52 protein-coding genes (2 of these 52 running past the window's edge) are annotated in these 56878 nt (G+C 73.9%); 42 read left to right on the top strand and 10 right to left on the bottom strand.

Translation table 11 applies throughout. The features are described from left to right. The 9 genes from nusA to SOY78_RS09065 form a co-directional block, all read left to right on the top strand. Positions 1-892 carry the 3' portion of a transcription termination factor NusA gene (nusA, locus tag SOY78_RS09105; protein WP_180537166.1) on the top strand. Its footprint begins 95 nt before the window's first position, so only the last 892 of its 987 coding nucleotides appear in the window; its start codon lies off the left edge, out of view; it ends in the stop codon at positions 890-892. 42 nt (positions 893-934) lie between these two features. Beyond that, positions 935-1276, top strand: coding sequence for a YlxR family protein (locus SOY78_RS09100; RefSeq protein WP_180537167.1), 342 nt, complete (start codon positions 935-937; stop codon positions 1274-1276). 191 nt (positions 1277-1467) lie between these two features. Beyond that, positions 1468-4314 carry a translation initiation factor IF-2 gene (gene infB, locus SOY78_RS09095; RefSeq protein WP_324701451.1) on the top strand — a complete coding sequence of 949 codons (2847 nt, stop codon included), beginning with the start codon at positions 1468-1470 and terminating at the stop codon, positions 4312-4314. A gap of 80 nt (positions 4315-4394) precedes the next feature. Continuing rightward, on the top strand, positions 4395-4847 hold the full coding sequence (rbfA, locus tag SOY78_RS09090; protein ID WP_036336697.1) for a 30S ribosome-binding factor RbfA: 453 nt from the start codon (positions 4395-4397) through the stop codon (positions 4845-4847). A gap of 82 nt (positions 4848-4929) precedes the next feature. Then, positions 4930-5826, top strand: a complete 897-nt coding sequence (truB, locus tag SOY78_RS09085) for a tRNA pseudouridine(55) synthase TruB (RefSeq protein ID WP_036314979.1) — start codon at positions 4930-4932, stop codon at positions 5824-5826. After that, positions 5823-6191: a hypothetical protein gene (locus tag SOY78_RS09080; protein WP_002855305.1), complete on the top strand. Its 369-nt coding sequence runs from the start codon at positions 5823-5825 to the stop codon at positions 6189-6191. Before truB ends, SOY78_RS09080 begins: the two co-directional genes overlap by 4 nt. A gap of 11 nt (positions 6192-6202) precedes the next feature. Beyond that, positions 6203-6634: a hypothetical protein gene (locus tag SOY78_RS09075; RefSeq protein WP_036314984.1), complete on the top strand. Its 432-nt coding sequence runs from the start codon at positions 6203-6205 to the stop codon at positions 6632-6634. After that, complete coding sequence (locus SOY78_RS09070; RefSeq protein WP_041104239.1) at positions 6634-7611, top strand: bifunctional riboflavin kinase/FAD synthetase; 978 nt, start codon at positions 6634-6636, stop codon at positions 7609-7611. The genes SOY78_RS09075 and SOY78_RS09070 overlap by 1 nt, the downstream gene beginning before the upstream one ends. Beyond that, positions 7608-8450 carry a class I SAM-dependent methyltransferase gene (locus SOY78_RS09065; protein ID WP_115165215.1) on the top strand — a complete coding sequence of 281 codons (843 nt, stop codon included), beginning with the start codon at positions 7608-7610 and terminating at the stop codon, positions 8448-8450. Before SOY78_RS09070 ends, SOY78_RS09065 begins: the two co-directional genes overlap by 4 nt. Here SOY78_RS09065 and SOY78_RS09060 read toward each other — a convergent pair. After that, positions 8428-9432: a type II CAAX prenyl endopeptidase Rce1 family protein gene (locus SOY78_RS09060; protein WP_041104243.1), complete on the bottom strand. Its 1005-nt coding sequence runs from the start codon at positions 9430-9432 to the stop codon at positions 8428-8430. The genes SOY78_RS09065 and SOY78_RS09060 overlap by 23 nt on opposite strands. A gap of 131 nt (positions 9433-9563) precedes the next feature. Between SOY78_RS09060 and rpsO the strand changes: the two genes are divergently transcribed. The 5 genes from rpsO (at position 9564) to SOY78_RS09035 (ending at position 15149) form a co-directional block, all read left to right on the top strand. After that, on the top strand, positions 9564-9833 hold the full coding sequence (rpsO, locus tag SOY78_RS09055) for a 30S ribosomal protein S15 (protein WP_017488396.1): 270 nt from the start codon (positions 9564-9566) through the stop codon (positions 9831-9833). Between the two features lie 296 nt (positions 9834-10129). Further along, positions 10130-12391: a polyribonucleotide nucleotidyltransferase gene (locus SOY78_RS09050; RefSeq protein ID WP_324701450.1), complete on the top strand. Its 2262-nt coding sequence runs from the start codon at positions 10130-10132 to the stop codon at positions 12389-12391. Between the two features lie 83 nt (positions 12392-12474). Continuing rightward, a complete protein-coding gene (locus tag SOY78_RS09045) occupies positions 12475-13803 on the top strand; it encodes a M16 family metallopeptidase (RefSeq protein WP_416338155.1) in 1329 nt (442 codons plus the stop codon). 43 nt (positions 13804-13846) lie between these two features. Continuing rightward, positions 13847-14638 (top strand): 4-hydroxy-tetrahydrodipicolinate reductase, encoded by a 792-nt coding sequence (gene dapB / locus SOY78_RS09040; protein ID WP_002855289.1) that lies wholly within the window; start codon positions 13847-13849, stop codon positions 14636-14638. After that, a complete protein-coding gene (locus tag SOY78_RS09035) occupies positions 14631-15149 on the top strand; it encodes a hypothetical protein (RefSeq protein WP_036384926.1) in 519 nt (172 codons plus the stop codon). The genes dapB and SOY78_RS09035 overlap by 8 nt, the downstream gene beginning before the upstream one ends. Positions 15150-15166: 17 nt before the next feature. On the opposite strand, the gene SOY78_RS09030 is transcribed toward SOY78_RS09035, so the two are convergent. After that, positions 15167-16438 carry a heparan-alpha-glucosaminide N-acetyltransferase domain-containing protein gene (locus SOY78_RS09030; protein WP_270617868.1) on the bottom strand — a complete coding sequence of 424 codons (1272 nt, stop codon included), beginning with the start codon at positions 16436-16438 and terminating at the stop codon, positions 15167-15169. A gap of 41 nt (positions 16439-16479) precedes the next feature. Here SOY78_RS09030 and dapA point away from each other — a divergent pair, with 41 nt between their 5' ends. The 13 genes from dapA (at position 16480) to dapF (ending at position 31405) form a co-directional block, all read left to right on the top strand. Beyond that, positions 16480-17397, top strand: a complete 918-nt coding sequence (gene dapA / locus SOY78_RS09025; protein ID WP_036384223.1) for a 4-hydroxy-tetrahydrodipicolinate synthase — start codon at positions 16480-16482, stop codon at positions 17395-17397. A 14-nt stretch (positions 17398-17411) separates the two neighbouring features. Then, a complete protein-coding gene (locus SOY78_RS09020) occupies positions 17412-19097 on the top strand; it encodes a ribonuclease J (RefSeq protein WP_078026116.1) in 1686 nt (561 codons plus the stop codon). A gap of 54 nt (positions 19098-19151) precedes the next feature. Then, positions 19152-22304, top strand: a complete 3153-nt coding sequence (locus SOY78_RS09015) for an FtsK/SpoIIIE family DNA translocase (protein WP_324701448.1) — start codon at positions 19152-19154, stop codon at positions 22302-22304. Beyond that, positions 22301-22915 carry a CDP-alcohol phosphatidyltransferase family protein gene (locus tag SOY78_RS09010; RefSeq protein WP_036384229.1) on the top strand — a complete coding sequence of 205 codons (615 nt, stop codon included), beginning with the start codon at positions 22301-22303 and terminating at the stop codon, positions 22913-22915. Before SOY78_RS09015 ends, SOY78_RS09010 begins: the two co-directional genes overlap by 4 nt. 4 nt (positions 22916-22919) lie before the next feature. Further along, positions 22920-23447, top strand: coding sequence for a CinA family protein (locus SOY78_RS09005; protein ID WP_036384231.1), 528 nt, complete (start codon positions 22920-22922; stop codon positions 23445-23447). Between the two features lie 80 nt (positions 23448-23527). Next, positions 23528-24811 carry a hypothetical protein gene (locus SOY78_RS09000; protein WP_135039869.1) on the top strand — a complete coding sequence of 428 codons (1284 nt, stop codon included), beginning with the start codon at positions 23528-23530 and terminating at the stop codon, positions 24809-24811. A gap of 107 nt (positions 24812-24918) precedes the next feature. Continuing rightward, the gene (locus SOY78_RS08995; RefSeq protein ID WP_036315027.1) at positions 24919-25320 is read left to right on the top strand and encodes a helix-turn-helix domain-containing protein; all 402 of its coding nucleotides are present in this window, start codon (positions 24919-24921) and stop codon (positions 25318-25320) included. A 98-nt stretch (positions 25321-25418) separates the two neighbouring features. Continuing rightward, a complete protein-coding gene (locus SOY78_RS08990; protein ID WP_002856506.1) occupies positions 25419-25637 on the top strand; it encodes a DUF3046 domain-containing protein in 219 nt (72 codons plus the stop codon). 211 nt (positions 25638-25848) lie between these two features. After that, entirely contained in the window at positions 25849-26913 is a 1065-nt protein-coding gene (recA, locus tag SOY78_RS08985) for a recombinase RecA (RefSeq protein WP_036384235.1), read from the top strand. Next, positions 26910-27917, top strand: a complete 1008-nt coding sequence (locus tag SOY78_RS08980; RefSeq protein ID WP_036384237.1) for a regulatory protein RecX — start codon at positions 26910-26912, stop codon at positions 27915-27917. Before recA ends, SOY78_RS08980 begins: the two co-directional genes overlap by 4 nt. A gap of 39 nt (positions 27918-27956) precedes the next feature. Then, positions 27957-29504 (top strand): tRNA (N6-isopentenyl adenosine(37)-C2)-methylthiotransferase MiaB, encoded by a 1548-nt coding sequence (gene miaB, locus SOY78_RS08975; protein WP_020628159.1) that lies wholly within the window; start codon positions 27957-27959, stop codon positions 29502-29504. Further along, positions 29504-30442, top strand: coding sequence for a tRNA (adenosine(37)-N6)-dimethylallyltransferase MiaA (miaA, locus tag SOY78_RS08970; RefSeq protein ID WP_036336805.1), 939 nt, complete (start codon positions 29504-29506; stop codon positions 30440-30442). The genes miaB and miaA overlap by 1 nt, the downstream gene beginning before the upstream one ends. A 9-nt stretch (positions 30443-30451) precedes the next feature. Beyond that, entirely contained in the window at positions 30452-31405 is a 954-nt protein-coding gene (gene dapF, locus SOY78_RS08965; protein WP_036336799.1) for a diaminopimelate epimerase, read from the top strand. 57 nt (positions 31406-31462) lie between these two features. Here dapF and SOY78_RS08960 read toward each other — a convergent pair whose 3' ends face one another. Together SOY78_RS08960 and SOY78_RS08955 are read right to left on the bottom strand one after the other, a co-directional pair. Continuing rightward, a complete protein-coding gene (locus SOY78_RS08960; RefSeq protein WP_036384239.1) occupies positions 31463-32098 on the bottom strand; it encodes a class I SAM-dependent methyltransferase in 636 nt (211 codons plus the stop codon). A gap of 25 nt (positions 32099-32123) precedes the next feature. Beyond that, positions 32124-33287, bottom strand: a complete 1164-nt coding sequence (locus SOY78_RS08955) for an NAD(P)-binding domain-containing protein (RefSeq protein WP_135039696.1) — start codon at positions 33285-33287, stop codon at positions 32124-32126. Positions 33288-33731: 444 nt separating this feature from the next. Here SOY78_RS08955 and hflX point away from each other — a divergent pair, with 444 nt between their 5' ends. Next, on the top strand, positions 33732-35369 hold the full coding sequence (gene hflX / locus SOY78_RS08950; protein WP_324701447.1) for a GTPase HflX: 1638 nt from the start codon (positions 33732-33734) through the stop codon (positions 35367-35369). Then, positions 35366-37465 carry an ATP-dependent DNA helicase gene (locus SOY78_RS08945; RefSeq protein WP_036383346.1) on the top strand — a complete coding sequence of 700 codons (2100 nt, stop codon included), beginning with the start codon at positions 35366-35368 and terminating at the stop codon, positions 37463-37465. The genes hflX and SOY78_RS08945 overlap by 4 nt, the downstream gene beginning before the upstream one ends. 43 nt (positions 37466-37508) lie before the next feature. Here SOY78_RS08945 and lexA read toward each other — a convergent pair whose 3' ends face one another. Then, positions 37509-38225, bottom strand: coding sequence for a transcriptional repressor LexA (gene lexA / locus SOY78_RS08940; protein WP_020628152.1), 717 nt, complete (start codon positions 38223-38225; stop codon positions 37509-37511). 291 nt (positions 38226-38516) lie between these two features. Here lexA and SOY78_RS08935 point away from each other — a divergent pair, with 291 nt between their 5' ends. The 8 genes from SOY78_RS08935 to SOY78_RS08900 all read left to right on the top strand — a co-directional run bounded on the left by SOY78_RS08935 (position 38517) and on the right by SOY78_RS08900 (position 44819). Then, complete coding sequence (locus tag SOY78_RS08935) at positions 38517-38891, top strand: LysM peptidoglycan-binding domain-containing protein (RefSeq protein WP_004167706.1); 375 nt, start codon at positions 38517-38519, stop codon at positions 38889-38891. A 43-nt stretch (positions 38892-38934) separates the two neighbouring features. Then, entirely contained in the window at positions 38935-40056 is a 1122-nt protein-coding gene (locus SOY78_RS08930; RefSeq protein ID WP_036383342.1) for a histidinol-phosphate transaminase, read from the top strand. A gap of 181 nt (positions 40057-40237) precedes the next feature. Continuing rightward, positions 40238-40819, top strand: a complete 582-nt coding sequence (gene hisB / locus SOY78_RS08925) for an imidazoleglycerol-phosphate dehydratase HisB (protein ID WP_152743305.1) — start codon at positions 40238-40240, stop codon at positions 40817-40819. Further along, positions 40819-41478 carry an imidazole glycerol phosphate synthase subunit HisH gene (hisH, locus tag SOY78_RS08920; protein ID WP_036383340.1) on the top strand — a complete coding sequence of 220 codons (660 nt, stop codon included), beginning with the start codon at positions 40819-40821 and terminating at the stop codon, positions 41476-41478. The genes hisB and hisH overlap by 1 nt, the downstream gene beginning before the upstream one ends. After that, a complete protein-coding gene (locus SOY78_RS08915) occupies positions 41478-41636 on the top strand; it encodes a hypothetical protein (RefSeq protein ID WP_004167696.1) in 159 nt (52 codons plus the stop codon). The genes hisH and SOY78_RS08915 overlap by 1 nt, the downstream gene beginning before the upstream one ends. A 32-nt stretch (positions 41637-41668) precedes the next feature. Then, the gene (priA, locus tag SOY78_RS08910) at positions 41669-42454 is read left to right on the top strand and encodes a bifunctional 1-(5-phosphoribosyl)-5-((5-phosphoribosylamino)methylideneamino)imidazole-4-carboxamide isomerase/phosphoribosylanthranilate isomerase PriA (RefSeq protein WP_020628149.1); all 786 of its coding nucleotides are present in this window, start codon (positions 41669-41671) and stop codon (positions 42452-42454) included. Then, positions 42451-43452 carry an SseB family protein gene (locus SOY78_RS08905; RefSeq protein WP_036383338.1) on the top strand — a complete coding sequence of 334 codons (1002 nt, stop codon included), beginning with the start codon at positions 42451-42453 and terminating at the stop codon, positions 43450-43452. Before priA ends, SOY78_RS08905 begins: the two co-directional genes overlap by 4 nt. A 122-nt stretch (positions 43453-43574) precedes the next feature. After that, positions 43575-44819, top strand: a complete 1245-nt coding sequence (locus SOY78_RS08900; protein ID WP_324701446.1) for a trypsin-like serine protease — start codon at positions 43575-43577, stop codon at positions 44817-44819. 99 nt (positions 44820-44918) lie between these two features. Here the strand turns inward: SOY78_RS08900 and SOY78_RS08895 are convergent, their stop codons facing one another. The 3 genes from SOY78_RS08895 to SOY78_RS08885 are packed head-to-tail and all read right to left on the bottom strand — an operon-like array spanning position 44919 to position 47312. After that, positions 44919-45464 (bottom strand): MarR family winged helix-turn-helix transcriptional regulator, encoded by a 546-nt coding sequence (locus SOY78_RS08895; protein ID WP_227717910.1) that lies wholly within the window; start codon positions 45462-45464, stop codon positions 44919-44921. Continuing rightward, positions 45436-46125, bottom strand: a complete 690-nt coding sequence (locus SOY78_RS08890) for an FMN reductase (RefSeq protein ID WP_061867916.1) — start codon at positions 46123-46125, stop codon at positions 45436-45438. Before SOY78_RS08890 ends, SOY78_RS08895 begins: the two co-directional genes overlap by 29 nt. After that, the gene (locus tag SOY78_RS08885; protein ID WP_036313995.1) at positions 46122-47312 is read right to left on the bottom strand and encodes an LLM class flavin-dependent oxidoreductase; all 1191 of its coding nucleotides are present in this window, start codon (positions 47310-47312) and stop codon (positions 46122-46124) included. Before SOY78_RS08885 ends, SOY78_RS08890 begins: the two co-directional genes overlap by 4 nt. 141 nt (positions 47313-47453) lie before the next feature. Between SOY78_RS08885 and SOY78_RS08880 the strand changes: the two genes are divergently transcribed. After that, positions 47454-48035 (top strand): LURP-one-related/scramblase family protein, encoded by a 582-nt coding sequence (locus SOY78_RS08880; RefSeq protein ID WP_036313994.1) that lies wholly within the window; start codon positions 47454-47456, stop codon positions 48033-48035. Positions 48036-48106: 71 nt separating this feature from the next. After that, a complete protein-coding gene (locus SOY78_RS08875) occupies positions 48107-49510 on the top strand; it encodes an MFS transporter (RefSeq protein WP_135039693.1) in 1404 nt (467 codons plus the stop codon). Positions 49511-49529: 19 nt separating this feature from the next. On the opposite strand, the gene SOY78_RS08870 is transcribed toward SOY78_RS08875, so the two are convergent. Together SOY78_RS08870 and SOY78_RS08865 are read right to left on the bottom strand one after the other, a co-directional pair. After that, positions 49530-50108 (bottom strand): dienelactone hydrolase family protein, encoded by a 579-nt coding sequence (locus SOY78_RS08870; protein WP_135039692.1) that lies wholly within the window; start codon positions 50106-50108, stop codon positions 49530-49532. Between the two features lie 531 nt (positions 50109-50639). Further along, a complete protein-coding gene (locus SOY78_RS08865) occupies positions 50640-53588 on the bottom strand; it encodes an FtsK/SpoIIIE domain-containing protein (protein ID WP_324701445.1) in 2949 nt (982 codons plus the stop codon). A gap of 288 nt (positions 53589-53876) precedes the next feature. Here SOY78_RS08865 and SOY78_RS08860 point away from each other — a divergent pair, with 288 nt between their 5' ends. The 3 genes in view from SOY78_RS08860 to SOY78_RS08850 are tightly spaced (each overlapping or abutting the next) and all read left to right on the top strand, a layout consistent with a single transcriptional unit that may run on beyond the window. After that, on the top strand, positions 53877-55103 hold the full coding sequence (locus tag SOY78_RS08860) for a CpaF family protein (protein WP_010079081.1): 1227 nt from the start codon (positions 53877-53879) through the stop codon (positions 55101-55103). Then, positions 55103-55960: a type II secretion system F family protein gene (locus SOY78_RS08855; protein WP_010079080.1), complete on the top strand. Its 858-nt coding sequence runs from the start codon at positions 55103-55105 to the stop codon at positions 55958-55960. The genes SOY78_RS08860 and SOY78_RS08855 overlap by 1 nt, the downstream gene beginning before the upstream one ends. Then, positions 55957-56878: the 5' portion of a type II secretion system F family protein gene (locus tag SOY78_RS08850; protein WP_041104286.1), read on the top strand. 20 nt of this gene lie beyond the right edge of the window; only the first 922 of its 942 coding nucleotides appear in the window; its start codon is at positions 55957-55959; its stop codon lies off the right edge, out of view. Before SOY78_RS08855 ends, SOY78_RS08850 begins: the two co-directional genes overlap by 4 nt.

Below are 56878 nucleotides of genomic sequence, written 5' to 3'. Positions count from 1 at the left end.
GGCGTACCACCGCACCCCGGGGGCCCTGAAGCGCGCCCGCGTGGAGATCGACCGCGCGACCGGCCACGTCACCGTGTGGGCCACGGAGCTGGACGAGGACGACACGCCCATCGGCGAGTTCGACGACACCCCGAACGGCTTCGGCCGGGTGGCCGCCTCCACGGCGCGCCAGGTGATGATCCAGCGCATGCGCGAGGAGGACGACGACAAGGTCCTCGGCGAGTTCAAGGACAAGGAGGGCGAGCTCGTCTCCGGCGTCATCCAGCAGGGCCTGAACCGCCAGATGGTCCAGGTGAACCTCGGCACCCTCGAGGCCGTCCTCCCGCCGCCCGAGCAGGTGCCCGGCGAGGACTACGCGCACGGCCGCCGGATCCGCGCCTACGTGGTCTCCGCGACGCGCGGCGCCAAGGGCCCGTCCGTCACGGTGTCCCGCTCGCACCCCGGCCTCGTGCGCAAGCTCTTCGAGCTCGAGGTCCCGGAGATCGCGGACGGCTCGGTCGAGATCACGGCGCTGGCCCGCGAGGCCGGCCACCGCACCAAGATGGCCGTGCGCGCCACCCGCCCCGGGGTGAACGCCAAGGGCGCCTCCATCGGCGAGATGGGCAGCCGCGTGCGCGCCGTCATGACGGAGCTCAACGACGAGAAGATCGACATCGTCGACCACGTGGACGACCCCGCCGCGATGATCGCCAACGCCCTCTCGCCCGCCACGACCGTCTCGGTGGAGATCCTCGACGCGGACCAGCACTCGGCCCGCGCCGTGGTGCCGCAGTACCAGCTGTCCCTGGCCATCGGCAAGGAGGGCCAGAACGCCCGCCTCGCGGCCAAGCTCACGGGCTGGCGGATCGACATCGTCGGCGACGGGGTCACCACCTCCGCCCCGGGACGCTGACCGTCCCCGGGAACAGATCCGGGCCCGGACGCGCTAGGATGGATGAGGTCCTTTCTCGATCCGACGCCCGTGAGGGGTGAACGCATGACGTCTCGGACGGTCGTGCGCACCTGCATCGGATGCCGATCGAGGGCGGACCAGCAAGAGCTGGTGCGCGTCGCCCTGGACTCCTCGACGGAACCCCCATCCGTCGTCTGGGACCCGGGACGACGCCGTCCCGGCCGGGGTGCCTGGCTGCACCCCGGCGAGGACTGCCTCCACCTCGCCCTGCGCCGCCGCGCGTTCGGGCGGGCCTTCCGGTCCGCCGTCGACGCCGACGCGCTGGTCCGCACCGCGGAGGCACCGGCTGACAGACCGACAGATGAAGGCGGGTCAGAGATCTGATGCGTACCCGATGAGCACTGAAGCATGAGTGCCCAGCGATGAACTTCACCCCCTGCTATCAGGCAGGCCGTGGTGCGCGTGCCCTGGTGGCGCGCGCGACGGCCTGGAGCAACGTCAACGGTCCCAGGACGCGCTGAGACGGACAGCCCGAGCGGCTCCGTTCCGGCCCGTGGGGCCAGAACAGGAGAACCGTGGCCAAGGTCCGCGTCCATGAGCTCGCCAAGGAGCTCGGCATCACCTCGAAGGAGGCCTTGAGCACGCTCAAGGACCTCGGCGAGTTCGTCAGCTCGGCTTCGTCCACCATCGAGCCCCCGGTGGTCAAGAAGCTGCGCAACGCCTACCCGGGCGCCGGCAAGTCCGCCGCCAAGCCCGGTTCCACGCCCGCCGCCCCGGCCGCAGGCCGTCCCGCCGCGCCCAAGCCGGGCGCCGCCCCGTCGCCGCGCGCCGCGGCCCCCACGTCGAACGCCGGCGCCCCGGTGCCCGGTCCCGCCGCGGGCCGCACCGCCGCGCCCAAGCCGGGCGCCGCCCCGACCCCCGGCCCCGCCGCACCGACGCCGGCCGCCCAGGCCCCGGCCGCCCCGGCCCCCGCCCCGAAGGCTCCGCAGCCGTCGGCCACGCCGGGGTCGGCCGCGCCGAAGCCGGGCGCCGCCGCGCCCAAGCCGGGAGCATCCGCGCCCAAGCCGGGTGCGTCCGCGCCCAAGCCGGGCGCCCCGCGCCCCGGCAACAACCCGTTCAGCCCCAAGGGCGGCTCCGCCGGGCCTCGCCCGGGCGCCCGCCCGGGCGGCCGTGGCGGTGCTCCGCGCCCGGGCAACAACCCGTTCGCCCCCTCGCAGGGCATGCGCTCCGGTCGTGAGGACCGCGCGCCTCGTCCGGGCGGCCCCCGTCCGCCGGCCGGCGCCGGCGGGCCCCGTCCGGGCGGTCCGCGCCCGGCCGCGGGCGCCGGCGGCCCCCGCCCCGGTGGGCCGCGTCCGAACCCGGGCATGATGCCCAAGCAGATCACCCCGGCCCCGCAGCCGGCCCGCGGCCGTGGCCGTCCGGGCGGCGGCCCCGGCGGCGGCCCGGGTCGTCCCGGCGGCCCGGGCGGCCGTGGCGGTCGCGGCAACGCCCAGGGCGCCTTCGGGCGCGGCGGCGGCCCACGCAGGGGACGCAAGTCGAAGCGCGCGAAGCGCCAGGAGTTCGAGCAGCAGCACACGCGTGAGATCGGCGGTGTCAAGGTCCCCAAGGGCGACGGCACCACCGTCCTGCGTCTGCGCCGCGGCGCGTCCCTGGCCGACTTCGCCGAGAAGATCCGCGCCGACGTCGCCGACCTGGTGAAGGTGCTCTTCACCCTCGGCGAGATGGCCTCGGCCAACCAGTCCCTCGACGAGGAGACCTTCCAGCTGCTCGGCGACGAGCTGGGCTACAAGGTCCAGATCGTGTCCCCGGAGGACGAGGACAAGGAGCTGCTGGAGGCCTTCGACATCGACCTCGAGGCCGAGGCGGCCAACGAGGACGAGGCCGACCTCGAGCCGCGCCCCGCGGTCGTCACCGTCATGGGCCACGTGGACCACGGCAAGACGCGTCTGCTGGACGCCATCCGCTCCTCGAACGTCATCGAGGGTGAGGCCGGCGGCATCACCCAGCACATCGGCGCCTACCAGGTGCCCGTGGAGCACGAGGGCGAGCAGCGTCGCCTCACCTTCATCGACACCCCGGGTCACGAGGCGTTCACCGCCATGCGTGCCCGCGGTGCGAAGGTCACCGACATCGCCGTGCTGGTGGTGGCGGCCGACGACGGCGTCATGCCGCAGACCGTCGAGGCGCTCAACCACGCCCAGTCGGCCGGCGTGCCGATCGTGGTGGCGGTCAACAAGATCGACAAGGACACCGCCGCCCCGGACAAGATCCGCGGTCAGCTCACCGAGTACGGCCTCGTGCCCGAGGAGTACGGCGGCGACACGATGTTCGTGGACGTCTCCGCGCGCAACAACATCAACATCGACCAGCTGCTCGAGGCGATCCTGCTCACCGCGGACGCCGCCCTCGAGCTCACGGCGAACCCGCACAAGGCCGCCCGAGGCGTGGCCATCGAGGCCAACCTCGACAAGGGCCGCGGCGCCGTCGTCACCGTGCTGGTGCAGACCGGCACGCTGCGCGTGGGCGACACCATGGTGGTGGGCTCCGCCCACGGCCGTGTGCGCGCCATGTTCGACGAGAACGGCAACGCCGTGGAGGCGGCCGATCCGTCGCGTCCCGTCCAGGTGCTCGGCCTGTCCGCGGTGCCGCGGGCCGGCGACTCGTTCCTCGTCACCGACGACGAGCGCACCGCCCGCCAGATCGCGGAGAAGCGCGAGGCCGCGGACCGCAACGCCCAGCTGGCCAAGCGCCGCAAGCGCATCACCCTGGAGGACTTCGACCAGGCCGTGGCCGAGGGCAAGCTGGACACGCTCAACCTCATCATCAAGGGCGACGCGTCCGGTGCCGTCGAGGCGCTCGAGGACTCGCTGCTCAAGATCGAGGTCGGCGAGGACGAGGTGCAGCTGCGCGTCATCCACCGCGGCGTCGGCGCCATCACGCAGAACGACGTGAACCTGGCGACCGTGGACAACGCCATCATCATCGGCTTCAACGTGCGCCCCGCCGAGCGGGTCGCCGACCTGGCCGACCGCGAGGGTGTGGACATGCGCTTCTACAGCGTGATCTACGACGCGATCGACGACATCGAGAACGCGCTCAAGGGCATGCTGAAGCCGGAGTACGAGGAGGTCGAGCTCGGCTCGGCCGAGGTCCGCGAGGTGTTCCGCTCCTCCAAGTGGGGCAACATCGCCGGTTCGCTCGTGCGCTCGGGCCTCATCCGCCGCAACGCCCAGGCCCGCCTGGTGCGCGACGGCGTGGTGGTCTCCGAGCACCTCAAGATCGAGTCGCTGCGCCGCTTCAAGGACGACGCCACGGAGGTCCGCGAGGGCTACGAGTGCGGCATCGGCCTGGGCAGCTTCAACGACATCAAGGAGGGCGACGTGATCGAGACCTTCGAGATGCAGGAGAAGCCGCGCGTCTGACGGCCGGGGCGGGGGCCCGCACGGGCCCCCGCCTTCCGCGTCCCACCCTCTGAACCATCACCACCGGAAGGAACCGCACCATGGCCGATCCGGCACGCGCCGGCCGCCTGGCCCAGCGCATCAAGGTCCTCGTGGCCGAGGCGCTGCGCCGCGGCGTCAAGGACGATCGCGTGGAGCCCGTCACCGTGACGGAGGTCCGCGTGACCAACGACCTGCAGCACGCCACCGTCTACTACACCGTCCTGGGCGACGAGGCCACGGTGGCCGCCGCCCACGAGGGCATCCAGGAGAACCGCGGCATCCTGCGCCGCGAGGTGGGCCGCGGGCTCACCATCCGCCTGGTGCCCACGCTCGAGTTCGTGGCGGACACCGTCCCCGAGGCGGCCGCACACCTGGAGGACGTCCTCCGCGCGGCCAAGGAGCGGGACGCCGAGCTGGCGAAGGCGCGCGAGGGCGCGTCGTACGCCGGTGACGCGGACCCGTACCGCACCGCCGAGCCGGACGCCGACGCCGACGACGCCCCGCGCGCCTGAGGCCCGCGGCACGGTGAGCGCACGCAGCACCGGGGGACAGGCCCCCGACGCGCCGGGAACGGAGGCGTCGGGGGTCGTCCTCGTGGACAAGCCGCAGGGGTGGACCTCGCACGACGTCGTCGGGCGGGTCCGCCGGCTGGCGGGCACCCGCAAGGTGGGCCACGCCGGCACCCTGGACCCCATGGCCACGGGCCTGCTCGTGGTCGGCGTCAACAAGGCCACGCGCCTGCTGACCGCCATCACGGGCACGGACAAGACGTACACGGCCACGATCCGGCTCGGGCAGTCGACCGTCACGGACGACGCGGAGGGCGAGGTCGTGCAGACCCGGCTGGCCAACGCCGTCACGCCCGAGCGCGTGGCCGAGCAGGTCGCCGCCCTCACGGGCGAGATCCTGCAGGCGCCCTCGGCCGTCTCCGCCGTCAAGGTGGCGGGCCGGCGCGCCTACGACCGCGTCCGCGCGGGAGAGGACGTCACCCTCGACGCCCGCCCCGTCACCGTGCACGAGTTCACGGTGCACGAGCTGCGCCGGCTCGACGGCGGCCGGCTGGTCGACCTCGACGTCACCGTGCGCTGCTCCTCCGGGACCTACATCCGGGCGCTCGCCCGCGACCTGGGCGAGGCCCTCGAGACCGGCGGGCACCTCACGGCGCTGCGCCGCACCGCCGTCGGCCCGTTCGACGTGGCCGACGCGCTCTCGCTCGAGGCCCTCGCGGAGCGCTTCGCGATGACCGAGCTCTCCGAGGCCGCCGCCGGGCTCTTCCCGGTGCGCGAGCTGACGGAGCACGAGGCCCACGAGCTCGCCTTCGGGCGGGTCGTGGCGCCCACCGGCACGGGTGAGACGCTCGTCGCCGGGCGCGCGCCGGACGGCCGCGTCATCGCCCTCGTCTCCGACGTGCGCCGCCGCGGCGCCGACGTCGCCAAGCCCCAGCTCGTGTTCGCCCCGGCCGAGGGGCCGGGACAGGGAAGGACCGCATGATCCTCGACGCCTGGTTCTGGACGGGACTGGTGATCGGTGCCGTCTCGTTCGTGGTCTGCGTGGTGATGACGGCGATCCGCCGCCACCCCGCGGACGCCTCGATCCTCTCGGTGGCCGCCGTCGAGCTGTTCACGCTCGTCTACGCCGCGGCCGCCGCCGTCCGCCAGCTCGGCGGGGACACCCTGAACGGCCCCGGCTGGGAGTTCTGGGGCTACATCCTCACCGCCCTGATCGTGCCGGTGATCGCCGTGGGCTGGGCCGTCACGGACAAGACCCGGTGGTCCAACCTCGTGCTGGCCGTGGTCGGGCCCACGATCGCCGTGATGCTGCACCGCATGCAGGTCATCTGGTTCGGGCAGTGGTGAGGAGGATGGACATGGCACCCAGCGACGGCGCCCCCGCGCGCAACCAGGGTCTCGGCCGGATCATCGTCATGGTCTACGCGGTGTTCGCCCTCTCGGCGAGCGCGCGCAGCCTCTTCCAGATCCTCACGCAGTTCGACGCCGCCCCCGTGGCGTACACGCTCTCCGCGGTCGCGGCGGTCGTGTACATCGTGGCGACGTTCGCGCTCGCCCGCTCCGGCGCGCGCGCCTGGGCCGTGGCGCTGGGCGCCGTGCTCGTGGAGCTGGCCGGCGTGGTGGGCGTGGGCCTGTGGACCGTCCTGGATCCGGGGATGTTCGCCCACGACACCGTGTGGTCCCGGTTCGGCGCGGGCTACGGCTATGTGCCGCTCGTGCTGCCGGTGGTCGGCCTGATCTGGCTGCTGACGCACCGCCCCGCCCGCCCGGCCGAGGCGGGGGCGCTCTGATGCGGGTCTGGAACAGCCTGGACGAGGTCCCCACGGACCTGCCGCGCACCGTGGTCACCCTGGGCAACTTCGACGGCGTGCACCGCGGCCACCGCGAGGTGCTGCGCCGGGTCGTCGAGCTGGCGCGGGCCCGCGACGCCCTGGCCGTGGCCGTGACCTTCACCCCGCACCCGCGCGCCGTGCACCATCCCGAGGTGCCCCACGTGGACATCATCAGCCCCGAGCAGCGGGTCGTCCTCCTGGACGAGGCGGGTCTGGACGCGGTGCTCCTGCAGCGCTACACCCTCGAGTTCGCGGACCAGTCCCCGGAGGAGTTCGTCCGCGGCATGCTCGTGCACGGGCTGCACGCCGCCGTCGTGGTCGTGGGGCACGACGTGCGCTTCGGCCGAGGCAACACCGGCGACGTCGCGGAGATGGTGCGCCTGGGGGCCCGCTACGGCTTCGAGGTCGAGGCCGTCGAGGAGTTCCCCGCCGAGCACGGGGCCGAGCCGGAGCGCCGTTGCTCCTCGACCTGGGTGCGCGAGGCCCTGGCCGCGGGCGACGTCGCTCAGGCCGCGGCCGTGCTCGGCCGGCACCACGTGCTCGCCGGCGAGGTGGTGCACGGGTTCGCGCGCGGCCGCGAGCTCGGCTTCCCCACGGCGAACCTCGAGACGGATGTGCAGGGCATGATCCCGGCCGACGGCGTCTACGCCGGTTGGGTGCACGACGCGCACGGCGGGGTGTGGCCGGCCGCGATCTCCATCGGCTCGAACCCCACGTTCGAGGACGTCTCCCGCGTGGTGGAGGCGCACGTGATCGACCGCCACGACGAGCGGGTGGAGGACTTCGACCTGTACGGCCAGCACATCGAGGTGGAGTTCGTGGCCCGGCTGCGCGGGATGGTCGCCTACGAGGGCGTCGAGAAGCTCGTGGCGCAGATCACGCAGGACGTGGACGAGGCCCGGGCGATCCTGGCCACGACCCCCTCCGACCGGTGAGCGCCCCGGAGCCGGGCGCTCCCCCCGCTGTGCCGAACCTGCCGGGGCGCCCGGCCCGGGCCCGTCGGGCCGGGCCCAACCCCTTCGAGACCGGCGGGGAGCACTACGACGCCGTCCGCCCCTCCTACCCGGCCGCCGTGGTGGACCGCGTCCTGGCGGGCACCGCCGACGGCGCGGACGTGGTGGAGCTCGGGGCCGGGACGGGACTGTTCACCCGGCTGCTCGCGGCCCGCCCGGCGGACCGGGTGCGGACGGTGACGGCCCTCGAGCCGTCGGCGTCGATGCGCGCCGTCCTGGAACGCGAGGTCGCGGCCGGCACGGGCGGGCGGGTGCGCGCCGTGCCGGGCACGGGCGAGGCCACGGGCCTGCCGGCGGCGAGCGCCGACGTCGTGGTGGCGGCCCAGGCATGGCACTGGATGGACCCGGCCGCGGCGAGCGCGGAGGCCGCACGGGTGCTGCGCCCGGGCGGGCGCCTCGCCGCGGTGTGGAACCAGCTCGACACGGCGGTGCCGTGGGTGCACCGTCTCACCCGGATCATGCACGCCGGGGACGTGCACGCCGCCCGGCCGGAGCAGCGCCGGTTCGCCGCCCCGTTCGGGGCGGAGGAGCACGCGCGCTGGGCGTGGACGCAGCCCATGACCGCGGCGGGGCTGCACGGGCTCATGGCCTCGCGCTCGTACTGGCTGCGCGCGGACGAGCGGATCCGGTCCCGGATGACGGCCAACCTCGACTGGTACCTGCACGAGCACCTGGGCCATGCGGCGGACGCGGTCCTGCAGGTGCCCTACGTGACGGTGGCCTGGTGGGCGGCGCCGGTCAGGGGCGGGCGCCCACGGTGACCGGGACCGTCCGGGCGATCCCGGCCCGCCGCGCCTGCCAGAGCAGCAGCGCCGTGGCCACCGCGACCACCGCCACCGAGAGCAGCGTGGCCGCCGGGGAGCCGGCGGTCTCCGCGCCCACGTAGCTGTCCTCGACGGTGCCCACGAGCGTGCCGACGGCGATGATCACCACGTTGTTGACCACGTGGAGGGCGACGGCGGCCTCGAGCCCGCCCGTGCGCCACGTGAGCAGGACGGCGGCGACGGCGAACGCGGCGAGGTCCAGCAGGATCCACGGGTCGAGCGAGCCGTGGGCGAGGGAGAAGGCCGCCGCCGAGAGCACCGCAGTGACCGCGACGGCCACGACCGGCCGGCGGACCCACGTGCCGACGGCCAGCAGCAGCCACCCGCGGAACAGGTACTCCTCGCCCGCGGCCTGGAACGGGGTGAGCACGAACGCCATGACGAGCAGCCAGACCCAGTCCTGCGCGCGCGGGGCCGTGGGGGCGCCGTCGAGGGCCCACGTGCCCAGCACGTAGGCGAGGAACAGCGGCGTCAGCACGACGACGCAGCGCGCCAGCCAGCGCCAGCGCACGCGGCCCTCGACCGAGTGGACGAAGCGGGCGGCGACGGGGTGGCCCAGCGCCACGGCCAGCAGCGCGACCCCGATCAGCGCGGCGAGCAGGAGGTTGTTCAGCAGCACCATGGGCGCGGAGTACAGGTCGAGGTCGGTCACGTCCGTCGGGTCGGCCGCGCCGAGCAGCGCGGGACCGGACGTGGCGATCAGGGCGAGAGCGCCCAGCACGCCCCCGAGCACGAGGAGGCCCACCAGGCCGGCCAGCACGAGGCCGAAGGACGCGAGCGGGTTCCACCATCGGGCCCGCGGCGTGCGCAGCAGCGCGGGGTAGCCGTGGCCGATCAGCGGCAGATCCAGGGGCGGCGCGGGCGGCCGGAGGGGGAACGACGACGGGGCCGGGGAGTGGGGGACCGGTGGGGTGCTCACCGGGCCAGGGTAGGCGATGCGGTAGACTCGACCCTCGGCCTCCCTGCAGTCCGCGGTGGGGTGGGCCCCGCGTCGTCCGCCCCGGCGGGGCGCGGCCCGTGTTCGCGGTACCGAAGTGAAGGAGGCCCACCATGGCCCTGGATCCCGCTGTCAAGCAGCAGATCATCAAGGAGTACGCCACCCACGAGGGCGACACCGGTTCCCCCGAGGTGCAGATCGCGGTCCTGTCCCGCCGCATCAAGGACCTGACCGAGCACCTCAAGGAGCACAAGCACGACCACCACACCCGTCGCGGCCTGATGGCCCTGGTCGGTCGCCGTCGTCGCATGCTCGGCTACCTGCAGAAGGTCGACATCGAGCGCTACCGCGCGCTGATCGAGCGCCTCGGCCTGCGCAAGTGACCTGAGGAGGCGGCGCCGGAGCCCGCGGGAGACCCGCGAGCGCCGGCGCCGCCTTTCGTCTGCCCCCGGACGCACGTAGTGTGTCCCGGGGGAGAGATCGCCGCAGCCTGCGGCACTCCGGCGCGCCATGGCGCGCATCCCCGCATCATCGACACACCCGACGGCTCCGCGCCCATCGCTCGCGGTCCTCGACAGTGGCTCCCGGACCCCGCCGCACGGCGGGATGCCGAGGGCCTCGATCGAAGACCAGGGGGACAGGGACGCCTGCGGCGCCGTCCACCTGAAAGGAGGCCCTCATGGAGGGTCCTGAGATCACCTTCGCCGAGGCCGTCATCGACAACGGCTCGTACGGCAAGCGCACCGTCCGCTTCGAGACCGGGCGCCTCGCCCAGCAGGCCGCCGGCGCCGCCATGGTCTACATCGACGAGGAGACGTCGATGCTGTCCGCCACCACCGTCGGCAAGTCGCCCCGCGAGGGCTTCGACTTCTTCCCGCTGACCGTGGACGTCGAGGAGCGCATGTACGCCGCGGGCCGCATCCCCGGCTCGTTCTTCCGCCGCGAGGGCCGCCCGTCCACGGACGCGATCCTCACCTGCCGCCTGATCGACCGCCCGCTGCGCCCGGCGTTCGTCAAGGGCATCCGCAACGAGGTCCAGGTCGTCGTGACCGTCACCTCGATCGCCCCGGACGAGATCTACGACACGGTGGCCATCAACGCCGCCTCCCTGTCCACGCAGCTGTCCGGCCTGCCGTTCTCCGGCCCCATCGGCGGCGTGCGCATGGCCCTCATGGACGACGGCTCCGGCGCGCGCCAGTGGGTCGCGTTCCCGAAGCACTCCCAGCTCGAGGGCGCCGTGTTCAACATGGCCGTGGCCGGCCGCGTGGTGGGCGACGACGTCGCCATCATGATGGTCGAGGCCGAGGCGACCCCGGACTCCTGGACCCTGGTCAAGGAGCGCGGCGCGCAGGCGCCCACCGAGGAGATCGTGGCCGAGGGCCTCGAGGCCGCCAAGCCCTTCATCCGCGCCCTGTGCGAGGCCCAGGCCGACCTGGTCAAGCGCGCCGGCAAGGACCCGGTGGACGTCCCCGTGTTCCAGGACTACCAGGACGACGCCTACGCCGCCGTCGAGAAGCTCGCCACGGACCGCCTGACCGAGATCTTCTCCATCGGCGACAAGCAGGAGCGCGAGTCAGCCTCGGACGCCTACCTGCTCGAGGTGCTCGAGGAGCTCGCCGGCGAGGGCAAGGACTTCGCCGAGCGCAAGGGCGAGATCGCCAAGGCCTACGGCTCCCTTACCAAGCAGATCGTGCGCCGCCGCATCCTCACCGACCAGGTGCGCATCGACGGCCGCGGCCTGACGGACATCCGCAAGCTGACCGCGGAGGTGGAGGTCCTGCCCCGCGTGCACGGCTCCGCCATCTTCGAGCGCGGCGAGACCCAGATCATGGGCGTCACCACGCTGAACATGCTCAAGATGGAGCAGCAGATCGACTCGCTGGCGCCGGAGACTGCCAAGCGGTACATGCACCACTACAACTTCCCGCCGTACTCCACCGGCGAGACCGGCCGCGTGGGCTCCCCGAAGCGCCGCGAGATCGGCCACGGCGCCCTCGCCGAGCGCGCCCTGGTGCCCGTGCTGCCGGCCCGCGAGGAGTTCCCCTACGCGATCCGCCAGGTCTCCGAGGCCCTCGGCTCCAACGGCTCGACGTCGATGGGCTCCGTCTGCGCCTCCACCCTGTCCCTGCTGAACGCGGGCGTGCCGCTGCGTGCGCCCGTGGCCGGCATCGCCATGGGCCTGGTCTCCGCCGAGGTGGACGGCCAGACCCAGTACGCGGCCCTGACCGACATCCTCGGCGCCGAGGATGCGTTCGGCGACATGGACTTCAAGGTGGCCGGCACCGCCGAGTTCGTCACCGCGATCCAGCTGGACACCAAGCTGGACGGCATCCCGGCCTCCGTGCTGGCCGCCGCCCTGACGCAGGCCCGCGAGGCGCGCCTGCACATCCTGTCCGTGCTGAACGCCGCCATCGACGCCCCGGATGAGATGGCCCCCACCGCTCCGCGGATCATCTCCGTGCGCATCCCGGTGGACAAGATCGGCGCGGTCATCGGCCCCAAGGGCGCCATGATCAACCAGATCCAGGACGACACGGGCGCGGACATCACCATCGAGGACGACGGCACCGTGCTGATCGGCGCCACCGACGGCGCCTCGGCCGAGGCCGCGCGCTCCGCGGTGAACGCGATCGCCAACCCGCAGGTCCCCGAGATCGGCGAGCGGTACCTCGGCACCGTCGTGAAGCTGACCACGTTCGGCGCGTTCCTCTCGCTCACCCCGGGCAAGGACGGTCTGCTGCACGTCTCCGAGCTGCGCAAGCTCAACGAGGGCAAGCGCGTGGACGACGTCGAGGACGTGCTCGGCGTGGGCCAGAAGGTCCAGGTCGAGATCACCAAGATCGACAACCGCGGCAAGCTGTCCCTCTCCCCGGTGGTGGCGGAGTCCGACGCCCTGGCCGAGACCGCGGACGCGATCGAGTCCTCGCAGATCGAGGCCTGATCCGCCCCGCCCGGCCCGGTGACCACGACGGCGCCGCACCCTCCCCGCGAGTGGTGCGGCGCCGTCGTCGCGCATGGGCGAGAATGGCCGTCATGAGTGTTCACCGTGAGATCCCCCTGGACTTCGACGGCGTGCTGGCGGACGAGGGCAACGGTTCCGTGGTGCGCCGCTCCGTGCTGCCCGGCGGCGTCCGCGTGCTCACCGAGGCCATGCCGGACCAGCGCTCGGTGACCATCGGCTACTGGGTGGCCGTCGGGTCCCGTGACGAGTCGCCCGAGGGCTACGGCGCCACGCACTTCCTCGAGCACCTGCTCTTCAAGGGCACTCCCACGCGCACCGCGATGGACATCGCGGCCGCCTTCGACCGCGTGGGCGGGGAGTCCAACGCCGGCACGGCCAAGGAGTCCACCGTCTACCACGCCCGCGTGCTGGACGAGGACCTGCCGATGGCCGTGGAGGTCCTCACGGACATGCTCACCTCCTCCCTGATCGACCCGGACGAGCTCGAGACCGAGCGCGGCGTGATCCTCGAGGAGCTCGCCATGGACGCGGACGACCCCGTGGACGTGGCCCACGAGAAGCTCGCCGAGGTCATGCTGGACGGCCACCCCCTCGGCCGGCCGATCGGCGGCACGCCCGAGACGATCCGGGCCGTCACCCGCGACCATGTGGTCGGGCACTACACGCACTGGTACCGCCCGGACGAGCTCGTCGTCACCGCCGCCGGCCACCTCGACCACGACGAGGTCTGCCGCCTCGTCCTCGCCGCCCTGCGCGCCTCGGGCTGGGAGCTCACCCCGGGGGCCCTGCCCGCCCCGCGCCGTGCCGTGGACACCGCCGGGGCCGCGGCCTCGCGGGTGCGGACCGGCACGCACACCGTCACCAAGGCGGTCGAGCAGGCCAACGTCCTCGTCGGCGGCCGCTCGCTGTCCACCACGGACCCGGACCGCTTCGCCCTGGGCGTCATGCAGTCCGTCCTGGGCGGGGGCATGTCCTCGCGGCTGTTCCAGGAGATCCGCGAGCGCCGCGGCCTGGCCTACAACACCTACTCGTTCTCCGCCGGGTACTCCGACGCCGGCTACTGGGGCCTGTACGCGGGCTGCCAGCCGGACCGGGTGGACGAGGTGGCCGCGCTGATGGAGGCCGAGCTGGACCGGATGGCCGAGGCCGACGTCACCGGGGAGGAGCTCGCGCGCGCCCACGGGCAGATCTGCGGCGGCACCGTGCTGGGCATGGAGGCCACGGGCGCCCGCATGTCCCGGCTGGGACGGGCCGAGCTGGTCACGGGGGAGTACGTGGACCTGGCGGCCTCCCTCGCCCGGGTCCGCGAGGTCGACGCCGGCCAGGTCCGGGCCGTGGCCGCGCGCCTGGCCGCGGGGGACCGGGCGCGCGTCGTCGTCGCCCCGGCCTGACCTCGGCCACGGCCGCCGGGGCGGGCCGCGTAGGCTGGAGGCCATGACCGAGACCCGCACCCCCTCCGCCGTGTCCGCTCCCGACGACGTCCCGCGCGTCGCGATCCTGGGCGCCCGTGGCCGCATGGGCCGCCACGCGGTGCCCGCGGTGCGAGCGGCCGAGGGGCTGGAGCTCGTGGCCGAGCTCGGCTCGCAGGACCGCCTGGACGCGGTGCTCGACGCCGGCGCCACGCACGTCCTGGACCTCACGGTGCCGGACGCCTCGCCCGAGAACGTGGCCTTCGCCGTGGAGCACGGGCTGCACACCGTGGTCGGCACGTCGGGCTGGGTGCCCGAGCGCCGCGAGCGCCTCGAGGCGCAGCTGGCTGAGCACCCGGGGGTGGGCGTGCTGATCGCCCCGAACTTCTCGGTCGGCTCGGTGCTGGCCTCGGCGTTCGCCGCGCAGGCGGCGCGGTACTTCGAGTCCGTCGAGCTCGTCGAGCTGCACCACCCGGACAAGGTGGACGCCCCGTCGGGCACGGCCGTGCGGACCGCCGAGCTCATCGGCGCGGCCCGGGACGCGGCCGGCGTGCCCGTCTCCCCGGACGCCACCGAGCATGACCCGGACGGCGCGCGCGGCGCCGTCGTCCACGGCGTGCACGTGCACGCGGTGCGCCTGCGTGGCCTGGAGGCGCACCAGGAGGTGCTGCTGGGCGGGCCGGGTGAGCAGCTCGTGGTCCGGCACGACGCATTCGACCGCGGCGCCTACATGCCCGGCGTCGTCCTCGGCCTGCGGACCGTGGCCTCCCGCCCGGGTCTGACCTACGGACTGGATGGATACCTGGACCTTGGCTGAGCCCTCCCGCATCCCCGACGACGGCGCCGTGGGCCCGACCGAGCACGCCGCCCGTGCCCGCCGCTCGACCGTGATGAGCAAGGTGTGGGTCGGCTTCGTGTCCCTGCTCGTGCTGCTGTTCGCCGGGTTCGCCCTCAACGCGTCCGTCGCGCTGGTGCGCGCCCCGCAGCCGCTGGCCAAGGCGATCGGCGTGGGCGTCATCCTCGTGGTGCTGGTGACCGTGGCCGTCCTGGCCCGCGAGGTGTGGTTCGGCCGCCAGACCGAACGCCTGGCCGACCAGCTCGAGGCCGAGGGCGGGCTGCCGGAGGACGACCTGCCGCGCTCGCCCGGCGGCCGGATCGACCGAGAGGCCGCCGACGCCCAGTTCGAGCTGTACCGCGTGGAGGCCGAGGCCGCACCACGCGACTGGCGCGCCCGCTACCGCCTCGCCCTGGCCTACGACGCCTCGGGCGACCGCCGCCGCGCCCGCGAGGCGGCCCGGGAGGCCGTCCGCCTGCACCGCGCCGGCTGACGCGGCCCACGCGTCGCTCAGCGCCCTCCGACGGCCCGTTCCCCACCCGCCCGGGAGAGCCGGGCCATCACGGCCTCGAGCGGACCCCGCCGGCCGCTGAGCTCGGCGGTCAGTCCGGCCGCGAGGCACAGCACGACGAGGACGGCGAGCAGCGCCCCGTCGGCCGGGTCGATCCCGGTCGCGTCCACGAGCGCGAGCACCACGAGGTGCCCCACGTAGAGCGTGAGCGGGATGCGCCCCGCACCCACGAGCGGGCGCAGCGCGGCGTGCCCGACCAGCGGCCGGGCCAGCAGGCAGGCGCCCAGCACGGCGCACGCCCAGCCCGCCGCGAGCACGGCGGCCACGACGGACCCGGAGTGCGGGGTCGGCAGGGCGAGCCACAGCGGATCCGGGATCAGCAGCGCGAGCCGCGGCTCGCCCGTGCGCAGCGTGAGCGCCGTCTCGACCGGGTCCGTGCCGATCGCCGCGGCGACCCGCCCGACCGTGCCCGCGGCCCGCAGCACCGCCGCACCGACGACGCCGGCCGCCGCCCACGCCGTGGCCCCGCCGCCGAGGATCCCGGCGGCCACGCGGCGACGGTCCAGCGGCAGCCGCCCCAGGGCCAGCCCCAGCACGAGGAACGCGCCCCAGGACAGGACGGGGTAGTAGCCCGTGACCGTGAGATCGGCCAGCAGCAGCCCGGGACGCAGCAGGTCCGCGGGGCCGGGGGAGAGCCAGAGCCGCCCACCCACGAAGAACTCCTGACGCCCCACGGCGGCCTGCGCGGCCGCGACCACCGCGAACACCAGCACCGGCCCGAGCACGAGCCACGCCCCCGCGATCAGGCCCAGGGCGCGGGCGCGCAGGCCCAGCAGGGGCAGCGCGAGCAGGAAGAGCAGGGCGTAGTGGCACAGGATGACGGCCACGGGGACGCCGAGCGTCCCGCACGCGAGCCCGAGCACGAACAGCAGGCCCGCCCGTCGGGCGATCCGGCGGCGCAGCGCCGCGCGCCGGACCCCCGTGGCCGGCGTCGCGCCCCCCGTGGACAGGGCCAGCCCGACTCCGGCCAGCAGGACGAACAGCACCGAGGCGCGTCCGGCGAACCACAGGAACGCCGGGTGCGGCGCCCCGTCCGCCGTCACCGGGTCGACGACGTGGACGGTGATCATGCCGAGCAGGGCGATCGCGCGGGCCGCGTCGACGCCGGGCAGCCGGCGACGCGCGGGCCGGTCCGGGCGGACGGCGGCGGGGGGCGGGGCGGGACGCAGGGCGGGCTCCTCTCGGGTCGCCGCGCGTCGCGGAGGGGCCACGGACGGCGCGGGCCCCCAGTCTCGCAGGTAGGGTGGGGCCCATGAGTGCCGTCCGTTCCGCCGTCATCCCCTCCGAGCTGCTCTTCGGCACGGTCGTGCCCGCCATGGTCACCCCCATGACGGACGAGGGCGCCGTGGACCTCGAGGCGGCCGCCGCGCTGGCCGAGCACCTGGTGGACCGCGGGGCCGACGGCCTCGTGGTCACCGGCACCACCGGCGAGACCTCCACGCTCACGGACGACGAGAACGTGGCGATGTTCCGCACCGTCGTCGAGGCCGTGGGGGACCGCGCCAGGGTCGTGGCCGGCACCGGCACCAACGACACGGCGCACACCCTCGAGCTGTCCCGCCGCGCGGCCGAGACGGGCGTGGACGGGCTGCTGCTCGTCACCCCGTACTACAACAAGCCCAACCAGGCCGGCATCCGCGCGCACTTCGAGGCCGTGGCCGACGGCGTGGACCTGCCGATCATGCTCTACGACATCCCGGGCCGCTCCGTGATGCCGATCGAGCCCGAGACGATCATCGCGCTCGCGCAGCACCCCAACATCCGTGCACTCAAGGACGCCAAGGGGGACCTGCAGTCCACCACCACCGTCCTGGCGCACACGGACCTCGACCTCTACTCCGGCGACGACGGCGCGACCCTGCCGCTCATGGCGCTCGGCGCCGTCGGGGTCGTCTCGGTGGCCGCGCACGCGGCCCCCGAGCTGTACCGCCAGCTCGTGGACGCCGTCCACGCCGGCGACCTGGCCGGTGCCCGTGATCACCACTTCGCGCTGGACCCCGTCCAGCGCGGCATCATGACCCACGTCCAGGGCGCGGTGGCCGCGAAGGCCGTCCTCGCCGCCCAGGGCGTCATCCCGTCCGCAGCCGTGCGGCTGCCCCTCGTCCAGGCCACGCCGGACGAGCTCTCCGTCATCCGAGCCGACCTCGCGGAGGCCGGCATCACCTTCTAGAAGGGACCCGTTCCATGACCGCAGGCACCCGCCTGTCCACCCCGCCCAAGCTCAAGCGGGGCACCTGCCGCATCGTCCAGCTGGGCGGCCTCGAGGAGGTCGGCCGCAACATGGTCACCTTCGAGATCGACGGCAAGATCCTCATCGTCGACTGCGGCGTCCTCTTCCCCGAGGAGCACCAGCCCGGCGTCGACCTGATCCTGCCGGACTTCGACTACATCCGGGACCGCGTGGACGACGTCGTCGGCATCGTCCTGACCCACGGCCACGAGGACCACATCGGCGCCGTGCCGTATCTGCTGCGCCTGCGCGACGACATCCCCGTGATCGGCTCCAAGCTGACCCTCGCCCTGATCGAGGCCAAGCTCGAGGAGCACCGGATCAAGCCGCGCACCCGCGTGGTCAAGGAAGACGACATCGTCGAGTTCGGCCCGTTCGAGTGCGAGTTCGTGGCCGTGAACCACTCGATCCCGGACGCGCTCGCCGTCGCCATCCACACGGACGCCGGGACCATCCTGCACACCGGCGACTTCAAGATGGACCAGCTGCCGCTCGACGGCCGCATCACGGACCTGCGCGCCTTCGCCCGTCTCGGCGAGGAGGGCGTGGACCTGTTCATGACCGACTCCACGAACGCCGAGGTCCCGGGGTTCACCACCACGGAGGCGGAGATCGGCCCCACCCTCGAGCGCTACTTCGCCACGGCGAAGCGCCGCATCGTGGTGGCCTCGTTCTCCTCCCACGTGCACCGCGTCCAGCAGGTCCTCGACGCCGCCCACAAGCACGGTCGCAAGGTGGCCTTCGGCGGGCGCTCCATGATCCGCAACATGACCATCGCGGCGAAGCTCGGCTACCTCAACGTGCCGAACGGGATCCTCGTGGACATCCGCAAGGTGGACAAGTACCGCGACGACGAGATCGTGCTGATGGTCACCGGCTCCCAGGGCGAGCCGATGGCGGCCCTGTCCCGGATGGCCAACGGCGACCACCAGGTGCAGCTGGAGGAGGGCGACCTCGTCGTGCTGGCCTCCTCGCTGATCCCGGGCAACGAGAACTCCGTGTTCCGCGTGATCAACGGGCTCATGAAGCTCGGCGCGACCGTGGTGCACAAGGGCATGGCCAAGGTGCACGTCTCCGGCCACGCCTCCGAGGGCGAGCTGCTGTACTGCTACAACATCGTCGAGCCCGAGTTCGTGATGCCGGTGCACGGCGAGACCCGCCACCTGATCGCCAACGGCCGGATCGCGGAGAAGACCGGCGTGCCGGCCGAGAACGTCATCCTGGCCGGCAACGGCACCGTGGTGGACATGACCGACGGCCTCGTGAAGGTTGTCGGCGAGGTGGAGTGCGGCTACGTGTACGTGGATGGCTCCTCCGTGGGCGAGATCTCCGACTCGGACCTCAAGGACCGCCGTGTCCTGGGCGAGGAGGGCTTCCTCTCGATCATCACCGTGGTCAACCGGCAGACCGGCGCGATCGTGTCCGGCCCGGACGTCCACGCCCGCGGCGTCGCCGAGGACGAGAAGGTGTTCGAGGAGATCAAGCCGAAGATCGTCCGGGCGCTCGAGGAGGCCGTGCAGTCCAGCAAGGACCACACCGCCCACCAGCTCCAGCAGGTGGTCCGCCGGACCGTCGGCACGTGGGTCAACCGCAAGCTGCGCCGCCGCCCGATGATCATCCCGGTGGTCCTGGAGGCCTGACCCCTCCGGGTCGCCATGCCTGCCGTGTCCGCGGTTCGCGGTAGTTTGGTGGGCATGGCGACCCGTACTTCCCCCACGCGTTCGTCCTCCTCCTCCGCCACGTCCCGCTCCGGCTCCGCCGGACGCCGAGGCTCCGGACGGAAGGGGTCGACCGCGACCGTCCCCGAGACCGACCGGCCCGCCGCGCCCCTGCGCGCCCTGCACACCCTGTGGATGGGGCTGGCCACGCCGGTCGGCGCCGGCTTCCGCAAGCTCGGCCCGGACGTGCGCATCGACCGCGAGGAACGCCGTGACGGCACCGGCCTGCTCCTGCTGCTGCTCGCCGCGCTGATCGCGGCCGTGGAGTGGTGGGGCCTGCGCGGCACCGCCGTCGGCCGCGTGGTGCACGGGGTGGTGGGCGGCACCGTCGGGTGGTTCGCCCTCCTGGTGCCGATCGCCCTGCTCGTCGTGGCTGTGCGCTGCTTCCGCCACGCCACGGACCATCGCGCCAACGGGCGCATCATCATCGGCCTGCTCATGGCGACCGTCGCCGGCTCCGGCATCGCCCACCTCGTGGGCGGTGTGCCCTCGGCCGCCGAGGCCTTCGAGGACATGCTCGGTGCCGGGGGCATGGTCGGCTACCTGGCGACGGCGCCGCTGGCCTCCCTGCTGACCCCCGTGCCCGTCTGGGTCCTCATGATCCTGCTGGCCTTCTTCTCGGTGCTCGTGCTCACCGCGACGCCCGTCGGTGCGATCCCGCAGCGGCTCGCGGGAGGCTACAACTGGCTCACGGGCCAGGACCCCGAGGGCGCCTCCGAGCAGCGGGCCGCCCGCCGCGACGAGCGGCGCCGGGCCCGTGAGGTGCGCCGCGAGGCCGAGGACCTCGCCACCCCGCTCTCCGTGGACGCGGAGACCGGGCGCACCCACCCGGACCACGACCAGTCCTACCTGGACGGACCGGCAGCCGGCTCCCACGCCGCCGGGGCCTCCCGGCCGGGCCTGTTCGCGCGCCTGTTCGGCGGGCGCCGGGCACGCGAGGATCAGGCCGCCGACGCCGCCTCGGAGCACTCCGCCGGCACCGCCTACGACTCCCCGGTGATCCACGAGGCCGAGGCCGGCTCCCACGCCGCCCCCGAGGCCGAGACCACCCAGGTCCTGCCCCGACCCGCCCCGCGGCGGGCCGCTCGCGGAGAGCAGGGCGTGTTCGACGCCGAGCAGGCCGCCGCAGACGCGCGTGACCCGCGGGACGCGGACCAGGACGCCTCGGACGACTTCGACCCGTGGGTGGACGAGGACGACGCGCCCGAGGACGCGGACGCCGAGCCGCAGCCGCCCGCCGGAGTGCGCCGGCCCACGGCCGCGGACCGTGCCCTCGAGCAGGTGCGCGAACACGCCCGCGCCCAGCGCGAGGCCGCCGCCCCGGCCGCCACAGCCCTGGAGGAGGACGCGGGGGAGGACACCCCGTTCGCCCTGGACGACGCCCCAGGTCAGGGCTCCGGGACCGCCGCGCCGTCGTCGTCCTCCGCCGTGCCCGCCAGCACCCCCGCGCCGGTGCCGCCGGTGACCGCCGAGCCGGCCCGCGGCACCCAGTCCGAGCTGGGCGGGGACGTGTCGTACACGCTGCCGCAGTCGGCCCTGCTCCCGGCCGGGCCCCAGCCGAAGGAGCGCTCCGAGGCCAACGACCGGGTCGTCGCCGCGCTGACCACCACGTTCACCGAGTTCAAGGTGGACGCCCAGGTCACCGGGTTCTCCCGCGGGCCGACGGTGACCCGCTACGAGGTCGAGGTCGCCCCCGGCACCAAGGTGGAGAAGGTGACGGCGCTGGAGAAGAACATCGCGTACGCGGTGGCCTCCTCGGACGTGCGGATCCTCAGCCCCATCCCGGGCAAGCGCGCGATCGGCATCGAGATCCCCAACACGGACAAGGAGGTCGTGGCCCTCGGCGACGTCCTGCGCTCGCAGGCCGCCCAGCGCACCGACCACCCGATGGTGATGGGCGTCGGCAAGGACGTGGAGGGCGGCTACGTGGTGGCCAACCTCGCGAAGATGCCCCACATGCTCGTGGCGGGCGCCACCGGCGCCGGCAAGTCCTCGTTCGTGAATTCGATGATCACCTCGATCCTCATGCGCTCCACCCCGGACGAGGTGCGCATGGTGATGGTGGACCCCAAGCGCGTCGAGCTCACCGCGTACGAGGGCGTGCCCCACCTGGTCACCCCGATCATCACGAGCCCGAAGAAGGCGGCCGAGGCGCTGCAGTGGGTCGTCAAGGAGATGGACACCCGCTACGACGACCTCGCGGCGTTCGGCTACAAGCACGTGGACGACTTCAACAAGGCCGTCCGGGCCGGCCAGGTGAAGCTGCCGCCGGACTCCAAGCGCGTGCTGCGCCCGTACCCGTACCTGCTGGTCATCGTGGATGAGCTCGCGGACCTGATGATGGTCGCCCCGCGCGACGTCGAGGACGCGATCGTGCGCATCACCCAGCTGGCCCGTGCGGCCGGCATCCACCTCGTGCTCGCCACGCAGCGGCCGTCCGTGGACGTGGTCACGGGCCTGATCAAGGCCAACGTGCCCTCGCGCATGGCGTTCGCGACGTCGTCGGTCACGGACTCGCGCGTGGTCCTGGACCAGCCCGGCGCGGAGAAGCTGCTCGGCCAGGGCGACGCCCTGTTCCTGCCGATGGGCAAGTCCAAGCCCATGCGCGTGCAGGGTGCGTGGGTCAACGAGTCCGAGATCCACGCCGTCGTGGAGCACGTGAAGTCGCAGATGCAGGTCCAGTACCGCGAGGACGTGATCCCCGAGAAGACCGAGAAGGTCATCGACGAGGACATCGGCGACGATCTGGACCTGCTCCTGCAGGCCGTCGAACTCGTGGTCACCACGCAGTTCGGCTCCACGTCCATGCTGCAGCGCAAGCTGCGGGTGGGCTTCGCGAAGGCCGGCCGCCTCATGGACCTCATGGAGTCCCGCGGCGTCGTGGGCCCCTCCGAGGGCTCCAAGGCCCGCGACGTGCTGGTCAAGCCCGACAACCTCTCGGACGTGCTCGCCACCATCTCCGGAGACACCCCGCCCTCGGCCACCTCCGGCGACGGCGACGCCTCGGCGTCGTCCGGTCCGCGCGACCTGGTGCAGGAGGATCTGGACTCGCGCCCGGCCGCCGTGGACTGGAACGATGAGGACGACGACGAGGGATCGGAGGACGCGTGGCAGCTGACGGGCAGATGAGCACGGCGGGCGGGGCGCAGCACGTGTCCGCCTGGAACCTGCCGAACATCCTGACCTCGGTGCGCATCCTGATGGTGCCCTTCTTCGCCTGGGCGCTGTGGGCCGGCGGGCCGTGGGGCGGCGACTCGCTCGTCGCCCGCTGGGTCGCGCTGGCGCTGTTCGCGGCGGCCATGTACACCGACAAGCTCGACGGGGACATCGCCCGCGCCCGCGGGTTGATCACCGACTTCGGCAAGATCGCGGACCCCATCGCGGACAAGCTGCTCACGGGCACGGCCCTCGTGCTGTTCTCCCTGCTGGGCGAGCTGTGGTGGTGGGTGACCATCGTGATCCTGGTGCGTGAATGGGGCATCACCCTGATGCGCTTCGTGGTGATCCGCTACGGCGTGATGCCGGCCGGCCGCGGCGGCAAGCTCAAGACCGTGCTGCAGACCGTGGGCATCGGCCTGCTGCTCCTGCCCCTGGCTCCGCTCGTGGGCGGCTGGTGGCCGTGGGCCGGCTGGGTGGTCATCGGGGCCGCCACCGTGCTGACGGTGCTGACCGGTCTGGAGTACGTCAAGGACGCGTGGATCCTGCGGCGGGACGCCCTCGCCGCCCAGCGGGGGGCCTGAGGCGATGACCACGGCGGCGGCCCGGGACGTGGTGCACGCGCTCGCGGACGCGGGCCTCACGGTGGCGACGGGGGAGTCCCTCACCGCCGGCCTGCTGGCCGCGCGCCTGGCCGACGTCCCCGGGGCGTCGGCCGTGCTGCACGGCGGCGTGGTGGCCTACCAGAACGCCGTGAAGACCGGCCTGCTGGGTGTGCCGGAGGACCTGCTCGCGCGGGTCGGGGCGGTGGATGCGGACGTGGCCCGGCGGATGGCCCTCGGCGCCCGGGCGGCCCTGGGCGCCGACGTCGGCGTGGCCACCACGGGCGTGGCCGGGCCCGAGCCGCACCAGGGGCAGCCGGTGGGCACCGTGTGGCTCGGCCTGGCCGTGCCCGACGCGGACGCGAGCGCGCTGGACGTGCTCGGCGGCGAGCGCGACGGCGCGGCCACCGCGATCCTCCTCCGGCTCGACGGCGACCGGGCCGCGATCCGGGAGGCCACCGTCGCCGCGGCGCTGCAGGCCCTGACGCGCCTGCTCGCCGGCTGCGGCCACTGAGGCTGCATGGGGGCGCCGACCGACCCGCCTCGGCGCCCCGTCCCTGGTGCCGGCCCGCCCCGCCGCGTAGGTTCGGCGCGATGGAGACCGCATCGCCTCCCACCCCGCCCGAGCATGCGCCGCAGGACGGCGACGACGCCCCGGGCCCCCGCGTCATCGGCCTCGTGGCCGACCCGGGCACCCCGTGGGCCCTCGTGCGCCGCATCGCCGGGGACGTCGAGGACCGGCTCGACGAACGCCTGCCGCAGCCCGGCGGCTGGCGGGTCGAGACCCGGCAGGAGTCGCTGCCGGTCGGTGCGACCGGGGGCATGGTCTTGGAGGAGCCGGTCCGCTCCCTCGCGGACGGGCGGGGATGGGACACGGTGGTCGCCGTCGTCGACCTGCCCCGGTTCGACCACCGGCGCGGCGTGGTGGCGGACGTCGTGCCGCAGCTGCGGGTCGGCGTCGTGTGCGTACCGGCGCTGGGGGTCATCACCCCGGCCCGCCGGCTGCGGGAGACGGTGCTGCGGATCGTCGAGCACATCGACACCGCCCCCCACGTGGACCCGCCGGACGGGGAGCTGGACGTGCAGTCCTCCGACGAGTCCGGCGAGGTGGAGGAGGACGGCGGCCCGTCCCCGGCGGACGAGCCCCCCGAGCCCGACACTGACGCGCTGCGGGGCATCGCCCCGCTGGTCGACGTCGACGCGGACGTGACCACGACCACCGGGATGGGCGGCGGGTCCCGGCGCACGTCCACGGTGTACGTGAAGGGCTGGGCGGGCACGCTGCGTCTGCTGGCCGGGATGGTGATGGCCAACCGGCCGCTGCTCATGCCGCGGGATATGACGTTCACGATCGCCTCGGCCAGTGCGGCCGGTGCCTACGGCGTGTTCTTCGGCTCCATCTGGGTGCTCTCCAGCGTGATGTCCCCGGTGCGGCTCGCGGCGGTCAGCGTGCTGTCCGTGGTGCTGCTGGTGGCGTGGCTGGTCACCACGAACGGCCTGTGGACGCACGGTGCGACCCACCGGCACAGCTCGCGGCTGGACAACCTCTCCACCGTGCTCACCGTCGGTCTGGCCTGCACCGTGGTCTACGTCCTGCTCTTCGTCACGCTGCTGCTGGTCGCGCTCATGATCATCCCCGTGGAGTATCTGGAGGAGGAGCTCGACCAGCCCGGCGGCGTGGGCGACTACGTGCGGCTCGTGTGGCTCGCGGCGTCGATGGGCACGATGGCCGGGGCCGTCGGCTCGAGCCTGGACGACTCCGACCGCATCCGGAACGCCACGTACTCCCTGCGGGAACGGCATCGGCGCTCGGAGCGGCACGAGGGCGACGGGGCCGCCGAGGGCCTGACGGCGGAGGAGACCATGTGTCGGGAATGAACGCGACCCCGCCCGACGTTGAATGTAACGAGTCAAGAAGAGTGCCCCGCGGGATCAGGCCCGCGGCCCGGCGCCCTTCAGGAAAAGTCCAGGAGCAGGCGATAGACATGATGCGACATCCCGTCCATTCCCACGGAATCACGCGCTGGGTCGATGACCAGCCCCGTCCCCGCGCGGCCGCCCCCGACATCAAGGAGCGCAGCATGCCCCTCCTCCGCCACGAGATCGGCGACGTCCTGCGCGACGTCCGGCAGCTCCAGGGCCGCACCCTGCGCGAGGTCTCGCACGACGCCCGTGTCTCGCTCGGCTACCTGTCGGAGGTGGAGCGCGGCCAGAAGGAGGCCTCCTCCGAGCTGCTGGCCTCGATCTGCCAGGCGCTGGACATCCCGCTGTCCTACCTGCTGCGGGAGGTCTCGGACCGGCTCGTGGAGCAGGAGGGCATGGTCGTCCCGGACACCCTGCCGGACGACCTCACGGACCCCAGCCTGGGCTCGCTGGCCGGCCGCTGACCCCGCCACACCCACGGCGCGGGCGCCCCGTCTCGGGGCGCCCGCGCCGTCTGCGTCCCCGTCCCTGACCCCGCGACCGACCACAGAGAGGACCGCCCGTGCGCGAGAGCGAGTTCCGCCGGCTGATGGACGAGGAGTTCGGCCCCGCCCGGGCCGGCCTCGTGGCCGACTCCTTGCACCTGCCCGGCCTGGACACCACCGCGACGGCGGCGCTCGCCGCCGGCGTGGACCCGCGGCGGGTCTGGCTGGCGGTCTGCGACCTGCATGAGATCCCGCAGGAGCGGCGTCTCGGTCGGGACGTGCCGCCGAAACGCTGACGCCGCGACGCGCTGGCGGGGCACTGCCCCTGTTCGAACACGTGTTCGAAGAATGCGGTAGAGTCCTGCACAGCAGTGCGACGGGGTGATCTCGTGCACAGGCGGGGCCGGCCACGCTTATCGTGTCCGCCGCCCCCCCGTAGATTCACGGACATGACCGAGGCGGGCGCTCCAGCGTCCGCGGCAGCACCACCAGAGCTAGGGGTGAAGGATGAGCAAGGTGACGGATCGCGAGAAGGCCCTCGAGGCCGCTCTCGCCCAGATCGACAAGCAGTTCGGCAAGGGTTCCGTCATGCGGCTGGGGGACCAGACCCAGGCACCCGTCGAGGTCATCCCCACGGGCTCGGTGGCCATGGACGTGGCCCTGGGCATCGGCGGCCTGCCGCGCGGCCGCGTGGTGGAGATCTACGGCCCGGAGTCCTCGGGCAAGACCACCCTGGCCCTGCACGCGGTGGCCAACGCGCAGCGCAACGGCGGCATCGCGGCCTTCATCGACGCGGAGCACGCCCTGGACCCGGTCTACGCCCGCCAGCTCGGGGTGGACACGGACGCCCTGCTGGTCAGCCAGCCGGACACCGGCGAGCAGGCCCTGGAGATCATGGACATGCTCGTCTCCTCGGGCACCCTGGACATCGTCGTCATCGACTCCGTGGCCGCGCTGACCCCGCGCGCCGAGATCGAGGGCGAGATGGGCGACTCCCACGTCGGCCTGCAGGCCCGCCTCATGTCCCAGGCGCTGCGCAAGGTGACCGGCCGCCTGCACCAGACCAAGACCACGGCCATCTTCATCAACCAGCTGCGCGAGAAGATCGGCGTGTTCTTCGGCTCCCCGGAGACCACCACGGGCGGCAAGGCGCTCAAGTTCTATGCGTCCGTGCGCATCGACGTCCGCCGCATCGAGACCCTCAAGGAGGCCGGCAACCCCGTCGGCAACCGCACCCGCGTGAAGATCGTCAAGAACAAGATGGCCCCGCCCTTCAAGCAGGCCGAGTTCGACATCCTCTACGGGGTCGGCATCTCCCGCGAGGGCGGCCTGATCGACATGGGTGTCGAGGAGGGCATCGTCAAGAAGTCCGGCGCGTGGTTCACCTATGACGGGGACCAGCTCGGGCAGGGCAAGGAGAACGCCCGTCGCTTCCTCAAGGACAACCCGGACCTCGCCAACGAGATCGAGGAGCGCATCCTCACGAAGCTCGGCATCGGCGTGGCCCCGGAGGCCGAGGACGACGAGGCCCCGGCCCTGACCGCGGTTCCGGGGGACACCGCCGTCGGATGACCCGATCGCGCAGGAACGTCGGAGGCGGGGCCGCCCACCGGTCGGAGACGACCGGCCGGAGCGGCTCCGCCTCCGGTGCGTCCGCGTTCGACGACGCCCGGGACTCGGACGTGGGCCGGATGTGGCTCGACCTGGCCGGCGCACCGGAGCCGACGTCGTCCGACGCGGACGCCGCGCGGGACGCCGTGCCCGCGCGCGACGCCGGAACCCCCGCGGGGGACGGCTCGGATCCCGCCCCCGGCGCAGCACCGGATCTCGGGGCCCTGCTGACTCGCGCGAGCGATCTGCCCAGTCCCGCGCCCGGCGCCGGGCCCCGTGCGCTGCCCTGGTCCGGGCGCGAGGACACCCGGGCGGACATCGAGCGCCGGGGCCGGAAGCGGGCCACCACGCCCCCGCGGCGTGGCCGTCCTCGCGACGAGGGACGCCCGGCCGTGGATCCCCGCCCCGCCGTCGAGACCGACCGCCCCCGACGTCGCCCCGGCCCGGCGCCCCTGCCCACCGCACCGCGTGAGCGCGAGGAGGCCGCACGCGAGGTCGTCCTGCGCCAGCTCGCCCTGGGCCCCCGCTCCCGCGGCCAGCTCGAACGCAAGCTCGCCGAGCGCCAGGCCGAGCCCGAGCTGATCGAGCGCGTCCTCGACCGCTTCGAGGAGGTGCGCCTCGTGGATGACGCCGCCTTCGCCGAGGTCTGGGTCCGCAGCCGTCACCGAAGCAAGGGCCTGGCGCGCCGTGCCCTCGGGCACGAGCTCCAGCAGAAGGGCGTGGACCGGGAGATCGCCGCCGAGGCGCTCGAGGCCATCGACGGCGAGGACGAACGGACCGCCGCCCTCGACCTCGTGCGCCGACGGCTGCGGGGCCGCACCGTCCCCGGCGGTGCCTCGCCGGAGGCCCGGGCCGAGCGGAACAAGGTGACCCGCCGCCTCGTCGGCATGCTGGGACGCAAGGGCTACGGCGGCGGCCTCGCGTTCGCCGTCGTGAAGGAGGTCCTCGCCGAGCACGAGGAGTGAGCGGATCCGGGCCGCGCCCGGAGTTCCTAGAATGGTGCGGTGACTCTGACGGACCCCACCCCCCGCACCACCCCGCTCGCGCAGGACGGCGCCGCCGCGCGCCCGCACGAGGGTCTGACCTATGAGGTCCGTACCTTCGGCTGCCAGATGAACGTGCACGACTCCGAGCGCATCTCCGGCCTGCTCGAGTCCACCGGCTACGCCCCGGTCGCCGAGGACGCCCAGGCCGACCTCGTGGTCTTCAACACGTGCGCGGTCCGCGAGAACGCGGACAACCGCCTGTACGGCAACCTCGGCAACCTGCGTGCGGTGAAGGACGCGCACCCGGGCATGCAGATCGCCGTCGGCGGGTGCCTCGCCCAGAAGGACCAGGCCGCCATCCAGCGCAGGGCCCCGTGGGTGGACGTCGTCTTCGGCACCCACAACATCGGCTCCCTGCCCGTGCTGCTGGAGCGCTCCCGCCACAACGCCGAGGCCGAGATCGAGATCCTCGAGTCGCTCGAGGTGTTCCCCTCCACCCTGCCCACCAAGCGCGACTCCACCCACTCCGGCTGGGTGTCCATCTCCGTGGGCTGCAACAACACGTGCACGTTCTGCATCGTCCCGTCGCTGCGCGGCAAGGAGAAGGACCGCCGCCCCGGGGAGATCCTCGCCGAGGTGCAGGCGCTCGTCGACGCCGGCGCCGTCGAGGTCACGCTGCTGGGCCAGAACGTGAACACCTACGGCGTCGAGTTCGGCGACCGCGGCGCGTTCGCCAAGCTGCTGCGCGCGTGCGGGGAGATCGAGGGCCTCGAACGCGTCCGCTTCACCAGCCCCCACCCGGCCGCGTTCACGGACGACGTCATCGACGCGATGGCCGAGACCCCCAACGTCATGCCGCAGCTGCACATGCCCCTGCAGTCGGGCTCGGACAAGGTGCTCAAGGACATGCGCCGCTCCTACCGGTCCGCGAAGTTCCTGCGGATCCTGGAGAAGGTGCGCGAGCGCATCCCGCACGCCGCCATCACCACGGACATCATCGTCGGCTTCCCCGGGGAGACCGAGGAGGACTTCGCCGAGACGATGCGCGTGGTCGAGGCCTCCCGCTTCTCCTCCGCGTTCACCTTCCAGTACTCCATCCGCCCTGGGACCCCGGCCGGGGAGATGGACCACCAGGTGCCCAAGGCCGTCGTCCAGGAGCGCTTCGAGCGCCTCGTGGCCCTGCAGGACCGGATCTCGGCCGAGGAGATGGCCACGCTCGTCGGCACCCGCCAGGAGCTGCTCGTCACCGCCGACTCCGGCTCTAAGGCCGCGGAGCGCGGCCGCCTGTCCGGGCGCGCACCCGACAACCGGCTCGTGCACTTCTCCGTGCCCGCCGGCGCCGAGACCCCCCGCCCCGGCGACTTCGTCACCGTGACGGTCACCGAGGCCCACCCGTTCTTCGCCGTCGCCGACCCGACCGCACAGGACTACGTCCTGCGCCGCTCCCGGGCCGGCGACGCGTGGGACCGCGCCCAGGCCGAGTCGTGCGGCGCGCCCGCCCCCGGCACGGCGGGCGGCTCCGGGGCCACGAGCCTCGGCATGCCGACCCTGCGCCCGCGGTCCTGATGTCCGCCGCCGCGGCCCGGCCGCCCGTCGTCGCCGTCGTCGGGGCGACGGCGACGGGCAAGTCCGCCCTCGCCGTCGCCCTGGCGCACGCGCTGGACGGCGAGGTGGTCAACGGGGACGCCCTGCAGTTCTACCGGGGGATGGACGTGGGCACGGCGAAGGTCACCCAGGCTGAACGCGAGGGCGTCCCGCACCATCAGCTGGACGTGCTCGACGTCGGCCAGGAGGCCTCGGTGGCGGCCTTCCAGTCCGCGGCCCGCGACCTGTTCGACCAGATCCGCGCGCGGGGTCGGACCCCGATCCTCGTGGGTGGCTCCGGGCTGTACGTGCGGGCGGCGCTGGACGTGCTCGAGTTCCCGCCCACGGACCCGGCGCTGCGGGCCGAGCTGGAGGCGCGCGCGCAGCGGGAGGGCCTGGCCGGGCTGAGGGCCGAGCTGGCCGCCCTGGACCCGGTCTCGGCGGAGCGGCTGCAGGACGCCCGCCGCATCGTGCGCGCGCTGGAGGTGTGCCGGCTGACGGGCCGCCCGTTCTCCGCGTTCATGCCGGAGCGCACGTACGCCCCGGAGGTCGCCCCCGTGGTGCAGCTCGGCCTGCGCCTGGACCGGGCCGAGCTGCACCGGCGGATCGCGGCCCGGGTGGAGCGCATGCTGGCCGAGGGCCTGCTGGACGAGGTCCGCCGCCTTGACGTCCCCGGGCCGGACGGGCTGCGGCAGGGACCGACCGCGTCCCGCGCGATCGGCTACGCCCAGATGCTCGCCGTCCTCGACGGCGAGCTCACCGAGGCGGAGGCGGCCGAGCAGACCGTCGTGGCCACGCGCCGGTTCGCCCGACGCCAGGAGACCTGGTTCCGGGCCGACCCGCGCGTCGTCTGGCTCGACGCGCAGGGCGAGGACGTCGTGGCGGAGGCGCTCGCCGTCGTCGCCGGGGGCGCCACCTAGACTGGGCCCATGACCGAGCAGCCCGCGGCGCCCGCCGCCCAGGACCCCCTCCACGCGAGCGCGCCGCGCGTGCCGTTCACGAAGGGCCATGGCACGGGCAACGACTTCGTGCTGATCGCCGACCCGGACGGCAACACGCAGCTCGACGCCCAGCGCGTCGCACGGCTGGCTGACCGGCACCGGGGGATCGGCGCCGACGGCGTCATCCGCGCCGTGCGGTCCGCGCGCCTGCCGGAGGGTGCGGCGCTGCTCGCCGAGCACCCCGAGGCCGAGTGGTTCATGGACTACCGCAACGGCGACGGCTCGATCGCCGAGATGTGCGGCAACGGGGTGCGCGTCTTCGTGCACTTCCTGGTCGAGAAGGGCCTCGTGGACCTGGCCCCCGGCCGGTCGATCACCATCGGCACGCGCGCCGGTGTGAAGGCCGTGACCCGGCTCGAGCACGGCTACGCGATCGACATGGGCCCCTGGTCCTACCTCGACCCCGAGCTGGCGGAGGAGGCGGCGTCGGACTCGATGGTCCTCGCCCACGGCCTCACCGATCCGCGTCCGGCGCTGAGCGTGTCGCTGGGCAACCCCCACACCGTGGTCCCGCTGGCCTCCTTCGCCGACCTGCAGGGTCTGGACCTGGGCCGCGCCCCCGAGGTGGACCCGGCTCCGCCGCACGGCACGAACGTCGAGTTCGTGGCCGCGCACGAGCCGCTCGTGCGCGAGGGCGTCGGCCGCGTGCGGATGCGCGTGCACGAGCGCGGGGTGGGCGAGACCCAGTCCTGCGGGACGGGCGCGTGCGCGGCGGCTGTGGCGATGCGCGCGTGGTCGGGCGACCAGGGCTCGGACTCGTGGCTCGTCGAGGTGCCCGGCGGCGTGCTGGCCGTCGACGTCGTGCCGGGCCCGGAGGGGGCCGAGCACGTGGTCCTCTCGGGCCCGGCCGAGCTGGTCTTCGACGGCGAACTCACCGCCTGACCGCTTTCGTTCGGGAAACGGCGGGTCACGAACCGCTGTCGTTCGGGAAACGGCGCCTCAGCGCGCCCGCGCCACCCGCAGGATCCGGAAGCCCTTGACGCTGTCCGCCCGCTCCGCGGTGAACCGGCCGGGCGCGCGCTCCTCGAGCATCCGGCCGATCCACGGCAGCAGCGAGTCCGCGCCGAGGTTCTTCTGCACCACCAGCCAGGCCTCGCCGCCGGGGGCCAGTCGTGGCAGCCACCGCTCCAGCAGGGCGTGCAGCGCCGGCTTGCCGATCCGGATGGGCGGGTTGGACCAGATGAGGTCGAACTCCGCGCCCTCGGGGACGTCCTCCGGCCGCAGTGCCACGACATTGCCGAGGCCCAGCGCCGCGGCGTTGTCGCGGGTCAGCTGCAGGGAGCGGTCGTTGACCTCGACGGCGGTCACCTCCGCCTCGGGCGACCGCAGCGCCAGCGTGAGGGCGACCGGCCCCCAGCCCGCGCCGACGTCGAGGAACCGGCCCCTCGCCGGCGGCGCGGGCACGGCCGAGAACAGGGCCGCGGTGCCCTTGTCCAGACCGTCCGGGGAGAAGATCCCGTTGGCCGTCTGGACCTCGACGTCGCGGCCGGCCAGGCGTGTCCGCACGGTGCGGCGCCGCTCGGGTGCGGAGGGGTCGGCGTCGAAGTAGTGGGATGCGGAGCTCACGGCGACCATGGTAGCCAGCGGGTCGTGGCGGCCCTCAGCCCGATGCCGGCCCGGCCAGGTCCGCGAGGATCGCGCGCACTGCGTCGCGCCCGGCGCGGTTGGCCCCGACCGTGGACTGGGAGGGCCCGTAGCCGAGCAGGAACAGGCGCGGCTCGTCCAGGGCGCGCCCGCCCGCCACGCGGATGCCGCCGGCGGGCGTGCGCAGCCGCAGGGGAGCGAGGTGCCGGATCGCCGGCCGGAAGCCGGTGGCCCAGAGGATCACGTCCGCCGGTTCGAACGAGCCGTCGGGCATCCGCACCCCGTCCGGCTCGACGGCCGTGAACATGGGGTGGCGCACCAGCACGCCTCGTGTCTCGGCCTCGCGCACCCAGGACGAGCGGTGCATCCCGGTCGCCTCGACCACGGAGCCCGGCGGCAGGCCCGCACGGGTCCGTTCGTCCACCCCGCGCACCGACTCGGCCAGGGCGCCGGGCGCGGCCGAGTCCTGCCACCGCGGCTCGCGGCGGGTCACCCACAGGGTGTCCGCGACCGTGGAGGTCTCGGCCAGCAGCTGCGTCGCCGAGACGCCCATGCCCACGATCACCACCCGCTGCCCGGCGAACTCGTCCTTGGACACGTAGTCATGGGTGTGCAGCTGCCGGCCGCGGAACGAGCGCATCCCGGGCACCGAGGGCCACCGCGGGGACGTCCAGGTGCCGGTCGCGTTGACCACGAAGTCCGCCCGCCACGTGCCCGGCGCCCCGTCCGTGCGGACGAAGAACCCGCGCGCACGTCCCGGCTCGCCGATCCGCTCGACGCGCCTCACGCGCACGGGCCGCCGGATCGGCAGGGCGAACCGTGCCTCGTAGTCCGCGAAGTAGGCCGGCAGCAGGGCGTTGGCGCGCGCGGCCGGGTCGGCCGGCGGCACCGGGTCGCCGGGCAGCTCGTGGATGTGGTTGACGGTGGCCATCGTGAGCGAGTCCCAGCGGTGCTGCCAGGCCCCGCCCGGGGCGGTCTCCGCGTCGAGCACCACGAACGTGCCGGGGGCGTCCTCGGGGACGCCGGCGGCGCCGTCGTCGTTCGGAGTCAGCCCCACGAAGCCGCGGCGGCGCAGGTGGTAGGCGGCGGACAGCCCCGCCTGGCCCGCGCCGATCACGACGACGGTCGCCCGGCCCGTCCGGCCGGGCTGCGGCGGGGCAGGGGAGGGGGACGCGGTCATGCCCGCAGGATACGTGCGCGTCGTCAGCGGACCGGGCGCCGGGGCCCCTGTCGCCCACACGCGCCGCCCGGTACACTCGACGCCCATGTGGATCTTCCTGCGCTGACGCCCCCGCGTCACTGCCCGCCCCCGCCCCCTCGCGCGCCCGCCTCGGATGAGGCCGTCGAGCGCGCCCCGGCACCTGATGGAGATCCCACCATGGACGATGTGGTCCGCCCCTGCACGCCCGCCGACGAGACCTCGTGGCTGCGGTGCCGCGTGCTCACCTTCCTCCCGCGAACGGAGCCGCCGCGAGATCGTCGCAGCGCGGCGCCGACCCCTGCCCACACGGCCGTGCGCGTCACCCGCCACGTCCGCCCCCTGCGGACAGCTGCCTAACGCGTCCGCGCACCCCTCTACCCTGAGAGCATCGGGCCACCCGACCGCGGCGGCCCAGAGGAGACCATGACTGAGAAGAACCAGCACACCCCCGGCCCCCAGGGCGCCCACGGCTCCGAGGACGAGATCCAGGCCGTGATCGACCGCATCCTGGCCGCCGATGACGCTCGCCGCGCCTCCGAGCGCGAGGCGACCGGGCACGGCTCCGCGGACGGCGCCGCCGAGCACCGGGACGCCCCCGACGCCGGCGCCCCGGACCGCTCCGGCGCGCTCGCGGGCCGCGCACTCGCCCTGGACGAGGGCGAGGACGGGCACACGGACGCCGACGGCGACCAGGACGAGCTCGCCGCGCGCCACTCCCTCAAGCGCGTGCAGGGTTTGTCCACCGAGCTCGAGGACATGACCGAGGTCGAGTACCGCCAGCTGCGCCTGGAGCGCGTGGTGCTGGCGGGCGTCTGGACCGAGGGCTCCGCGGAGGATGCGGAGAACTCCCTGCGGGAGCTCGCCGCGCTCGCCGAGACCGCGGGCTCGGAGGTGCTCGACGGCGTCATCCAGCGCCGCGCCACCCCGGACCCGGCCACGTTCCTCGGCAAGGGCAAGGCGCAGGAGCTCGCCGAGATCGTGGCGCTCTCCGGTGCGGACACCGTGGTGGTGGACTCCGAGCTCGCCCCGTCTCAGCGTCGCGCGCTGGAGGACGTGGTGCGGGTGAAGGTGATCGACCGGACCGCGCTGATCCTGGACATCTTCGCCCAGCACGCGAGCTCGCGTGAGGGCCGCGCCCAGGTCGAGCTCGCGCAGCTCGAGTACCTGCTGCCGCGCCTGCGCGGCTGGGGCGAGTCCATGTCCCGGCAGGCCGGCGGCCGTGCCGCCGCCGGCGAGGGCATCGGCTCCCGCGGCCCCGGCGAGACCAAGATCGAGCTGGACCGCCGCCGCATCCGCACCCGCATGGCGAAGCTGCGCCGGGACATCGCCGGGATGAAGCCGGCACGCGAGGCCAAGCGCGCCAACCGTCGTCGCAACCGGGTGCCGTCCGTGGCGATCGCCGGATACACCAACGCCGGCAAGTCGTCCCTGCTCAACCGCCTCGCCCACGCCGGGGTGCTCGTGGAGAACGCCCTGTTCGCCACGCTGGACCCCACCGTGCGCAGGGCCATGACGCCGGACGGCATCGGCTACACCCTCTCGGACACGGTCGGCTTCGTGCGGAACCTGCCCACGCAGCTGGTCGAGGCGTTCCGCTCCACCCTCGAGGAGGTCGCGGACGCGGACGTCATCCTGCACGTCGTGGACGGCTCACACCCGGACCCGGAGGGCCAGATCGCCGCGGTGCGCTCCGTGTTCGCGGAGGTGGACGCGCACCGGATCCCCGAGATCATCGTGCTGAACAAGGCGGACGCGGCGGACCCGGCCGTCGTCGCCCGGATCCGGTCCAAGGAGCCCCACGCCGTGGTGGTCTCCGCGCGCACCGGCGAGGGCATCGACGAGCTCGAGCGCGCCATCGCGGCCACCATCCCGCGGCCGGACGTGCGGCTCGAACTGCTGATCCCGTTCACCCGGGGTGAGCTGGTCTCCCGCCTCCACTCGGCGGACGCGGAGATCCTGGCCGAGGGCTACGAGGAGGGCGGCACCCGCCTGTCCGTGCTGGTCCGTGAGGACATCGCGCCGGACTTCGCCGAGTTCGTCGTGGAGGCGGACGCGTTGTGAGCGGCGGGGCGGAGGAAGTCGGGGCGGGCGGCGCGCAGCCCCGCACGGAGCACGAGCGCGAGGCACTGCGCCTGCTGGACGCCGCGGTGCAGGCCACCGGCGGCCAGCACCGCGCGGGCCAGCGGGAGATGGTGCTGCAGGTGGCGCGCGCCCTCGAGTCGCGCCGCCACCTACTCGTGCAGGCCGGCACCGGCACCGGCAAGTCCCTGGCCTACCTGATCCCCGCGATCCAGCACGCGATGACGCAGGAGGACCCCGTCGTCGTCGCCACGGCCACGCTCGCCCTGCAGGCCCAGATCATGAAGCGGGACGCCCCCCGGCTGGTCGAGGCGCTCAAGGACGAGCTGCCTCGCGAGCCCGTCGTCGCCCTGGTCAAGGGCCGCTCCAACTACCTCTGTCGCCACAAGGTGGACGGCGGCTACCCCGGGGATGAGGGCGAGGAGGCCCTCTTCACGGTCGCCGACGACGGCGGGGTGATCGGCTCCGCCACGGACGGCGCCGCCGGGCCCTCCTCCCTGTTGGGCAAGGAGGTCATGTACCTGCGGGCGTGGGCGGACCAGACCGAGACCGGGGACCGCGACGACCTCGAGGTCCCCGTCACCGACCGCGCGTGGCGGCAGGTCTCCGTCACCGCGGTCGACTGCCTCGGCGCGTCCCGCTGCCCCCAGGCCGAGGAGTGCTTCTCCGAGCGTGCCCGCGCGGACGCGGCGGACGCGGACGTCGTGGTCACCAACCACGCGATGCTCGCCATCAGCGCCTTCGAGGGCCTCGCGGTGCTGCCGGCGTACTCGGCCGTCGTCGTGGACGAGGCCCACGAGCTGCAGGACCGGGTGACCGGTGCGGTCACCGGGCAGCTGTCCGGGTCGATCGTGCACGGCGCGGCCACCTCGCTGCGCCGCCACACCACCGTGGCCGTGGAGGACCTGATCGAGGCCGGGGCGGCCCTGGACCGCGCGTTCACGGACACTCCGTCCGGTCTGATCGCCGCGGGCCCGGACGAGGTCCAGGAGCAGGCCCTCACCGGCGTCCTCACGGCCGCGCGCCAGTGCCTGTCCGACCTCGGCCAGGACAAGGACAAGGAGGCCGACGCCGACGGCGGACGGCAGATGGCGCGCTCGCGGATCCTCGAGGTCCTCGAGGTGGTGGAGCGCATGCTCGCGGCCCGGCCCGAGGCCGACTTCCCCGAGGTGCTGTGGGCCACCCGCCCCGGCCACTTCGAGCCCGGCGTGGGCTGGCAGCCGGGGGACGAGACCGACCCGCCCCAGCTCTACGTGGCCCCGCTCTCGGTGGCCGGCAAGCTGCGGGAGGGCCTGTTCGGCAAGGCGACGACGGTGCTCACCTCCGCCACGCTCACCGTGGGCTCGGGGGAGCGCCGGTTCGACTCGGTGGCCGGCGACGTGGGCCTGGCCGGCCCGGACGCCCCGAAGTTCGAGGCCCTCGACGTCGGCAGCCCCTTCGACTACCCGCGTCAGGGGGTGCTCTACGTGGCCCGGCACCTGCCCCGGCCCGGCCGGACGGCCTCGCCCGAGTCCCTGGATGAGCTCGAGGCGCTCCTGAGGGCGTCGCGGGGCGGGGCCCTCGGCCTGTTCTCCTCGCGCCGGGCGGCCGAGGACGCCGCCGCCGAGATGCGCCGTCGGCTCGGGCCGAAGACCACGATCCTGTGCCAGGGGGACGCGACCCTCTCCGCCCTCGTGCGCCAGTTCTCCGAGGAGCCGGACACGTCCCTGTTCGGGACCATGAGCCTGTGGCAGGGCGTGGACGTGCCGGGGAACTCGCTGCGGCTCGTGGTGATCGACCGCATCCCGTTCCCGCGGCCGGACGACCCGCTCTCCCAGGCCCGCACCCGGGACGTCGCCCGGCACGGCGGCAACGGGTTCATGCGGATCTCCGCCACGCATGCGGCCGTGCGCATGGCCCAGGGCGCCGGGCGCCTCGTGCGCTCCGTGACGGACCGCGGCGTGGTGGCCGTGCTGGACCCCCGCCTGGCCACCGAGCGGTACGGCGGCTACATCACGAGCGCCCTGCCGGACTTCTGGCGCACCACGGACCGCGACGTCGTCCGCGGGGTGCTGGCACGGCTCGCCTCGGGCGATTGACCTCGCTCGGCCTCGGGCCGTCGGCCCGGCCGGAGGGAGCGGGTCAGAGCGAACGCAGGACCGTGACGACCCGCCCCATCACGGTGGCGTGATCGCCGAGGATGGGCTCGTAGGCCGTGTTCTGGGGGAGGAGCCAGGTGTGCCCGTCGCGGCGGCGGAAGGTCTTCACGGTGGCCTCGTCGTCGAGGAGGGCCGCGACGATGTCGCCATTCTCCGCCGTGTCCTGCCGGCGCACCACCACCCAGTCGCCGTCGCAGATCGCGGCGTCCACCATCGAGTCGCCCGTGACGCGCAGCATGAACAGCTCGCCCTCGCCCGTGAGGCGTCGCGGGATCGCCATGACGTCCTCGACCTGCTGCTCGGCCAGGACGGGGCCGCCCGCCGCGATGCGGCCGACCCAGGGGACCGGCACGCTGTCCGCCTCGTCTGCGCCGGTGTGCCACGCGGGGATCGCGGAGACCCGCGACGACGGCGCAGCGGTGGGGGAGGCGGCCTCGCCCAGCGGGGTGCCGTCCACGTCGAGCAGCACCTCGAGGGCACGCGGGCGTCCGGGGTCGCGCCGGATGTAGCCGTGCCGCTCGAGACGGCCCAGCTGGTGCGTGACGGAGGAGAGCGAGGCCAGGCCCGCGGCGTCGCCGATCTCGCGCATGGAGGGCGGGTAGCCGTGGTCGGCGATCGCGTCCCGGATGGTCTGCACGATCCGCCGCTGGCGGTCGGTGAGCGGCGCGCGCGCCGCCGGCTGATCGTCGGTGGTGCTCATGGCTGCCGTCCGTTCTCCCGGGGTGATGGTGGCCGGACTCGTGTTCCGGCGTCCGGCTGCCGTCCGGACGCTTACCGTGTCCGCCCCCGCTGGTTGCCTGTGTCTTGGCGGTCCCGGGGCGTTCCGGGGCGTCCGTGCATGGCCTCGAGCCTAGAGGAGAGCCGCCTCTCCTTCAAAGATATGTTCGATCTCGTCGTGGCATGTCTCGAACACCTGTGCTAGAAAGGCATTCGAACGGATTCGAACACATGTTCGATCACCTGGAGGGCATCCGCCCCGGAGGAGGACACCATGACGCTCACCACCGCCCAGTTCGCCGGCTCGCCCGCGACGGCGCGGCCGCGTCCGGCCACCATCCGTCTGACCCGCCGCGGCCGCCTCGTGCTGCGGGGGATCCCCGTGATCGCCGCGGCCGTGGCCGCCACGCTGGCGGCCGCCTTCTTCCTGGGTGTGCTGCTGTCGCCCGCCGCGGTGTCCGCGGACACCGCGGGACCGGCCACCCAGTCCGTCACGGTCATGCCCGGGGACAGCCTGTGGACCATCGCCACCACGGTGGCGCCGGAGGCGGACGTCTACGAGGTGATCGCCACGATCGACGAGCTCAACGGGCTCGAGGGCCGGGCACCCGCCCCGGGTGAGGAGCTGTTCGTCCCGGCCATGCGGTGACGCACGGCGGGCCTCGCCCTCCACGGTTCCTAGACTGGCGGCCATGACCGACCTCAGCACTCTGCCCCTGCGCGAGAACCTCCGCGGCCTGAGCCCCTACGGCGCCCCCCAGCTGGACGTGCCGTACATGCTCAACACCAACGAGAACACGCACCCGGTGCCGGAGGAGGTCGCCGCCGCCATCGCCGAGCGGGTCGCGGCCGTCGCCGGGGGGCTGAACCGCTACCCGGACCGCGAGTTCACGGGGTTGCGCCGCGCGCTCGCCGGCTACCTCGGCCACGGCCTCACGGCGGATCACGTGTGGGCCGGCAACGGCTCCAACGAGATCCTGCAGCAGATCCTCCAGGCCTTCGGCGGCCCCGGGCGGACACTGCTGAGCTTCCTGCCCTCGTACTCGATGTACCCGCTGCTGGCCGGCGGCACGGACACCGTGTTCGTGGACGGCGGCCGCGCCGAAGACCACAGCCTCAGCGCCGAGCACGCGGCGGCCATGGTGCGGGAGCACCGTCCGCACGTCGTCTTCCTGGCCTCCCCCAACAACCCGACGGGCACCGCCCTGGACCTGGCGACCATCGAGGCCGTGTACGCCGCGCAGGCGGAGAACGAGGCTGCCGGCGGGCCCGGCGCGATGGTCGTCGTGGACGAGGCCTACGCGGAGTTCGCCCTCGCCGGCACCCGCTCCGCCCTCACGCTCCTGCCCGGCCGTGAGCGGCTGATCGTCACGCGCACCATGTCCAAGGCGTTCGCCCTGGCCGGCGCGCGCCTGGGCTACCTGGCCGCGGACCCCGCCGTCGCCGACGCCCTGCGCCTGGTGCGCCTGCCGTACCACCTCTCCGCGGTCACGCAGGCCACGGCGGAGGCCGCCCTCGATCACGTGGACGCGCTGCTGCGCACCGTGGAGGACATCAAGGCCCAGCGCGACCGCATCGTCTCCACCCTGCGCGGCCTGGGACTGAGGCCCTCGGTGTCCGACTCGAACTTCGTCTTCTTCGGTCACCTCGAGGACGCGTCCGACGTGTGGCGCCGCCTGCTCGACCGCGGCGTCCTCGTGCGGGACGTCGGCATCCCGCACCACCTGCGCGTCACCGCCGGCACCGAGGCGGAGACGACGGCGTTCCTCACCGCTCTCGCGGAGGTCCTCGGCGAGACCGGGGACCGGTCCTGAGGCGTCACCGGAGTCTCGGCGTCCGCCCGGCTCCCTAGGATAGGGACAGCGCGCGCGGCGCCCCGGCCCGCCGGCACCGGCCGCGCGCACCCGCATCCCCCCGCACCCGTCCCGGACCGGTGCGGACCCAGCCCGAGGAGGACCCGTGGCAGCCGAGTTGATCTCCGGACGCCGTGCGCGCATGACGCGCACCACGAGCGAGTCGGACGTGTACGTCGAGATGGATCTGGACGGCACCGGCCGCGCTGAAATCTCCACCACCGTGCCGTTCTACGACCACATGCTCACCGCGCTGTCCCGGCACTCCCAGATCGACCTGACGGTCCGTGCCACCGGGGACACGCACATCGACGTGCACCACACGGTCGAGGACGTCGCCATCACCCTGGGCGAGGTGCTCAAGACCGCGCTCGGGGACAAGTCCGGCATCCGCCGCTTCGGCGAGGCGTCCGTGCCGCTGGACGAGGCGCTGGCGCGCGCCGTCGTCGACGTCTCCGGCCGGCCGTACCTCGTGCACGAGGGCGAGCCCGAGGGCCAGCAGTACCACCTCATCGGCGGGCACTTCACCGGTTCCATGACCCGCCATGTGTTCGAGTCGATCACGTACCACGCGGCGATCTGCCTCCACATGGACGTCGTGCGAGGCCGGGATCCGCACCACATCGTCGAGGCGCAGTTCAAGGCCTTCGCCCGCGCCCTGCGCGCCGCCGTCGAGGACGACCCCCGCATGACCGGCGTGCCCTCCACCAAGGGCGCCCTCTGATGGCCCGCCCCACCACCGTCCCCGGCGTGCGGCCGCGCGTCGCCGTCCTGGACTACGGCTCGGGCAACGTGCACTCGGCGCTGCGTGCCGTGGAGCGGGCCGGCGCGGAGGTCGAGCTCACGCGCGATCCGCAGGCCGTGCAGGAGGCCGACGGGCTGCTCGTGCCCGGCGTCGGGGCGTACGCGTCCGTGATGCGGGCACTGACCGAGGTCGGCGGCACCCGCTGGATCGGCCGCCGCGTGGCCGGGGGCCGACCCGTCCTCGGCATCTGCGTGGGCCACCAGATCCTCTTCGACGCCGGCGTCGAGCACGGCGAGCGCACCGCAGGCATGGGGGAGTGGCCGGGTGTCGTCGCCGAGCTGCCCGCCGAGGTCCTGCCCCACATGGGCTGGAACACCGTCCGGCCGCCCGAGGGCAGCGCCCTCTTCGCGGGCATCGAGGACGAGCGGTTCTACTTCGTCCACTCCTACGGCGTGCTCGAATGGGAGTTCGACCAGACGATCTCCGCCATGCGTCCGCCCCAGGTCTCCTGGGCGCACCACGGCGCGGACTTCATCGCCGCCGTGGAGAACGGCCCCCTGTCGGCCACGCAGTTCCACCCCGAGAAGTCCGGGGACGCCGGGCTGCAGCTGCTGCGCAACTGGCTGGAGACCCTCTGATGCCCTACTGGTCCGTCCTCTACCTCGCCCTCGGCGGGCTGCTGCTCGGCGCCGCCTGGTCCATGCGCACGCAGAAGGCGCCGCTGTGGGCCATCGTGATCGTCCTCGTGCTGGCCGGCATGGCCATCGCCGCCTCCTTCCTGACCGTCGGCGCCTGACCGCGCCGGCCGCCCCACCCGAGAGGAACCCCATGACCCCGAACGCCCCCGCCCTCGAGCTGCTGCCCGCCGTCGACGTCCAGGACGGCCAGGCCGTCCGCCTCGTCCAGGGCGAGGCCGGCAGCGCCACCTCGTACGGCGACCCGGTCACCGCCGCCCTGGACTGGCAGCGCGCCGGCGCGGAGTGGATCCACCTCGTGGACCTGGACGCGGCCTTCGGTCGCGGTGACAACCGCGAGGTCATGCGCCGTGTGGTGGAGGAGATCGGCGTGAAGATCGAGCTGTCCGGCGGCATCCGCGACGACGCCTCGCTCGAGAACGCCCTCGAGATGGGTGCGGCGCGCGTGAACCTGGGCACCGCCGCCCTCGAGGACCCGGACTGGACCGCGCGCGTCATCGAGCGCTTCGGCGACCGGGTGGCCGTGGGCCTCGACGTGCGCGGCACCACGCTCGCCGCCCGCGGCTGGACCAAGGAGGGCGGCGACCTCTGGGAGGTGCTCGCCCGCCTCGAGGATGCCGGCTGCGCCCGCTACGTGGTCACCGACGTCACGAAGGACGGCACGCTCAAGGGGCCGAACACGGAGCTGCTCGCCCAGGTCTGCGCGAAGACCGCGAAGCCGGTCGTCGCCTCGGGCGGCATCTCCTCCCTCGAGGACGTCGCCGCGCTCGCGGCCATGACCGGCCAGGGCGTCGAGGGCGCGATCATGGGCAAGGCGCTGTACGCCGGCCGCTTCAGCCTGGAGCAGGCGCTGGCCGTCGCCGGCGGCGCCACGGTGGAGCAGGCGCGCTCCGAGCAGCCCGGCCCGGTCGCCCCGTGACGGGCTCGCACGACGACGGCGGCCTGGGCCGCGACGACGGGCTCGGTCCGATCGACGAGACGGTCGCGGTGCCGCATCCGGCGGCCCGGGAGCTGCCGGGGCACATCCGGGCCGCACTCGACCGCATGCGGGAGAAGACCGCGGGCGAGAACACCGCGGACACCGCGGGCGTCCCGTGGCAGGGCCGTGACCTCTCCGGCCCCGGCGTGGACGGCTCCGCGAACCCGTTGCACGTGTTCGACGAGGACGACGGCACCAGCCCGGCCGAGTGGACCGCCGTCATGGCGGCCCTGACGGACGGCTCCGCCGGTGAGCGGGAGGTGACGGAGGTGCTCGCGCGCATCCGCGTGTTCGCCGCCGTCGTGCCCACCCTTGCCGTGGACGAGGACGACGTCCACGACCACGCCGACCACACCGGTCACGAGCACGACGTCGCGGCGCACGGGGACAAGGCCGCGGACGTGGCCCTCGTGACCATGCGCGCGCCGGACGGCCGGCAGGCGCTGCCGGTGTTCACGAACGTGCCCGCGCTGACGGCGTGGAACCCGGTCGCCCGACCCGTGGCCGTGTGGCTGCCGCGTGCCTGCCTGTCCGCCGTGGACGAGGGCTGTGAGCTCGTCGTCATCGACGCCGGCGCCGAGCACACGTACGTGGTGCGACGCCCGGCCGTGTGGTCGCTCGCCCAGCAGAGGGAGTGGACCCCCGCCTATCGGGACCAGGAGATCGCGGACGAGATCGCCGAGGTCGCCGACCTGGTCCCGAACCTGCTCAACCTGGGCCTCGCACCCGGGTCGGGGGTGGCCACACACACGGGTTCCGGCGCGGTGATGAACGGAGGCGGGGCCGGGCCCGAGCTGCAGATCGTCGCGATGCCCACCCGGGACGCCGACGCGGCCGGGGTGCGCCTGATGACGGCCACGCTCAAGACCCTCCTGGCAGACCTGCCGCTGCTGGCCGAGCGGGCCGACTCCGTGGAGATCACGGTCCGCCGACCCTGATCGGTCGCCCGGCCTGTCCGGTACCGTTAAGGGGGAGGGGAGGGCCCGTGGTGGCCCCACCCCGTCCTGGAGGCCGTGCGCCGCGCGCCGGCCCCATGCCTCCCATCCTCCGAGGAGTACCCATGAGAACCAGAACCTTGACCGGCGTCGCCACCGCGGCGCTGGGCGCGGTGGTGGTGGCCAGCGCCGGCCCCGCCCTCGCGCAGACCACGCTCACCCAGGGCTCGGCGATCACCGCGCCGGCCGGGGCGTGCAGTCTGACCATCGTCGACGACGCCACCGCCTACACCGCGGCCCACTGTGGTGCGGGCCAATGGCAGATCGGCTCGACCGTCCGCGACGTCGACGGCACCGCGATCGGCACCGTCTCGGCACTGCCCGGCGATTCGGGCGTGGACGCGGTCCGCGTGGCCCTGGCCGACGACGTCGACGTCGTGGGCGACTGGTCCACGCGGCCGGCCTCGTCCATCGGTGTGGGCGAGACCGTCTACACCCACGGCTCGTCCGTGCCGCTGGGCGCGCCGAACACCGTGTCCCACACGCAGACCTTCGAGGCCGCCACGGTCTGCGACGACGCGTACGCGGATCAGGTTGCCCTCGACACCGCCTCGACCTACGCCGGCGACTCGGGCGGGGCCGTCTATGACGCCCAGCAGCGGGTGGTCGGGGTCATCTCGGGCATCGCCCCGGTGACCTTCGACGCCGAGGGCAACGTGGTGGGCTGCGACGCCCAGGCGATGTCCTCGATCATGGTCCCGGTCGAGTCCCTCGACGCGCTGGACGCCTCCGCGGCGCCCGCCGCCGAGACCGCCGCGGCCGCGGAGACCGCCGCGGCCGCGGAGACCGCTCCGGCCGCCGAGACCGCCCCGGCGATCGCCGACGTCGCGGGCCCCGTGGCCGACGAGGACCTGCCCACCGGCGGCGAGCCCGCCGTGGACGAGTCCGAGCTGACGGAGTTCACGCCGGCCGAGGAGGAGGCCATCGCGGCCGAGCTCAAGGCCCGCGCCGAGGCCGCCGCGGAGGAGGAGGCCGCCGAGGCGGCCCCCGCTGCTGAGACCCCGGCCGCCGAGGCCGCCGCGCCGGGCGTGACCGACGTCGTGGCCGCGCCCGCCGAGGGTGTCGCCTACGGCACCCAGGTGGTCGCGCAGACCGAACAGGGCGGCTTCGCCTCCGTCACCGTCACGGCCTATGACGCGGACGGCACCGTCCTGGGCCAGGACGGCCTGGACCTCACCGGCGAGTACCGCGCCTGGCTGCCCGTGCCGGCCGAGGTGCCCGCGGGCGGCTCCGTGGTGGTGACCGTGGTCGACGCGGCCGGCGCCGCCACGGACGCCACCGTGACCCTGGGCGGTCAGCTGGTCGGCTGATCGATTCCGCCCCCAACGGCACGACGAGGCCCGGTGATCCCGCACGGATCACCGGGCCTCGTGACGTCCCGGGGCGGCCCCGGCCAGGTGGGGACGCGGTCAGCACAGCCCCTCGAGTCGCCGCCCCAGGCGGGAGAAGATCCGGGTGAGGGACTCCGCCTCGCCCGGCGCCAGGTCGCCGAGGAAGAGCTCGTCCACCTGCCGGGCGTGCTCGATCGCAGCGCGTCGGAAGGCGGACCGGCCCTCGTCGGTGAGGACGGCCTCGAAGCCCCGCCGGTCACAGGCCACCGGGCGGCGGTCGATCAGGCCGCGGGCCACGAGCGTCTTCACCTGGTAGGTGATGCGGGACGGCGAGAAGACCATCCGGGACGCCAGCTCTCCCAGCCGGAGCCGGCCCTCGGGGGACTCGTAGAGGAGCAGCAGCAGGTTGTAGTCGGCCAGCGACATGCCGCAGTCCTGTTTCAGGCGGCGCTCCAGGACCTCCGTGAGCATCTGGGTGGCCTCGAAGTACGCGCGCCAGGCGCGCTTGGGCGGGTCCACCGGGCGGTGCGCCTCCGAGGCGGAGCCGAACCAGCCGCCGTCGGGCTCCGCCGGCGCCGCGTCCTGCGTGGCGGGCTCAGGGGCCGGGGTTGAGGAGCTGCTCAAAGGGGGTCACCTCCAGGTCGAGGTCCGCGGGCGCGGCGGCGCGTGCCCGCGGGGGGCGGTTCAGGGTGATCTCGGCCAGGTCGCGTCCGGCGGCCCGGATGCGGGACTGCAGCGGGTCGGTCCGCATCGAGGCCTGCACGCCGGCCGCCTCGCCCCAGTCGTCCGAGGCCGCGAAGACCGCGGTCGGCACGATGCGGGCCTTGAGGTAGGCGAACAGCGGCCGCATGGCGGTGTCGATCATGAGCGAGTGGCGGGCGGTGCCGCCGGTGGCGCCGAGGAGCACGGGCACCCCGACGACGGACGTGGGCTCCGCGAGGTCCCAGAAGGACTTGAACAGGCCCGAGTAGGAGGCCTTGTACGTGGGCGAGACCGCGATGACGGCGTCGGCCTGGGCGACCTCGTCCAGGGCGGCGCGCAGGGCCGGGGAGATCGCGAAGGTCACCAGGGCCTGCGCGATGTCCGTGGCGAGCTCCCGCAGCGTGATCAGGTGGATCTGCGGGACCACGCCGTGCTCGGAGAGCGCGGCCGAGGCGGACTCGGCCATGCGTTCGGCGAGCATGCGGGTCTGGGACGGGTCCCCGGATCCGCCGGAGACCACGGCGAGGTGCCGGGCCTGCGGCGTGAACGGGGCGGAGGCATCGGGGGCGCCGGGGGTGGTCACTGCGCGGCACCGCCCTTCGCGGCATCGGCGGTGGCGCGCTGCTCGGCGGCCGCCGCGCGGTCGAGCTGGGCCTGCGATCCCTCCTTGCCGCCGGGCACGGGAGCCTCGCCGCGGCGGGCGCGTGCCACGAGGAACTCGTGGGTCGGGGCCGCCGGGACGTCGTCCGGCTTCAGAGCGTCGAACTCCTTGCGCAGCACGGGCAGGACCTCCTCGCCGAAGAGGTCGATCTGCCGCAGGACGGTGTCCGTGGGCAGGCCGGCGTGGTCGATGAGGAACATCTGACGCTGGTAGTCGCCCACCCAGTCGCGGAACGTGAGCGTGCGCTCGATGACCTGCTGCGGCGAGCCGACCGTCAGGGGCGTCATCCTCGAGAAGTCCTCGAGGGACGGGCCGTGGCCGTAGACCGGCGCGTTGTCGAAGTAGGGGCGGAACTCCGCCACGGCGTCCTGCGAGTTCTTCGCCATGTAGGCCTGGCCGCCCAGGGCCACGTACGCCTGATGGGCCTTGCCGTGGCCGTAGTACTCGTAGCGCTGGCGGTACAGGCGCACCATCTGGATGACGTGCTCCTTGTTCCAGAAGATGTTGTTGTGGAAGTAGCCGTCGCCGTAGTAGGCGGCCTGCTCGGCGATCTCGGGGGAGCGGATGGAGCCGTGCCACACGAAGGGGGCGACGCCGTCCAGGGGCTGCGGGGTGAGGGTGAAGTCCTGCAGCGGGGTGCGGTGGTTGCCGCTCCAGTCCACGGTCTCCTCATGCCACAGGCGGTAGAGGAGGTTGTAGTTCTCCACGGCGAGTTGGATGCCCTGGCGGATGTCCTTGCCGAACCACGGGTACACGGGGCCGGTGTTGCCGCGGCCCATCGTCAGGTCCACGCGACCGTCGGCGAGGTGCTGCAGGTACGCGTAGTCCTCGGCCAGACGCACCGGGTCCATGGTGGTGATCAGGGTCGTCGCCGTGGAGAGCTGGAGGGTCTCGGTCTGCGCGGCCAGGTAGGCCAGCAGCGTGGGCGGGTTGCCCGGGGCCACGAAGGGCGGGTTGTGGTGCTGGCCGGTCGCGAACACCTCGAAGCCCGCCTGCTCGGCGTGGCGGGCGATCTTGACGGTGTCCTTGATCCGCTGATGCTCGGTGGGGGCGGTCCCGTTCGTCGGATCGGCGGTGATGTCGCCGATCGTGAAGACGCCGAACTGCATGGTGTGCTCCTCAGTGTGCCCGGGGGCGGGTCTCACGGTGCCGGCCGCGCCGTCGCCGTGTTCTTCAAAAATGAACTATACCGCACAACGAGCCGCCCCGTCCTGAATATTCCGCAGGGCCCGACACGGCAGACTGGTCCCATGAGCCCCGCCTTCGACGCCGGTCGCCTCGCCCACACGGACGTCCTCATCCTGCAGCAGGTGACGAGCTTCCTGTCCAACGACATCCAGGTGACGGACCCGGACGGGCGCACCGTCGTCTCGGTGGTCACTACGGGCGGGGGCCTGGGCCGAATGCTGATGGGGAACCGCAGCTTCGACGTGGTCGACGGTGACGACGGCCGCGTGCTCTTCCGCCTCGCCGACCCGGCCACGTTCGGCCGCGACCGCTTCGCGATCCTGGACGCCGACGGGCTGCCCCTGGCCCACCTCGTCCGCCAGTTCGCGTTCCTGCGGACGTCCGTGAACGTCGAGGTCGTGGACGGCACGTGCTTCGCGGTGACCGGCGACCTGTGGGACCATGACTACGCCATGACCGTGGGCCAGCAGCCGATCGCCCGCGTGACCGCGCGGTTCGGAGGCGTCATGAACGCCCTGGCCGGGCGCTCGCGGTATGAGATGCGCCTGGACCCCGGCATGCCGCCCGTGGTGCGCTGCGCCGTGCTCGGCACGGCCATCGCCCTCGACCTGATCAGGGCCAAGGACCGGCGCAGCAACGGCTGAGTCCGCCGAGCGCGCGGCCGTCTCGGCGGCGCCTCCGGGGCGTGCCTTGACGCCTCCCATAGGATTCGACGGTGGACTTCGGAGCGTACGGACGGCTGTTGCAGGACCCTCGGATCCGCCATCTGCTGGCGGTGGGGTTCATCGCCCGCTTCCCGCACACCGCGGCCGGGGTGATCCTCACCCTCCACGTGGCCCTCACGCTGGGCCTGGGCTACGGCCAGGCCGGCCTGGCCGGGGCGGCGATGACGCTGGGCATCGCAGTGGGCTCGCCGTGGCGGGGCCGCGTGGTGGACGCGAAGGGGCTGCGCCGTGCACTGCTGCCCTCCGTGATCGCGGAGGCGGTGATCTGGCCGATCGTCCCGTGGCTGCCGTTCTGGCCGATGCTCCTGGCCGTGTTCCTGGGCGGCGTGTTCTCGCTGCCGATCTTCTCGGTCGTCCGGCAGGGACTCGGCGTGCTCACCCACGGCAAGGACCGGCAGACGGCCTTCGCCCTGGACTCCATCGTCACGGAGACGATCTTCATGATGGGCCCGGCGCTGGGCGCCGTCGTCGCGGCCACGTGGTCGAGTGCCCTCGGCCTGACCATCGTGGGCCTGTCCAGCGCGCTGGGCGGCATCCTGCTGATGTGGTTCAACCCGCCCACGCGCTCGAGTCAGCTGGCCGTCGTCGGGCCGGCGACCGAGGACCCGTACACCGAGGAGCAGGACCGTCAGGAGGCGATCGCCCAGGCGGTGACCGCCGCGCCCATGCACGTGGAGATGGCCGCCCCCAGCCTGGCCACCGGCGCGCTGCCGGCGATCACCGAGGCCATCCCGATCGTCACCGGGGCGCTGCCGGTGATCGCCACGGACGGCTCCGGGCCGACGACGGCGCCGCGTCGGGCCCGGGCCGAGCGGCTGCGGCAGTGGCGGCGGAGCCACTTCTCCTGGGTCGGGTCGGAGGTGCTCGGCGTGCTCGTGGTGTCGATGGCGGCCGGGATCGTCATGGTCGGCACCGAGGTCTCGATGGTGGCCGAGCTGGAGTCCCAGGGCGCCGCGGCGTCGGTGGGTCTGGTGTATGCGTTCTGGTGCGGCGCCTCCGCCGTGGGCGGGCTGTTCTACGGGGCGTGGGGCCGCCAGGTGCACCCGTACCTGCTGATGGCGCTGTTCGCCGTGGCGACGGTGCCGCTCGCGGTCGTGGACGGGGTGTGGGCGCTCGCGCTGGCCTCGATCCCCTCGGGTCTGCTCACGGCGCCGACCTTGGCCTCGGCCTCGTCGCGGCTCTCGCACCTCGTGGTGGAGGAGCGGCGTGGCGAGGCGATGGGCTTCTACGGCTCGGCCATGACCGCGGGCGCCGCCATGGGCGCCCCGTTGGCCGGCGTGTTCATCGACGGCATCGCCCCGTCCGCGGGCTACGTGTTCGCGGCGGCCGCGGGCTTCGTGCTCGTGCTGCTGGCCGCCCTGGCGACGGTGGCGCGCGGGCGGCGCTCCGCCTGAGTCGGGCCCGCTCCGCGGCTCAGGCCAGGAGCTCGTGGATGCGTCGGATCAGCACGGCGGTGAGGTCCGCGTCGAAGTCCGCGGTGGAGGAGTCCATGAACAGGTGCCGGTCCGTGTCGTACTCGAAGAGGTCGGCGGGGCGGTCCGGGTGCTCGGCGGTGGCCGCGTAGGAGCGGGCGGTCTCGAGGTCGCCCTCGAGGGCCCAGGGGTCGCGGGTGCCGAGGTGGATCTGCAGGGCGGTGTGGGGCTGCCAGAGCGGGGCGTAGGCGTCGAGGGCCTCGGCGCCGGCCATGGCGATGCACGCGCGGAAGCCGGGGACCACCTGGGCGGCACGCCAGGCGGGCATCACACCCATGCTGATGCCCGCGACGACGGAGGCCTCCTGGTGCTGGGCACACGCCCGCATGCCGCGCCGGCCGATCTCCTCGAAGCCGATCTGTTGGGCGTGGGCGACACCCTCGTCCACGGTGGCGAAGGTGCGGCCGTCGTAGAGGTCAGGGGTGTGGACCGTGTGACCGCCGGCGGCGATCTGGTCGGCGAGCGCGCGCACGCCGTCCGTGAGACCGAGGGCGTGGTGGAAGAGGATGATCTGCGCCATGGGTCAGAGCGTAGACCGCGGTGAGCGGCTGCCCCATCGTGGGGGTGTGTGAGCGGGGGCGAAGACGTGAGGTGGCTCGCGTCTGTCGCCACGGGTGAGTTGGCGCTCATTGCGTGGAGGGCAAGCGCAGTGCTTCCCCGACTGGTGCCCTGGGTTCTCGTCTCGGCGGCCCCAGGACAGCACCGTCTCAGTCTTCACGTCGCGCGGTCGGAGACTGCGCGAGCGAGCGGCGAGGAATCTTCTGCATGAGTGCCGAGGCACTCGTGCGATCGGTCACGGGGCTGCTCGAGGCAGGAGCGGCCAGCGGCCTCCTGGCCTCATCCGTCCTGCGACCTTCGGGACGTCTTCGCCGGACGATGCCGCGGCCGCTTCGGACGTACGGCGACGAAGGGGCGCCCTGTCCGACTGCTCCTGGCGACCTCGACCACGGCATCCACGTTCGACGGAGGACGGGAGAACGTCTCGCCGGGTGGACGTCGGAGCTGAGTCCACCGTTCCGCTGCGGTCACACGGGAATCGCCGTCAGTGCGGTCACGCCGGGGCGGGAGACGCGAGCTGGCAGGGCATGCCGGGTTCGGGGACGGCGGGACTGATGTGCACGGCCCGCCCCGGCAGGGGCTCGACCTCGGTCAGCCGGGGCCAGATGAGCCGGTGCTCGGCGTTCGTCCCGGCCGGCACGAAGAAGCGGTGGGGCAGGTGCAGCAGCAGCCGGCCCGTCGCCAGCTCTCGGCCGCCGAACACCGCCAACCGCAGGCCGGCGGCGGTCGGACGGCCGAGCCAGTCGTGCACGTCCTCCTCGACCGTGCGGTAGGTGTCCCCGACGCGCAGGCCGGACCACGCGTTCCAGCCCGTGATCACCGCCGTGCCGCCGGCGGCCGCGAGCTCGCGCAGGCGGGCCAGGGCGGCCTCCCCGGCCCCCTCGACGTCCGGGGTCAGCACCGGCGTCCCGGACCGCGCGGCCGCCGCGGCCTCCCCGGTGCCGTCCAGCACGGCCACCGGCCGGCCGCTGCGCAGCGCCACTTCGACGACGGCGGCCAGCGTCTCCGCGCGACCGCCCGCGGCCTCGACGATCCATGCGGTGCGTCCCTCCGCGCCGGTCGGCCACCGCCAGGGACGGTGCCGGCCGTGGGCCGCGTCGTCGAGCAGGGCCAGGGCCGTGGCCTCCGCCCGGCGAGCGCGGTCCGGCACCCAGCGCTCCGGCAGGGCGGGGGTGACCACGGGCGGGGGTGTCGGCCAGTCACCCGCCGCGTACTTCTCCACCAGGACCGAGACGACGGCCTCCCAGGGGGCGACGGCCGGGGCGGCCGCGGCCTCGCCCAGCCGTCGCCACACGGGCGTGCCGCCGTCGACCGTCCACTGGGACGCGCGGAACGCGACCGTCGGGCGCCCCGCCGTCGAGAGGATCGCGGAGCCGGGGCGACGCGGGTCGAGCCGGGCCGCGGCGGCCGTGCCCACCAGGTCCCACGACTCCTGCTCCGTCGCGGTGCGCAGGGCGATCGTGCTGCCCAGGTTCGAGCGCAGGTCCGAGCCCACCGCGCCCGTGGCCCGCTGCGTGGCCAGGATGAGGTGGAAGCCGAGGGAACGGCCCGTGGCGGCCAGACGCTGCAGGACGGCGGCCGCGTCCGGGTGGTTGTCCACGAGCACGCGCAGTTCGTCGATCGCCACGACGAGCCGAGGCAGCGCCGCGTCCGGATGGCGGCGACGGAAACCGGGATAGTCGCTGACCCCGGCCTCTGCGAAGAGGGCCTCGCGGCGATGCAGCTCCGCCCGGATGGCGCTCAGCGCCCGCAACGAGGCCGTTCCCACGTGGTTGGTCTCCAGGCTCATCGTGTGGGGGAGCGCGCCCAGCGGACCGAACGACGCGCCGCCCTTGAAGTCCAGCAGCAGGAACGCGACCTCGGCCGGCGGGTGGTGCGCCGCAGCCCCCAGCAGGAGGGACAGCAGGAGATCCGACTTCCCGGATCCCGTGGTGCCCGCGATGAGCAGGTGCGGCCCGTCGGCGGCCAGGTCCATCTCGACGACGCCCGTCTCGTCGCCGCTACGGGCGAGGGTCACGGTGAGCCCGTCGACGGCATCGCGGGCGCCCACCTGCCCCGGTGGTGTGAGCGTGCCGTCGCCGTCGTCGGTGGGCAGCAGGCCGAGGTCCACGACGTCGTCGGCCAGCTCGGTCAGCCAGGCGACCAGGGTGCCGTCGGCGAGGCCGTCGGCGGTCACGTCCTCGAAGCGCTGTTGTTCGGCCGGGACCACGACGGTGCGCCCGCGCAGGTCGACGACGGCGTCCCCCGGCGCAGGCGACGGCCCGGTGAAGTTGTACCGCGTCCAGGGCAGATCCGCCCGGGCCGTGGGCGTCGTCCCCGCGTCGCCGCCGATGGCGGCCCGCCACGCTCGCCACGCCGGATCCAGTGCCGCGTCCTCAAGAGCCGACACCAGCAGCCGCGGGCCGGACCCGCCCGACCACCAGGTGCGGCGGACTCCACCGGCCTCCACCACGAACGCGCCGTCGGCGGCCACCGCGTGCCGCAGGAGCTGGAACACCGCCCACCGGCAGGCCCCGGCCACATCGCGCGGCGGCCCGAGCACGACGACGCGCGACTCCGGCGGTGACGTCGTCATCACGGTGCGCCGCGACGTGACGGCCTCCACCCATGCCTCGTCCGGGTTGTCCCGCGACAGGGACAGCGCCCCGACGCCGGAACCCCACGAGACCGCCACGGCCTCGTCGGCCCCCGACGTCAGCCCGAAGCGGTCCGTCGCGCCGGAGCGGACGGCGCGGGCCACCGCACCGGGGCTCAGTGCCGCCTGAGCCCGCCGGCGCACGACCGCGTCCGCGCGGGCGGCGAGCAGCCGCGCATGCCGCAGCCGGGTACGGCGCTGCATCGCCAGCATGACCAGCGCCACCGTCACGGACAGCACACCGAACAGCAGGAACACCGGGTTGCCCATCATCAGGACCAGGGCGACCCCGAGCACCAGCGGGCCCAGGGCCGCCACCAGCGGGATCACGACGGACTGCCGGGCCGGTGGGGATCCGAGGTCGACGGCGGGCGGCTCCGGCGTGACCGGCCGCGGCAGGGCGGCCCCGGGCCCGCGGACCAGGCCCAGGGCGGTCCGGCCCACAGGGAGCGGGCTGCGGCCGTCCCACAGGCGTCCGGTGTCCCGAGGACCGTCGTGGACGTGCAGCCCGGTGGGCGCGAGCCGCAGACGCATCGGCCGCGACGGGGCAGAGGGGTCGTCCAGCAGCAGCCGCGCCCCACCGCGTCCCGTGCTCAACCCGCCCTCCCCCAGAGGGACGAGGCGGCCGGCGTCGGGTCCGTGCTCGGTGACCACCGCGAGCTCCGGCCCCCGGGCCGGTGCACTCCCGACCCGTTCCGCGTACGTCACGCTGCGCGGCCCGGCAGCGCACCGGTGCAGCGACCGGGCGGGAAAACGTTCCCGCACCGCCCGGTCCTGCTCGTCCGCGTCGGCGGGGAAGTGCTCCACCCGCCATGTCTCGGGAGCGGCCCCGCCCAGGATCCGCACGCTCCAGGCCATCCCCGCCCCTCCCTCCTGAGACCGGCGACCGGCCCGTCCGGCCGCCTGGGGACGACCCTGCCACGGCCTGATGGCGGTTCGGGCGGCCTGTGGACAACTCCCCGTCGAACGGGACCGCCGCCACGTTGTCCACAGTCATGGTGTCCTGGACCACACGCATCGACGGAACGGGGTATCTTCCTGATCGAGACATGTGCGGCGCTGGGGATGGCGCCGAATCGGGCACAGGAGGGACACATGGATGCGGTGCGCATTCTCGAGGACGAGATCCGGGAGATCGTCCGGCGGCAGGGCATCGACCCGCAGCGTGAGCACGCCCGGGTCCTGACGCTCATCCAGGACGCGGCCGCGGACTACGAGTCCCGCGCGATGGTCAGCTCGCTGCCGGACCTGGAGGATCCCGTGGCGGCGCGGCAGGACCTGTTCGACCGCATCGCGGGCCTCGGGCCGCTCCAGCGGCTCATGGACGATCCCTCCGTGGAGGAGATCTGGCTGAACGCGCCGGACGCCGTCTACTGCGCGCGGTCCGGCCGCTCCGAGCTGACGGGCATCGTCCTGACCGAGGAGGAGGTGCAGGACCTCGTCGAAGTCATGTTGAAGTCCTCGGGCCGGCGGCTGGACCTGTCGATGCCGTTCGTCGACGCGGCCCTGCCAGACGGTTCGCGCCTGCACGTGGCCATCCCCGACATCACGCGGCGGCACTGGGCCGTGAACATCCGGAAGTTCATCGCCCGGGCGCGCCGGCTGGACGACCTCGTCCGGGGCGGTTCCCTCACTCCGACGGCGGCCCGCTTCCTGGACGCGGCCGTGGACGCGGGCATGAACATCCTCGTCAGCGGGGCCACCCAGGCGGGCAAGACCACCCTGCTCAACTGCCTGGCTTCGGCCATCGGCCCGCGGGAGCGGGTGATCACCGTGGAGGAGATCTTCGAGCTGCAGATCCCGGTGCGCGACGTCGTCGGGCTGCAGTGCCGCCAGCCGAACCTGGAGGGCCACGGCGAGATCCCGCTGCGTCGCCTCGTCAAGGAGGCGCTGCGGATGCGCCCGGACCGCCTGATCGTCGGCGAGGTGCGCGAGGCCGAGGCGCTGGACATGCTCGTCGCTCTGAACTCCGGCCTGGCCGGCATGTGCACGATCCACGCGAACTCGGCCGCGGACGCGCTCACGAAGCTCTGCACGCTGCCGCTGCTGGCCGGGGAGAACATCTCCCGGGACTTCGTCGTCCCGACGGTCGCCACGTGCATCGACGTCGTCGTGCACTGCGAGCGCGACCGTCAGGGCCGCCGGCGGGTGCGGGAGATCCTCACCGTCGGCTCACGGGTGGAGGGCGGGGTCATCGAGACGTCGGCGCTCTTCCAGCGTGACGCCGAGGGCGACCTGCGCCTCAACGAGGGTGCGAACCTGGAGTTCGAGGCGCTCGCCCGTCGCGGCGTGGACGTCCACGAGCTGGTGGGGCTGCGCTGATGGCCGCGCTGCTGGGGCTCGCGCTCGGCTGCGGCCTGTTCCTGCTGTGGTGGTCCCTCTGGTCCCCTCCCACGGAGAAACCCGGGGCCGCCCGCCCCGACTCGCGCCTGCGTGTGCTGATCGCCCAGTCCGGCATCCAGCGTCTCAGCCCGGCCGGCGTCGTGTCCGCCATGGCCGTCGGCGGTCTCGTGGTCGGGCTGCTCGTCCTGTCGCTGACCAGTACGTGGACCATCGCCGCGTGCTTCGCCGTCTTCGGCGCGGCCGTGCCCTGGCTGCTGTTGTCCTGGCAGGCCCGCCGGCGGTCCACGGCACTGCGCGAGCTGTGGCCGGACGCGATCGACCACGCCCGGTCGGCCATCCGCGCGGGCCTGACTCTCCCGGAGGCGCTCATCCAGCTCGGGGAGACCGGGCCGGAGGGGCTGCGCGAGCCGTTCCAGCAGTTCGCCCGGGACTACCGGGCCGGAGCCCGCTTCGTGGACGCACTGGACCGGCTCAAGGCCCGGATGGCCGACCCCGTCGCGGACCGCCTGGTGGTCTCGCTGCGCCTGACCCGCGAGGTCGGCGGCGCCGACATCGGCCGTCTGCTGCAGACCCTCTCCGAGTTCCTCCGGCAGGACGCCCGCATCCGCGCCGAGCTCGAGGCCCGGCAGTCGTGGACCGTGAACGCGGCCCGGTTGGCGGTGTGCGCCCCGTGGCTCGTGCTCCTGCTGCTGGGGACCCAGCCCGCCGCGGTCGCGGCCTACCGGTCCGCCGCCGGCGGGGCCGTGCTCCTCGCCGGCATGGTGGCCTCCGTCGTCTGCTACCGCGTCATGCTCCGCATCGGCGCGCTGCCCCGGGAGAAGCGGGTGTTCGCATGACGTCCGCGCTGATCTGGGCCGCGCTCCTGGGCCTCACCCTCGGGGCGGGACTGCTCCTCATCCTGGTCACCCAGCCGGTGGGCTGGCGCCCCAGCCTCGAGCAACGGGTCGAACCGCAGCTGCGCCACCACATCCCGGCCTCCCGCCTCCTCGAGGAGGAACGTGCGGGCGCCTCACCCTGGGGAGCGTGGGGACGCATCCTCGATCCCGTGGTGCAGGCCGGAGTCGGCTGGGTCCAGCGCATCTCCCCGGGCGGGGTGGCGCTCGACCGCAAGCTGGCCGCCGCGGGGCTCGCGGTCACGTCGACGGACTTCCGTGCCCAGCAGGTCCTGAGCGGAGCCGCGGGGGCCGCCGTGGCGGCCGTCCTCGCGCTCAGCCTCACCGTCACGGGCCGCGTGCCGGTGATCACGGGGGTCGCCCTCGTGATCGCCGGCGGCATGGCCGGGTTCCTGCTCCGGGAGCAGCTGCTCTCCCTGCGGGTGCGACGGCGGCGCGAGGCCATCCTCTCCGAGTTCCCGTCCGTGGCCGAGCTGTTCGCGCTCTCGGTGGGCGCGGGGGAGAGCGCCGCCGGAGCGCTCGAACGCATCGCGGGGACGGCGCGCGGGGAGCTGGCCGGCGAGTTCCGCACCACGCTCGCCGACATGCGTGCCGGGGCGTCGCTGTCCGCGGCGCTCAAGGCCATGGGACGGCGCGTGCAGCTGGCCCCCGTCGAACGGTTCATCGGGGGCGTGCTCATCGCGCTCGACCGCGGCACGCCCCTCGCCGACGTCCTGCGCGCGCAGGCCCAGGACGTGCGTGAGATGGGTCGCCGCGAGCTCATGGAGGCCGCCGGCCGGAAGGAGATACAGATGATGGTGCCCCTCGTGTTCGGCATCCTCCCGCTCACGGTGATCTTCGCCGTCTTCCCCGGCATCTCCC

The organism is Micrococcus sp. HOU01 (genome assembly GCF_035609305.1).
Classification (GTDB): domain Bacteria; phylum Actinomycetota; class Actinomycetes; order Actinomycetales; family Micrococcaceae; genus Micrococcus; species Micrococcus luteus.
Note: the sequence above shows the minus strand (reverse complement) of the source record. Positions and strands in the feature narration are given on the sequence as shown.

What these genes read in the sequence shown, in the direction of transcription:
- SOY78_RS09100 (WP_180537167.1), top strand. Translation starts at nt 935, where the DNA reads ATGAGGTCCTTTCTCGATCCGACGCCCGTGAGGGGTGAACGCATGACG.
- rbfA (WP_036336697.1), top strand. Translation starts at nt 4,395, where the DNA reads ATGGCCGATCCGGCACGCGCCGGCCGCCTGGCCCAGCGCATCAAGGTC.
- SOY78_RS09080 (WP_002855305.1), top strand. Translation starts at nt 5,823, where the DNA reads ATGATCCTCGACGCCTGGTTCTGGACGGGACTGGTGATCGGTGCCGTC.
- SOY78_RS09075 (WP_036314984.1), top strand. Translation starts at nt 6,203, where the DNA reads ATGGCACCCAGCGACGGCGCCCCCGCGCGCAACCAGGGTCTCGGCCGG.
- SOY78_RS09070 (WP_041104239.1), top strand. Translation starts at nt 6,634, where the DNA reads ATGCGGGTCTGGAACAGCCTGGACGAGGTCCCCACGGACCTGCCGCGC.
- rpsO (WP_017488396.1), top strand. Translation starts at nt 9,564, where the DNA reads ATGGCCCTGGATCCCGCTGTCAAGCAGCAGATCATCAAGGAGTACGCC.
- SOY78_RS09050 (WP_324701450.1), top strand. Translation starts at nt 10,130, where the DNA reads ATGGAGGGTCCTGAGATCACCTTCGCCGAGGCCGTCATCGACAACGGC.
- SOY78_RS09045 (WP_416338155.1), top strand. Translation starts at nt 12,475, where the DNA reads ATGGCCGTCATGAGTGTTCACCGTGAGATCCCCCTGGACTTCGACGGC.
- dapB (WP_002855289.1), top strand. Translation starts at nt 13,847, where the DNA reads ATGACCGAGACCCGCACCCCCTCCGCCGTGTCCGCTCCCGACGACGTC.
- dapA (WP_036384223.1), top strand. Translation starts at nt 16,480, where the DNA reads ATGAGTGCCGTCCGTTCCGCCGTCATCCCCTCCGAGCTGCTCTTCGGC.
- SOY78_RS09020 (WP_078026116.1), top strand. Translation starts at nt 17,412, where the DNA reads ATGACCGCAGGCACCCGCCTGTCCACCCCGCCCAAGCTCAAGCGGGGC.
- SOY78_RS09015 (WP_324701448.1), top strand. Translation starts at nt 19,152, where the DNA reads ATGGCGACCCGTACTTCCCCCACGCGTTCGTCCTCCTCCTCCGCCACG.
- SOY78_RS09010 (WP_036384229.1), top strand. Translation starts at nt 22,301, where the DNA reads ATGAGCACGGCGGGCGGGGCGCAGCACGTGTCCGCCTGGAACCTGCCG.
- SOY78_RS09005 (WP_036384231.1), top strand. Translation starts at nt 22,920, where the DNA reads ATGACCACGGCGGCGGCCCGGGACGTGGTGCACGCGCTCGCGGACGCG.
- SOY78_RS09000 (WP_135039869.1), top strand. Translation starts at nt 23,528, where the DNA reads ATGGAGACCGCATCGCCTCCCACCCCGCCCGAGCATGCGCCGCAGGAC.
- SOY78_RS08995 (WP_036315027.1), top strand. Translation starts at nt 24,919, where the DNA reads ATGATGCGACATCCCGTCCATTCCCACGGAATCACGCGCTGGGTCGAT.
- recA (WP_036384235.1), top strand. Translation starts at nt 25,849, where the DNA reads ATGAGCAAGGTGACGGATCGCGAGAAGGCCCTCGAGGCCGCTCTCGCC.
- SOY78_RS08980 (WP_036384237.1), top strand. Translation starts at nt 26,910, where the DNA reads ATGACCCGATCGCGCAGGAACGTCGGAGGCGGGGCCGCCCACCGGTCG.
- miaA (WP_036336805.1), top strand. Translation starts at nt 29,504, where the DNA reads ATGTCCGCCGCCGCGGCCCGGCCGCCCGTCGTCGCCGTCGTCGGGGCG.
- dapF (WP_036336799.1), top strand. Translation starts at nt 30,452, where the DNA reads ATGACCGAGCAGCCCGCGGCGCCCGCCGCCCAGGACCCCCTCCACGCG.
- SOY78_RS08960 (WP_036384239.1), bottom strand. Translation starts at nt 32,098, where the DNA reads ATGGTCGCCGTGAGCTCCGCATCCCACTACTTCGACGCCGACCCCTCC.
- SOY78_RS08955 (WP_135039696.1), bottom strand. Translation starts at nt 33,287, where the DNA reads ATGACCGCGTCCCCCTCCCCTGCCCCGCCGCAGCCCGGCCGGACGGGC.
- hflX (WP_324701447.1), top strand. Translation starts at nt 33,732, where the DNA reads ATGACTGAGAAGAACCAGCACACCCCCGGCCCCCAGGGCGCCCACGGC.
- lexA (WP_020628152.1), bottom strand. Translation starts at nt 38,225, where the DNA reads ATGAGCACCACCGACGATCAGCCGGCGGCGCGCGCGCCGCTCACCGAC.
- SOY78_RS08935 (WP_004167706.1), top strand. Translation starts at nt 38,517, where the DNA reads ATGACGCTCACCACCGCCCAGTTCGCCGGCTCGCCCGCGACGGCGCGG.
- SOY78_RS08930 (WP_036383342.1), top strand. Translation starts at nt 38,935, where the DNA reads ATGACCGACCTCAGCACTCTGCCCCTGCGCGAGAACCTCCGCGGCCTG.
- hisB (WP_152743305.1), top strand. Translation starts at nt 40,238, where the DNA reads ATGACGCGCACCACGAGCGAGTCGGACGTGTACGTCGAGATGGATCTG.
- hisH (WP_036383340.1), top strand. Translation starts at nt 40,819, where the DNA reads ATGGCCCGCCCCACCACCGTCCCCGGCGTGCGGCCGCGCGTCGCCGTC.
- SOY78_RS08915 (WP_004167696.1), top strand. Translation starts at nt 41,478, where the DNA reads ATGCCCTACTGGTCCGTCCTCTACCTCGCCCTCGGCGGGCTGCTGCTC.
- priA (WP_020628149.1), top strand. Translation starts at nt 41,669, where the DNA reads ATGACCCCGAACGCCCCCGCCCTCGAGCTGCTGCCCGCCGTCGACGTC.
- SOY78_RS08900 (WP_324701446.1), top strand. Translation starts at nt 43,575, where the DNA reads ATGAGAACCAGAACCTTGACCGGCGTCGCCACCGCGGCGCTGGGCGCG.
- SOY78_RS08885 (WP_036313995.1), bottom strand. Translation starts at nt 47,312, where the DNA reads ATGCAGTTCGGCGTCTTCACGATCGGCGACATCACCGCCGATCCGACG.
- SOY78_RS08880 (WP_036313994.1), top strand. Translation starts at nt 47,454, where the DNA reads ATGAGCCCCGCCTTCGACGCCGGTCGCCTCGCCCACACGGACGTCCTC.
- SOY78_RS08870 (WP_135039692.1), bottom strand. Translation starts at nt 50,108, where the DNA reads ATGGCGCAGATCATCCTCTTCCACCACGCCCTCGGTCTCACGGACGGC.
- SOY78_RS08860 (WP_010079081.1), top strand. Translation starts at nt 53,877, where the DNA reads ATGGATGCGGTGCGCATTCTCGAGGACGAGATCCGGGAGATCGTCCGG.
- SOY78_RS08855 (WP_010079080.1), top strand. Translation starts at nt 55,103, where the DNA reads ATGGCCGCGCTGCTGGGGCTCGCGCTCGGCTGCGGCCTGTTCCTGCTG.